18 protein-coding genes are annotated in these 53,654 nt (G+C 39.1%); 1 reads left to right on the top strand and 17 read right to left on the bottom strand.

The genetic code is table 11. From position 1 onward, the window contains the following. Positions 1–405 (bottom strand): transposase (locus F6K27_RS12520; RefSeq protein WP_287300873.1); only part of this gene is annotated, 405 nt, incomplete at its 3' end. A gap of 805 nt (positions 406–1,210) precedes the next feature. Here F6K27_RS12520 and F6K27_RS12515 point away from each other — a divergent pair. Further along, positions 1,211–2,125, top strand: coding sequence for an SGNH/GDSL hydrolase family protein (locus F6K27_RS12515; RefSeq protein ID WP_205127897.1), 915 nt, complete (start codon positions 1,211–1,213; stop codon positions 2,123–2,125). 143 nt (positions 2,126–2,268) lie between these two features. On the opposite strand, the gene F6K27_RS12510 is transcribed toward F6K27_RS12515, so the two are convergent. From F6K27_RS12510 to F6K27_RS12435, 16 genes are all read right to left on the bottom strand, one after another. Next, positions 2,269–3,537: an alcohol acetyltransferase gene (locus tag F6K27_RS12510; protein WP_287300872.1), complete on the bottom strand. Its 1,269-nt coding sequence runs from the start codon at positions 3,535–3,537 to the stop codon at positions 2,269–2,271. 481 nt (positions 3,538–4,018) lie between these two features. Then, positions 4,019–5,512: a cytochrome P450 gene (locus tag F6K27_RS12505; protein ID WP_353735978.1), complete on the bottom strand. Its 1,494-nt coding sequence runs from the start codon at positions 5,510–5,512 to the stop codon at positions 4,019–4,021. Between the two features lie 98 nt (positions 5,513–5,610). Then, positions 5,611–6,966: a cytochrome P450 gene (locus F6K27_RS12500; protein WP_124155962.1), complete on the bottom strand. Its 1,356-nt coding sequence runs from the start codon at positions 6,964–6,966 to the stop codon at positions 5,611–5,613. A gap of 105 nt (positions 6,967–7,071) precedes the next feature. Next, entirely contained in the window at positions 7,072–7,581 is a 510-nt protein-coding gene (locus tag F6K27_RS12495) for a lipocalin-like domain-containing protein (protein WP_287241590.1), read from the bottom strand. Between the two features lie 258 nt (positions 7,582–7,839). Beyond that, complete coding sequence (locus F6K27_RS12490) at positions 7,840–15,573, bottom strand: type I polyketide synthase (RefSeq protein ID WP_287276176.1); 7,734 nt, start codon at positions 15,571–15,573, stop codon at positions 7,840–7,842. Positions 15,574–15,620: 47 nt separating this feature from the next. Beyond that, complete coding sequence (locus F6K27_RS12485; RefSeq protein WP_287276174.1) at positions 15,621–23,954, bottom strand: type I polyketide synthase; 8,334 nt, start codon at positions 23,952–23,954, stop codon at positions 15,621–15,623. After that, a complete protein-coding gene (locus F6K27_RS12480) occupies positions 23,942–24,709 on the bottom strand; it encodes an enoyl-CoA hydratase/isomerase (RefSeq protein ID WP_287276172.1) in 768 nt (255 codons plus the stop codon). The genes F6K27_RS12485 and F6K27_RS12480 overlap by 13 nt, the downstream gene beginning before the upstream one ends. Positions 24,710–24,759: 50 nt before the next feature. Further along, positions 24,760–26,202 (bottom strand): phosphopantetheine-binding protein, encoded by a 1,443-nt coding sequence (locus F6K27_RS12475; protein ID WP_287276170.1) that lies wholly within the window; start codon positions 26,200–26,202, stop codon positions 24,760–24,762. A gap of 210 nt (positions 26,203–26,412) precedes the next feature. Beyond that, entirely contained in the window at positions 26,413–27,672 is a 1,260-nt protein-coding gene (locus F6K27_RS12470) for a hydroxymethylglutaryl-CoA synthase family protein (protein WP_287276168.1), read from the bottom strand. Positions 27,673–27,676: 4 nt separating this feature from the next. Then, a complete protein-coding gene (locus tag F6K27_RS12465) occupies positions 27,677–28,900 on the bottom strand; it encodes a beta-ketoacyl synthase N-terminal-like domain-containing protein (RefSeq protein WP_287276166.1) in 1,224 nt (407 codons plus the stop codon). A gap of 41 nt (positions 28,901–28,941) precedes the next feature. Next, on the bottom strand, positions 28,942–29,181 hold the full coding sequence (locus F6K27_RS12460; protein ID WP_287276164.1) for an acyl carrier protein: 240 nt from the start codon (positions 29,179–29,181) through the stop codon (positions 28,942–28,944). Positions 29,182–29,291: 110 nt separating this feature from the next. Continuing rightward, complete coding sequence (locus tag F6K27_RS12455; protein ID WP_287276163.1) at positions 29,292–33,005, bottom strand: beta-ketoacyl synthase N-terminal-like domain-containing protein; 3,714 nt, start codon at positions 33,003–33,005, stop codon at positions 29,292–29,294. 84 nt (positions 33,006–33,089) lie between these two features. Beyond that, entirely contained in the window at positions 33,090–37,835 is a 4,746-nt protein-coding gene (locus tag F6K27_RS12450) for a non-ribosomal peptide synthetase (protein WP_287276161.1), read from the bottom strand. Next, positions 37,832–44,389 carry a type I polyketide synthase gene (locus F6K27_RS12445; protein WP_287276159.1) on the bottom strand — a complete coding sequence of 2,186 codons (6,558 nt, stop codon included), beginning with the start codon at positions 44,387–44,389 and terminating at the stop codon, positions 37,832–37,834. Before F6K27_RS12445 ends, F6K27_RS12450 begins: the two co-directional genes overlap by 4 nt. 74 nt (positions 44,390–44,463) lie before the next feature. Continuing rightward, positions 44,464–49,416, bottom strand: coding sequence for a type I polyketide synthase (locus F6K27_RS12440; RefSeq protein WP_287276158.1), 4,953 nt, complete (start codon positions 49,414–49,416; stop codon positions 44,464–44,466). Positions 49,417–49,674: 258 nt separating this feature from the next. After that, the coding region (locus F6K27_RS12435; RefSeq protein WP_287276156.1) for an SDR family NAD(P)-dependent oxidoreductase at positions 49,675–53,654 on the bottom strand (3,980 nt) is incomplete at its 5' end.

Here is a 53,654-nt window from a genome sequence, read left to right as displayed (position 1 = left end):
TTTATTTGACCAAAATCCTTGAGATTTATTTTCTTTAATAGTTGATATCTGTTTGTTGTACCAACGATTCATTGATTTGAGATGTTTCCCATCCACAATTAAGCTAGTACCGACATTAGATACACAGGTCAACCAATTATCGACACCATGGTCAATTCCTAATACACTGTCTTGGTTCAATTGAGGTTTAACTACTACTTCTTTTTCATAGATAAATTCCCAATAAAAGCATTTATTTCTCGGTAATATTCTCAGTTCTTTGAGAGTAGAAAATCCTAGATTACTAGGCATTGGTATTAAAAAGCAATCCAAACCAAACCAGCGTTTACAGGTATTGCCTAATGGTACTCTAATTTGATTACCTTTGAGTTTGAGTGCTTGCTTGGGGTAACTAACTGTAGCCATTCCCCCTTTTTTTCTATAGTTAGGAATACTTGGTCTATCTGAGATTTTTCCTTCACTATAGGTTTTTATTAGACCATAGTTAAGACCTAAATGATTCAGCTACGGTTCTTAAGATTTGTTGTGCTGCTTGAGAGTATAGAACTTTATAGTGATTGTTCTTTTTGTATACCTTTTCTAAATCATACTTGCCAATGCCTTTTTGAGATTTAAAATATAGTTGCCTGGCATAATATATTCCCATGTTAGTTAGCTTGTGAGACTGTTCACATAAGAATGTTAAGATAGCAATTAATTCAGGATTTTTATTTACTAAAACTTGCTGACAATAGTACATTTGAAACGGGCGGAACAAAAACTTATTGTCGATCATAGTAACAGAGGAAAACTTTAGTTGTCTAGTCCAAACAGCTACCCTGTTTTCATCTCCTGGGTTCAAACACGGGGGCTTTCAACGTGGGTTTCAGTATAATAAAATACATCGGATTAAAATCCGACGACTCGCCTTTCATCCATCGCTTAAAAGACGATGGCTTTCATCCTCCCGTGTTATTTAGGTAATTTGGCTGAGGGTGCGATTTTAGCACCCTCGCTTTTAGCTAACTTGTCACCACTTGAGCCAATGAACATTCTCTGGAAAAATCCTAGGAAACACGTTGCCAAGTAATGCAAAAGGTATTCCCTACAGATGATACAGTTAGTACAAGTATATCTTCTGAAATGTCAAAAGTTTGTAGAGGACAAAAAAATTCTTATGTTTAAACGACTTAGCTTCAATGTACTGACAATCACGATTGTTAGTATGATTATGTTAATGGGCATTGTAGTCAAAACTCCTGATGCTTATGCTGCTAAATTTGGCTCAGTTTCCCACATTTACGCCTTCGGAGATAGCTATTCAGATAACGGGGCATCATTTGAAATTTCGACTCAGGCTGTTGATGCAGGTGTGCCTGGTTCATTTATCTTGCCAGCTGACCCAGCTTTAGGAATTTATGATTCTGAAGGACGCGCGACCAATGGTCTCACAACTGTCGAAGTGTTGTCTCAGAATCTCCAAGTTGGTTTAACCGATTATGCAGTTGTGGGTGCCAAGAGCGGCAATGGAAACTATAATGCTTGGTTAGATGATTTCCAAGATACGGGAGCCTTTGGCCAAATTGAGCAATTCACCGCAGAGCTATCGGGTCAAGTTGCTGATAGAAATGCTTTGTACTTTATCTTTATCTCCGCCAATGATCTTTTGGAATATGTTGACTTTGACTTGCCTGGAACTGTTGAAGAACTATCAGTCCAAACTGTGAATAATATTGGACAGAGCCTATCCAATTTAGCAGCATTGGGTGCCAATAAGTTTATGGTTGTTAATTCTTCTGATATTGGTATTGTACCTCATATCATAGAATTTGATAATACTGATGAAGCAGTTCTATTTACAAAGTTGGTTAACGAGCTTCTGCCCCAGAAACTAGAGATGCTTACTGAAGAATTAGGTGCTGAAATTGTACTGTACGATCATATTGCAATTAGCGATCAAATCCGTTCCAAGCCAGACCAATATACTTTGACTAACTTAAACTATCCTTGTCAACCTACATCTCCAATTGAGCCTGCCTGTTCATTACCTGATGAGTACTATTTTTGGGATGAAATTCATCCTACTGCTCGTGTGCATCAAATTATTGGGGAAGATATGGCAATCTTCGTTAAGAACCAGCAATGAGTACCCGAGCCATCCACTGTTATTGGTTCATGAAATATCCATTTTTGTACCGTTTCGGCAAGTCCTAAGTATTTATAATCAGGATTGTGATTTAATTAATAAATTAGAGGCATATGTATAAGTCAATTTTAACTTCTCTAGCGTTATATTTTTCCCTTGCTAGCATCATCTAGATAGGACAGAGCGTTATCTACAAGAGCCTCCATTGTTTCCTGGCTAAGTAAAGGCACAGAAAAGGGGAAATGCAAAAACATTTTCCCCTCAAAGGTTGCAACAGAAGCAAAAAAACACCCTCTAAGTGTAGGCTGTGAGGCAACGACACTTATTTCTGAGAGTTCAAATTTACTGTAAGCTTTGGGAATGTTTACTCTACCAATATTAGAGACTGCCACTGTTAGATTGGGTTGACTAGGGCTAGACAGAAGAACCTCAGTAAACTTCCTCATAAGCAACATCTCAATGAATATACCATTGTCCTTTAAACCAACTTTTAGCTGCTGGATCACATCCCGAGCTAATTCCCAAAAGGATGTACTTGTGCTTAAAGTGTGAAATGAATCTACACCACAAGCCAATATCCCCATGTGTTCATTGCCGACTACTGGTTTCAAGTATTTGCGTATATTAACAATACTCCGACAAGACATTGGCGTTTTCTGGTCTGGCCTGATTTTTCTCGCTGCGGCAAACATCATTGCTGCGCATAAAGCACCTTGTACTGTTGTCTTTTCTTGGCGACAACGATTAACCAACTTTTGAGTAAAGTTGGCATCTAAGTTTCTATAAACATTACCAGAACGTAGTGAATCAAGAGGTACAGACTTTTTAATCCCCAATTTTTTGGGTCGGTGCCAAAGCAGTTTGAACTGAAGTCGCAGCAAATACAAAAGGATATTGATATTACGCCTAAACCCTTTGGTTGATGGGGGAAGTAATTCATTTATAGATGGAAGCGCTGGTAAGCTAGACACTGGAACGAGTCGCTCGCCAGAGGCAATTTTCGAGCAGTAGCTCAAGATCTCTGAATATAACTGAATGCTTGATAAACCATCCGAGATGGCGTGATCTATTGTGATAATCAGATGGCTAGTACTGTTTTCACTAAAATCCTGTTCTTGAATAAGTACACCTCGCAACAACACTTCACTACTCTCAATTTTGGTGTTTGATTCTTCTAGAACTATTTCTTGCCATTGTTCCTCATGGTACTTATCCACAACTCGCAAAGGAATTTTTTTTGCACCAGTTTCAAAACGAAGGTTATCCAAATCACCAACGATCCGAGAATTAAGCCGAGGGTGACGCTCTTGAATAAGATCCAGCGCCTGTCTGACAATTTCTTCACTCAGGGTTCCCAATATGCACCCGCTCACCACCACATTATTTGATGCATTAGTAATGCGATTGAGCATTTCCAAGGCTTGCTCTGGTTCACAGAGTTTTCTATTATCAATCATCAATAAACACCTACACAAAATTAATTACATATTCTGTTTGGGATGATTTGGAGTGTGCCAAAAGTTATTTGTAGCATTAATCAATGATGCCGACTAATATACAATTAATATGATCTCCGTTAGTATGGTTTGTGTAAAAGTTTAGGGAAATATCTGCGGTCATATAAGGTTTTTCCTTATCTTAAAGCTTCTTTCTTCTTCCTTGCATTCTCTATATAATACCAATGCTAACAGATATGATATAATTGATTAACTTTGTCTCACTATCCCAAAACTCACGAGATAGAAAATTTCAAGCTGTTATGACTTCTATATAACCCATTTGGCACCTTTACTCAGGATTAGATTTTTGAGTCATGGAGTTCTAGTGGGAAGAAAAAATTAAAAATACTCCCCACCCTTACAATGTATAAAAAAATAAATACGCTTAGGGGTTCTATAAAGTAGCAGCCAGAGGTTTTGCTTGACACGATCGCTGACCTTTCATGATCATTTTCACACCTCCAGTCGGCAAGAGAGTGATACCTCGAACCTTAGGTTTAACAGGTCTGCGATCGGCCAGTTCTAGTTTATATTTTGATAGAATAGTTGCCAAGACCAACTTCATTTCATATATGGCAAAGGCGTCGCCAATACACATACGAGTCCCACCGCCAAAAGGCAGAAACTCATAGCTAGAGTATTTACGTTCTAAAAAGCGCTCTGGCTTAAACTGTTTCGGTTCGGGATATAAATCCTCCCGCTGGTGAGTGATATAAACACAGGGAATCAAGACTTTTCCAGGGGGCAAACAATAGCCCAATAGTTCTACAGGCTCTTGCACAATCCGTGCAAACAAAGTTATTAGTGAGGGACACATGCGCAGGGTTTCATTACAGACCGCAGTCAAATAAGGTAATTTAACAATGCTCGTCGGTTCGGGGTCTTCCTCTAAAGTATCCAGTTCTGCCAATAGCTTTTCGGTAACTTCCGGCAGATGATGAATCCAGTACAGCGCCCAAGCCATTGCTGTTGCGGTGGTGTCTTGACCTGCGCTCACTAAAGTCCTTAGCTGATCCCTTAATTCGACATCACTCAGGGGTTTACCTTCTTCATCCCGAGCTGCTATTAATAGGGAGAGGATATCTGTGCGACTAGGATCTGGTGAGGAGCGCCGTTCTCTGATTTCCGAGTAGATAATTTCATCAACTTGCTGCATTTGGCGACAAAAGTATCCCCAGGGACTCAACGGACCAAGATCCTTTTGCATTATGGGTAAAATTATTGAGAGGGCATTTAAAGGAGAATTAAACATCTCCGATATGTTCTTCAAAGCTTGCTTGAGGGTTTCTACTCGTTCTTCTTTCTCAATGCCAAAGACCGCCTCTAAGATTACTTCTCGGGATATATCTTGCATGGCGCTACCAGCAGTAAATCCTTGACCAATTGTCAATTCATCCATCGCCAAAGATGCATGGTTGCAGATTAGTTTACCGTAGAAGCGCATGCGAGCGCCATGAAAGGGAGGCATCACCATCCGGCGCATACGCTGGTGGCGACGTCCTGACACAGTTGTCAGTCCAGTGTCTCCAAAAAAAGGACGTGTAATCGTGTTCAGATCTCCGGGGGCTGTAAACCGCTTACGATCCGTAAAAATCTGCTGCAATGCTTGGGGGTGACTGACGAACAGGGGAGACTCCCCCAAACCATGAGCAAGAGTCAAACCAACACAATCTGCTGGAAAAATATCCCGATATGGCTGTCGGGCAGCTGTTTCCATATAGCCTATGGGATCGGCTAATGAATGGAGTTGCTGCAAAAACTTGGGACTTTTAGGACCCTGTGGCAGTTTTGTCATAGTTTTACTTCCTTTATTAAGAAATATGTTATTAATTGTTACTACTGAAACACAATTTTGGCAATGTCTTGCTTTGAGCCTATCGCTTATCACATCTTATTTTAGGGTATTTAGGATACTATAGTAAGTATGGCAGGATCGATCTATCGTTTTGTGGGAGTCTCTATACTAGAGACAGACTGAAGTGTTCCTTAGGCCAATCGCTCACCTTTCATTATCATTTTCACTCCCCCAGCAGGGGTGATATTAGTACCTCGGCGCTCGGGTTTAACGGGTTTCTGTTCGGCCAGTTCTAGTTTATATTTTGATAGAATAGTTGCCAAAACCAACTTCATTTCATACATGCCAAAGGCATCGCCAATACAGCGACGGCTTCCACCACCAAAAGGCAGAAACTCATAGCTAGAGTATTTACGTTCTAAAAAGCGCTCGGGCTTAAACTGCTTCGGTTCGGGATATAAATCCTCACGGTGGTGAGTGAGATAAACACAGACAATCAACACTTTTCCAGGGGGTAAAGAATAGCCCAATAGTTCAACTGGCTCTTGCACTTGCCGTGGTAACAAAGTCATTGCTATGGGATAAATGCGCAGTGCTTCATTGCAAACAGCAGTCAAATAAGGCAATTTAACAATGCTCATTGGATCGGAGTTTTCCTCCAAAGTATCCATTTCCGCCAATAGCTTTTCCCTAACTTCCGGCAGATGATGAATCCAGTACAGTCCCCAAGTCATTGCCGTTGTTACAGTTTCAGTCCCGGCAGTTAGTAGATGCATTAATTGATCCCTTAACTCGACATCACTCATGGGCTGACCTGTTTCATCTCGGGCTGATATCAATAGGGAGAGGATATCTTTGCGACTGGGGTCTGGTGAAGAGCGTCGTTCTCTAATTTCAGCATAGATAATTTCGTCAACTTGCTGCCTTTGGCGACAAAAGTATCCCCAGGAACTCAAAGGACCAATATCCTTTCGCAGTATCGGGAAAAACATCCAGGTGTAATTTAAGGGAGAATCAAAAATCTCCGATAGATTCTTCACACCTTGCCTGAGAAGTTCAGCTCGTTCTCCTCGATCAAGGCCAAATATAGCATCTAAGATTACTCGTCGGGAAATCTCTCGCATGGAGGTATAAGCCGAAAACCTTTGACCAATTTTCAATTGGCCGAGTGCCAAAGATGCATGGTTACAGATTAGTTGACTGTAGAAGAGCATGCGATCGTTATGAAAGGAAGGCATCACCATCTGACGCCGACGCCGATGCCTACTTCCTGATAGAGTTATCATTGAGTAATCCCCTAGAAAAGGAGTCAAAATCTTGTTGAGTTCTCCAGGAGCTGTAAAACTCTTCGGATCTGTAAAAATCTGCTGCAATGCTTGGGGGTGACTAACGAACAAGGGAGACTCGCCCAAACCAACTGGCTCTGCCTGGAAAATATCCCGATACGGCTGTCGAGCAGCTGCTTCCATATAACCTATGGGATCGCCTAACCAATGAAGTTGCTGCAAAAGTTTGGGAGTTTTGGGACCGTCTGGCAGTTTTTTCATCGTTTTGCTTCCTTTACAAGAAATATGTTAATTGTTACTATCTAATATTTATTAGAGTCTTTCTCCTAAGAAGAAAGACTCAATTTCCTTGTCACCCAGTTCTTCTTAGGAAACACGTTGCCAACTAGCGATAACGCTATTATCCTTATTATCCCCATATAGTCTAGTTATTACAAGTGTATCTTCTGAAATCTCAAAAGCCATTTCTAGGTCTGTACCAATAAAATCTGGAACTAGACTAACTTCAATATGGTAAATAAGTTTATTATCTCTAATTTCATATTTACAAATATAACTAGCATACTTGTTCCCTGCCTGAATATATCTAACAGTTGCTCTGAGATATTTAAATAAATTTGTTATTTTTGCTTTTCCACCATACGCCATATTAAATATTTCTTGTATAGGTAATCCCAAACCCAGGCGATTTCTCATTATAATTGAGGATGATATATATCCATCCTGAGTATATATGGTGTAGCCTATAGGATTTTGGCCGTAGGGATAACTAACTTTTTGTTGGTTATCTACAGATTTCACTTCGACAAGTTTCCATGTTCCGACAAAAGCATCTTTGGAGACTATACTATCTGTCATTTCTGTTCCTTGTGTCATTTTTATTCCCTAATTATTGGTTTTTTTTAGAGTATGCCTATTATGCACATTTAGTTGAATACTTGCTCATATTATATCATATAGCAATTGTGAAAATTCAAAAACAATCTACATTTTTACCAATGGATAATGGATAATTGATAATTAATCAATTCGGCTTTATTGTCTCTCCTTTTAAGGAGAAAACCAGAGGTAATTATCCATTATTCATTATCCATTATCAATTAATGAAGAAGTAGCTTTTTTTCTAAGTTAGCTTTAAGAAGGTAAGTTTATAAAGCCACTTTTGTTCAAATAAGAAAGCATTTTTTCTAGGTATTCTTTGTCTATAGAGCTAAAGGCAATTTCACTGCCCATCAACCCATTCTTAGTATTGCGGTCGTCAATAGTAACTCCTGAAAGAATGTCTGACTCTTTTTCTGTCAATTTGCCAGTTCCAGCCTGCACTCCAAAAAAGTAAGGATACACTGAGTTTTCGGGATGATTTGATAAGGCTATCTGCCAATCACTCGATGAAACTCTTTTCACAGAAGGAACTAAAGAACAAATAAAATCAAATACATTGTTCCAAGATGTGGATTTCGGATTAACTAAATTAAATGTTTTGTCCAAAGATGCCTCTTGCTGAGACAAGTGAACAACTGCTTTAGTTGTTTCATTGATAGGAACCCAGTTCTCTAATTTACCTTCTAAAATTGGCACCATTCCCAATTCAATACAACCCATAACATAGCGACAAACTATATCATCAATCCTACTAGCACCACTGTTAGCATCTGCTGTTATCGTCGTTAAGCGATATATAGAAGTAGGAATTCCTAAATCCCTCGCTGCCGCTACTAACTTTTCCGCTACCCATTTACTTTGGAAGTAACCATTTGTCAAATTATTAGCTTCATCACTTAAAGGTTCAGATTCAAGAATGGCTGTACCCTGCTCTTTAGTGGATGATAATAAAACTATATAAGTAGACATAAAATGCACGGGTTTGACATAAGTTTGACCAGCCAATCTTAAAACTTCTTGAGTTCCTATAACATTAGTTGGTTTGAGTATACTGTAAGGGTAAAGATGATTAGTCCAAGCTCCACTATGATAAATAACATCAATCTGGTTGGCAAGGAAGTCAAACTCTTCTGTTGGTAATCCGAACAATTTACTAGATAAATCTCCCACTACAGGAATAACTCTAGAGCCAAATTTCTCCTCATCCCAAAGCCAATAAGATTCTAGTTTATCTTTGAGTTTCTGTTTAGCTGAATCAATATCATTAGCCCGAATTAGACAGTATATATTTGCTGAAGTTGTTTGCAATAACTCATCAAGCAAATAAGTTCCAATAAAACCTGTCGCTCCTGTTAAGAAAATATTCTGAGGTTCCACAATATTCTGCTTAACTGTAGTACTAATAACAATTGTCGGGTCTACAATTACTTCAGCTTTAAAATCAATTTCTTCACCAGATAAGTTATTACTTTCTTTATCTGAGCTATCTGTTACAGAAAATTCTAGAGGAATGACATCAGGTAAATACTCTATCAAGGCCTTAAGAGTAGGATAGTCAAATAACAATGTAGAAATCAAATTTGTCTCTAAACTTGACTCCAATCTATTTTTCAACTCCACTGTCATCAAAGAATCTAATCCTAAATCAATAAAAGGTTCCTGCATTCCTATCTTTTGTGGGTCTGACCACCCTAAAGTTTTAGCTACCAAAGAGCGAACGTGATTAGTTAATAACTCCTGACGTTCTGAAATCGATGCAGATTCTAATTGTTCTCTAAATGCCGATTTTTTACTTGATGATGACTCAGTGGAAATCAAATTCTCAATAAATATTGTCTTTTGATCCCGTGGTAGTGCCTTAAGGAATTTTGACCAATTAACGGGCAATACTGCTACTTGACTCTCTGAGTCAGATAACAATGACTCCAATGCCTGCATTCCCCTGTCTGTTTCTATGAGAGTCACCCCACTACTCTCCAGTCGTTTTTGATTCACAGTATCTAAACGAGCTGTCATCCCTACAGATCCCCAACCTCCCCAGTTGATACTCAATCCTGGTAATCCCAGACCTCGACGATAGTGAACTAAGGCATCCATGAAAGAATTAGCTGCAGAATAATTGGCTTGGCCGGGAGCGCCTAGAATAGCAGCCATGGAGGAAAAACAAACAAAGAAATCTAAGGGTAAATCTTTAGTCAGTTGATGCAAATTCCAAGTTCCCTGCACCTTGGGAGCCATCACTTTAGTAAACCGCTGCCAAGTCAGATTTTGAACTAATCCGTCATCCAACACCCCTGCTGCATGAATCACCCCTTTCAGTGGAGGTAATGACGTTGATATTGTCTCTAAAGTTTGGGCGACATCCTCTTGACGGGAAATATCTCCTAATAACACACTCACAGAAGCTCCGGCTGTTTCTAAGTCCTCAATGACTTTTTGGGCGTTTTCATTAGGAGTGCGACGTCCGCTCAAAACTAGATGTTTTGCCCCCTGTGTTACCATCCATTTGGCTAATTCTAATCCTAATGCTCCTAATCCACCTGTAACCAAATAACTTCCTTCAGCTTGGATAGACTTAGAATCAATAGAAAGTTGTGGCATTTCTATGACTACCTTCCCTATATTTTTGGCTTGCTGCATATACTGGAAGGCTTCTGTAATTTGTGTACTAGAAAATACTTTGTGAGGTAAGGCAACAAGTTCTCCTTGGTTCCATTTGTGGGTTAATCCCTCTGACACCTGAACCATTGCCTCTGGTTGTTCGTGGGATACTTGTCCTAAATCAAAAGCGAAATAGCTGACATCTGGTCGTTTTTCTTTAACTTGCTGTGGCTCCCAAATCCCGATTTTGCCAATTTCCACAAATCTTCCTTGAGGAGATAATACTTCCAAATTTTTGGGAATGTAATCTCCATTGAGACTATTGAGGACTACATCAACTCCCTTTCCTTCAGTAATCTCCATGATTTGGTCAGCAAAATCTAGGGTGCGGGAGTTCATAATATGTTTGATTCCCAGGGATTTGAGAAATTCCCACTTAGGAGGACTAGCAGTAGCGAATACTTCTGCTCCCGCCTGTTGAGCTATTTGTACTGCGGCCTGCCCTACTCCTCCTGCTGCTGCATGAATTAATACTCGATCGCCAGGTTTAATTTTGGCTAACTGCTGCAATCCATAGTAAGCTGTGGAAAATGTCAGAGGTAAGGTTGCTGCTTCACTGAAACTCATTTGTTTCGGTTTAGCCATGAGATACTCAGCCTCAGCAGGAACAGTAATGAAACTACTGAAACCATCATGGAGCATATTTACTATTACTTCGTCCCCTACTTGCCACCGTGAGACTTCTGCTCCCACAGCAGAGATTGTGCCCGTACATTCCAAACCAAAGGTGAGTTGTTGGGCACTGGTAATGCCCAGGTGTTCGGCATAGTAGTCTTTGAGCAATCCTAAAGCATTGAGTACGTCTCGGAAGTTTAGTCCTACTGCTGCTACCTCAATTTCTACTTCGTTAACTTCAGGAACAGGACGCTGCATTGGCTGCCAGCCGAGGTTGTCTATCAGTCCGTATTCTGGCAGTTTTAATTGCACTGGTTGCCCAGGGGCACTCATTGTTTGTTGCTGTGGTTTTCGTCCTAATCTGGCCACATAACGATTTCCCTGACGTATCGCTATTTGGTCTTCGATATTTTCTGATAATAGTTCAGCTACTAAGGAGTCTAGGTTTTGCTCAATATTGGCTTCTGGATCGCAGTCGAAACGTTTACACTTTAGGTCTATGTGTTCTATGGCAACTATTCCGCCGAATCCCCATAAACTTCCATACTCAGGATTAATTACTTCCGAGTCTTTGTTAACACTCTGAGTTCCTTGCGTTACCAACCACAACTGTGGTGTTGTCTCGCTATTACTTTCGAGAATTGCGTGTACCAAATGCAGTGCAGACGCACAAATATTTTCTTGAATTTTATCTAATTCTAAGTTTTCTTTGTTTTCTGATTTCTGCACTCCCCAGAAATGTACAACTCCTGTAATTCCTGAATTTTCAGCCAGCAGTTGTTGAAATTCTTCCTCGTTATTGGGATTGATTTGATAGTGCTGTGGACTTAATTGCTTATATGTCTCTCCTGGCGATACTTGAATGCACTCTTGCTCTTTGTTTTGTAGTGCTTCTATTAGTTGAGTATCTTCTGCCAAGATTAACCATTTGCTGCTTGCTGTTGATGGGTTCGTTGGTGGTAACTCTTGAGCTTGCCAGTCAACTTTATAATACCAATGACTGATATCTGGCTGCATACTTTTCAAGAGTACATCGGCAGTGGTTGCCATTACCTTGAATCCTTCTAGCTTGGCTAATACCGTTCCCTGGTTATCTACTAAGAAAATGTTTGCTGTTAAGCTGTTTTCTTGTACTTGTCCTATCGCCCATACTTTACTTATTGTCCGACGATATACTCTCAATTTGTCTATCCCTAATGGCAGATAGGTTTGATCGTCTGTGTCTGATTGAGCTAGAGCATAACCTGTAATTTGTAGGGCTACATCTAATAGGGCTGGATGTAGCTGATAATCTGTTACGTTTTCGATTAATTCGTCCGGTAAAACTATTTCGCCTAGAACTTTGCCTTTACCTTTCCACAACTGTTTTAGTCCTTGGAAACAATTGCCGTAGTCTAAACCTAAAGACTTACATTTTTCATAATGTTCTTCTACCTCTATTACTTGAGTACAATCTTTTTGATATTGTTCTAAGTCTATGGTTTCTTTATCCTTGGCAATTGGCTCTGGGTAGATTTTTCCTTCACTGTGCAACCTCCATTCTAGAGTCTGTTGATTCTCAGATTCTGATGCACTAAATACCTCAAACTTATAAGTATTATCTTCTGAAGAACTAACTACCGTTTGTACTTTCTTGATTTCTGTTTCTGGTAAGATTAATCCTCGCGCTATCACCACATCAGATACTACTACTTGTTCTTGAGAGCTGAAGATATTTTTTCCTGCTGCCATTGCTAATTCTAGGTATCCCGTACCTGGAAATAGGACTTGCTCGAATACTTGGTGATCTTTGAGGTAGTCTGGAGATTTAGGGCTTAGGTATGATTGAAAACGATATTGCTCATCTATTCCTGCTAAGTCAACTTTTTCTCCTAGTAACGGGTGCAAATATTTTGACAAAGACAGTTTTTGTTGATAGCCATTGTTAATTTCTATCCAATATTTTTCTCTTTGGAATGGATAGGTAGGCAATAGCACTTTCTCTCGGTTATAGTCACGATCAAATCCTAACCAATCTACTTTGACTCCCTGTACGTATAACTGTCCTAAACTGGAAAGGAGCTGTTGCCATTCATCAACTCCTGGACGCAACGATGGCAACCATACACCTACTTCTGGTAAACATTGCCTTCCCATTCCCAACAAAATTGGTTTTGGTCCGATTTCTAAGAAAGTTTCGTAGCCTTGCTCGCTTAACTCTTTCATACCCTGGGCAAACTTTACTGGTTGCCGTACATGACTCACCCAATATTGAGCTGTAGTTATACTATTGTCTGCTTTGGTTCCCGTGAGATTTGATATAATTGATATCCTTGGTTGATTGTAGGTAATTTGATTCGCTACAGTTTCAAACTCTGCTAACATCGGTTCCATCAATGGTGAATGGAAAGCATGGGATACCTGTAGTTGTTTGGTTTTGATTCCGGCTGATTCGAGCTTAGTTGCGATCGCTCTTACTGATTCAGACTCCCCAGAAATTACTATGCTTTGGGGTCCATTCATAGCTGCTATGGCTACTTTTTCTTCCAGAGACATTGCCTTCAAAGTTTCCAGGACTTTCGACTCTGAAGTCATTACTGAAACCATCTCACCACCAGCAGGTAATTTCTGCATTAACCTTCCCCTAGTGGAAATTAGTTTCAAGCCATCTTCTAAACTAAATACTCCGGCTACAGTTGCTGCCACATATTCACCCACACTATGACCCATGACTACATCTGGTTTAATTCCCCAAGATTCCCACAGTTTAAATAGGGCATATTCTATAGCAAACAGCACTGGTTGGGTATACGCTGTTTGGTCTATCAAAGATGAACCAGAATTATCTGTAGCTTCAGAATAAAGAATATCTCGTAAAGACTTTTCCTGGAAAGTTTCCACACTACTCAGAATTTCTTCACATTGGTTAATCGCTTCACGGAAAGTGGGTGCTTGTTCATACAACTCCCTTCCCATGTTTGCATATTGGGAACCTTGCCCTGTAAAGAGGAAAGCGATTTTATTTCCGGTAGTATTGTTTGTCAGTTCTCCTGAGTAAATTCCGGTTACTTCTTCTCCTTCCTGGTTTTCTCGGAGTTTTTCTATTAATTCTTGTTGGTTGCGTGCAATAACTGCTAGTCTGTGGTGGAACTGGCCACGTCCTATATTAGCTGTATAGCAGATATCAGCTACCCCTAATTCGGGATGAATTGTTAGATAATTTTGATAACTATTGACTAACTCACTAAGAGCTGTTTCACTTTTAGCAGAAAGAGTCAAGATATGAACTGCACGTTCAGTTCCATCCTCAATTCTAAATTCTGAATTCTTAATTCTAAATTCTTCGGGAGCTTCTTCTAAGATTATATGAGCATTAGTTCCACTAAAACCAAAGGAACTTACGCCAGCGATGCGACTTTTGCCATTAGTTTCCCAAGGCGTAAGATTCGTCGATACTTGTACAGGTAATTGAGACCAATTAATATAAGGATTAGGCTCATTAAAATGCAGTGACGGTGCTATTTGTTGATGTTGCAATTGCAGGACTAATTTCATCAAACCTGCAACTCCTGCTGCTCCCTCGGTGTGACCAATATTAGTCTTGGCTGAACCAATAATTAAAGGCTGCTCTTGAGAATGGGTTTTGCCAAAAACTGTTCCTAAAGCTTCAGCTTCTATCGGATCTCCCAAGGAAGTTCCAGTTCCATGAGCTTCAATATAACTAATATCTGCTGCATCTATTCCTCCATTAGCCATAGCTTGACGGATAACAGCTACTTGAGAAGGACCATTAGGTACTGTCAAACCACTACTGGGGCCGTCTTGATTAATAGCACTGCCACGAATTACTGCCAGAATATTATCCTTATTGGCAACTGCATCACTGAGGCGCTTCAATACAATAATCCCACATCCGTCTCCACGGACATAACCGTTTGCTGAAGCATCAAAGGTTTTGCACTTACCATCTACCGATAACATACGACCTTGAGACAGAGCAACACTAAGCTCTGGAGATAGCAATAAATTCACCCCTCCTGCTAGAGCTAGATTACACTCTTTATTTCTTAAACTCGAACAGGCTAAATGAATACTTACTAATGAAGAAGAGCAGGATGTATCTACTACTAAATTAGGTCCGACTAGCCCCAGAGTATAGGAAATTCGCCCTGATGCTGTACTGTGGGAGTTACCTGAACTCATATAAGCATCAATTTTTTCTAGACCTTGACTGAATATACGAGAAGTATAGTCATTGGTACAAATACCAACAAATACACCCGTTTGACTTCCTTTAAGTTGTTGCGGATTATTTCCTGAATTCTCTAGAGCTTCCCAAGTGACTTCTAAGAGTAATCTATGTTGGGGGTCTAAATGAGTGGTTTCTTTAGGGGAAATACCAAAAAAATTGGCATCAAACTCTTGTACTCCATTGATAAATCCTCCATAACGACTGTACATTTTGCCTGGAGTTTCTGGATCAGGATCGTAATAATCATCAAGATGCCATCGCTCTTTTGGGACCTCAGCGATCGTATCTACTCCATTTTGTAAAACATCCCAGAAAGCTTGTGGAGTAGATGCACCTCCGGGAAAACGACAACTCATACCAACAATAGCTATTGGTTCTGTAGTTGCTGCTTGAAGTGCTTGAATTTTTGCAGTTGCTTGTTTGAGTTTTAGTAGTAAACGTTGCTCATTTGAGAGTTTTTCGGGTGAGTTAAGTTCCATCTTTATTCCTCCTATACTTTATGATTACAAATTTGATATTAACTAACTCATTCTAAAAGTCGATCTAATTCATCTATAGCGTCATCAACCGCCAGATCAATTTCATCTTCAGAAAGCTGATTAACTTCAGAAAATAGACTTTCTGAATACTCTAGCTCCAAGGAATCCTTCTCCAATCTTGCCTCTGGTGTTTCTGACTCAGAACCAGGACCCTCTGATGGCAGAAGTATTGTTTCTTCCAAGTAATCAGTTAGTGACTGAATATTAGGATAATCAAAAGCTAGAGAAGATGGCAGAGAACAATCTAAACTTATCTGCAACTTATTCCTCAACTCAACAGAAGTCAAAGAATCCATTCCTAGGTCAAAAAATCCTGTTTCTAATGAAATAGATTCAGGATTTTTAATTCCTGACACTAGAGCAAATTGACGTCGAACATGAGCCACTAATAACGAGCGACGCTCATTGGGTGCTGTTGCCTCCAATTTTGCCAGAAATTCTGACTTATATATTTCAGAAGTAGTTTGAGTTGTTTCCTGCCAATCTGCCAAGAAAGGCCATTGGGCTACTCTTTCCTGCCAAGCAGACCACTCAATTGGTAGCACCCCTACTTCTATATCTGAACCACTCATCAGTAGCTCTAGAGACTCTAGCGCCTGAGTTGGAGATATTGCTGCTATTCCCTGCTGCTGTAAACTAACACTTTCTCCACCTTGAGCAACAGTTCCCCAATGAATGCTCAATCCTGGCAATCCCATACCCCGACGATAATGAGCTAAACCATCTAGAAACCCATTAGCTACAGCATAATTTCCTTGATTTGGTGAACCCAACAGAGATGCAACTGAAGAAAACATTACAAAAAAGTCTAGCTGCTGATTTTGAGTCAATTGATGCAAATGCCAAGCACCTTTAACTTTTGATGCGATCGCTTCTTCAAAGTCAGACAAAACCCGATCTTGTAGCATTCCATCGGGCAATATTCCTGCGGAATGGATTACTCCTGCTAGCGGTATATTTGAGTCCTTAATGTTGTGTAGCACTCTAGCGATCGATTCCATATCGGACACATCAACTTTTTCAGCTACAACCGAAGCTCCAGCTTTTTCTAACTCAGTTATTGTTTGACTGTTAGTACCATCTGGCGAACAGTTTCCTAGCAACACCAGATGCTTGGCTCCTTTATCTACCATCCAACGAGCCACCAATAACCCTAAACTGCTAATACCTTCTGTAATTAAGTAGGTAGCATCCTCCCGGAAACGCAAAGACTTTTGAGTAGTAGTAGCATCAGCTTCTTGTGCTGTCACTGCTTGCTGATGATGACTAGCCACCAATCGAGCCACATAACGCTCATCCCCACGCCATGCTACCCGATCTTCCTTATCCTCCGCCCAAATTTCCTCGAATAGTTCCTCAGCTTGAGCCTCTATCGTCTCCTGTGAGTCTAAATCTATACACGCGCACTTGAGTTCGGGATGTTCTAGGCTAATTACTTTCCCCATACCCCACAATGAAGATTGGGCTACTCCTGGTATGACTGAATTATTTGACGGTACTGCTTGAGAACCATTCGTTACTAACCATAACCGGGGCGACTCAGATAACTTGGCTTTGACTAAAGCTTGTACCAAAGATAAGGTAGTACCACAGCCTAGCTTCGATAAATGTCCTAATTCCTCAGCGCTTATGTTTCTACCCACCCCTGCTTCGGTTGTCCAACATTGTACTACCCCCAGTAAGGATGGGGATTTGGTAGCTACAGTTTCTATCAGTTTCTCAAATTCTTCTGGATGATGAGGAGCGATCGTAAATTCTTCCGGGGCAAGCTGTTGATAGTTCTCTCCAGCAAATACTAATGTACAAGCATCTCCTGATGATCGCAGGTGACTAGCTAGCTGTTGAGCAACTCCCTGTTTATCTGCCAGTATCAACCAGCTCTTCTGTGTCGATGATGTTGAGTCTAAAGTTGTTGGAGGAGCTTGAGCAACGATAACTCCTTGTTGAGCAAACACTTCTGGCATCTCCTCAACTTCTGGGAGAGTAACGACTTGAGTAAAACCTGTTTCACTCAAAACCTGTTGCCACTGCTGACGACTCAAGAGAGGATAGTCCGCCCGCAATTCATCATCGCTGAATTTCCACCATCCTTCTAATAATCCAAAAATTAAATCCAAAAATCGAGAGCGAGTTGTTCTTTCATACAATACCAATGTTCCCCCTGGTGCTAACAGTTGTCGGACATGGGATAATGTCTGCTTTATACTGGTTGTAGCATAAAGAACATTGGCTGCAATAATTACATCATATTGATGAGATGCAAATCCTTGACTACTTGGCTCTACCTCTATATCTAAGGTTTGATAGTCTAGGAATTTATAATCCTGGAATTTCTGTTGAGCTTGTCTGGTAAGTATGCCATCAATATCGGTGAATATATATTCTGTTTTATTAGGATTTAGATGGGGCAGAATATAACTTGTAGTTTCTCCTGTTCCCGCTCCAATTTCCAACACCCGAATCCCTCTGCTAGGGGGTAAATCCTCAATAGTTTGAGCGATGGTTTTTTGTACTATCGTGTTCATCACCTTGGCTACAATTGAGTCTTGATAGACTTGGGTAGCTGCCGTCAAATCCCCTTTCGGAAACACCAGTTCTAGGGGATTTATTGCTCCTTTGAGGACTCCACGGAGTTGAGATGCACAACGGTTTAAGAGTGTTAATGCTGCTTCTGCTTCTGGATATTGATTCAGTAAACTCTGGCTTTGTTCGCTAGGGTTGACTTTTTCTAGGGTTTGTTGTACCTGCCATTGCTGTTGTTCGTACTTAAGTATTCCTACTTCTTCTAATATCTGTAGCAAACGCCCAAATAGTCGTCGCTGACTGGGAACTATTCCTAAACGTTGAACTACGGCTTCCAAGTCAAAGCTCTCTGTTGGCTTATAAGACCAATCCATTGATAGCAAAGCTTGCACTATATAATCTACGCTTAATTCTTCCAGGTTCCTTTCTATTTCTGAGGTCTGAGTATTATCTACCTGGCTTACTAATTCTTTAAAGCTAGGAGTTAATTTTTGGGAAACTTCTACGGGATCGAGCAAGAAAGCAGGTGGTAGCAATCTGCCCAAAAGACCTTTGGATATCCATTCTACTTCATACAACCAATTACTGATTTCTACTTCTGTTCCTAGTATAGTCTGTTGATTCGCCAGTTTGACTTGTAAACCTTCGACTGTGGCAATAATTTCTCCTTCTGGAGTCACTAGCGTCACTTGAGCGGTTAAACTTTTTTCACTTTCCACTACAGCGATCGCCGATGCGCAAGCATACAAGGAAAGCCCAGGACTACCATATATTTTGAACTGTTCTATCCCGACTGTCAGATAGGTTAGATCGCTGTCTACTTCTGGCAGTGCATGAACAATTATCTGCAAAGCTGCATCTAATAATGCGGGATGGAACTGATAATCAATTGTTTGTGCTATCAATTCTTGGGGTAATTTAATCTGAGCTAATGCTTGGTTTTCTCCATACCATAACTCGTAGATACCTTGGAAATTGCTGCCATAATCAATCCCTAATTTCTGACATTGTTGATAATGTTGTTCAACTTCTATTGATTGACTACACTCAGCTTTATATTTTTCTAAATCTACTTTAGTAGGAGTTGTATCTGTTTGAGCAGTTCGGATTTTTCCTGTAGCATGGAGTTTCCATTTCTGTTCCTCTTGATTTTGTTGTTGAGAAAATATTTGGAATTGGTAGCTTTGATTGTCTAGTGGAGTCAGAATGGTTTGGGCATTTGTTAATTCTCCTGGTGGTAGTGTCCATCCCTTACTGATGCTTAAATCTTCTATTACTATTTGGGGTGTTTTTAATTGGCGATTTCCTGCTGCCATTGCTATTTCTAGGTAGCCTGTTGCCGGAAATAATGCTCGATCAAATATTCGATAGTGACTCAAATAGTTGGGTGAATTTTCCCCTATTTGTGATGCAAATATTTGTTGTTCGCTGGCACAATTTAATTTTTGACCTAGTAGTGGATGGAAGTTTTGGCTTTTGGTAAACTGTTGTTGAGGCAAGAAGTTGAAGTTATTGTTGGTTTCTATCCAACATCTTTCTCGTTCAAATGGATAAGTTGGCAAGACGACTTTCTGACGACTATAGTCTGAGTCAAATCCTAACCAATCTATTTTTACTCCTTTCACATACAATTGTCCCAGGCTTGATAGCATTTGTTCCCATTCATCTACTCCCGGGCGCAATGATGGCAACCATTCTCCTACATCTTCTGTTACACATCGTCTGCCCATGCCCAACAATATTGGTTTTGGTCCGATTTCCAGGAAGGTTTGATATCCTTGCTCTTCTAGAGTTTTCATACTCTGGGCAAATTTTACTGGTTGCAGAACATGATCTACCCAATATTGAGCAGTAGTTATTTCTGTACCTACTTCAGTACCAGTGACATTTGATATTATTGGTATTTGCGGTTTATTATAGGTAATTTCTTTGGCTACTGCTGCAAATTCTGTTAACATTGGTTCCATCAATGGGGAATGGAAAGCATGGGATACTTGTAGTTTTTTAGTCTTCACTTTCGCTGCTTCCAATTCACTACAAATCTTAGCGATCGCTCCACTCTCTCCTGAAATTACTATACTTTTCGGCCCGTTAAATGCTGCTATTGTTACTTGGGTTTTATATTCTTTGATAGCTGCTGTTACTTCTGATTCTGATGCCATTACCGATACCATCTCACCACCGGATGGTAACTTTTGCATCAACTTGCCCCGCATTGCTATTAGTTTCAAACCATCTTCCAGACTCAATACTCCTGCTACTGTTGCTGCTACATATTCTCCAACACTGTGCCCCATCACTACATTTGGCCTGACTCCCCATGATTCCCATAATTTAAAGAGAGCATATTCCAGGGAAAATAGAGCTGGCTGAGTATAAGCTGTTCGATCGAATAAATCGGCAGTTGACTTTTGTGTATCTTGAGGATAAATAACTTCTAATAGAGGTACTTCCAGATAGGGTTGTAAAATTTGGTCGCATTCGTCTAAAGCTTGACGGAAAGTGGGTGCTTGTTCATACAGTTGCCTTCCCATATTTGTATACTGGGAACCTTGGCCTGTAAATAGGAATGCTATTTTCTGACTTTGCTTATTTGTTTCGCCCGAAAATACTCCTACTAATTCTGACTGAGTTTTCCACTCTAGCAGTTTCTCTATTAATTCTTGAGGTTCGGATGCGATCGCTCCTAGTCGATGATTAAAATGGGTTCTACCTGTAGCAGCTGTATAACATATATCATGTAGGGAGGTTTCGCGAAACGTCTCTACATTAGTTTCTAAATAACTTTGATAACTACTGACTAAATCTTTTAGAGAATTTTCTGTTTTCGCCGATAAAGTTAACAAATGCAGAGAACGTTCTAAATATTCTTCACTTCTGACTTTTGACTTCTGACTTCTGACTTCACTAGGAGCTTCTTCTATAACAATATGAGCATTAGTACCGCTAAAACCAAAAGAACTAACTGCGGCTTTCCTTGGTTCTCCTGCTGAAACTTCCCAATCTTTTAATTCTGTATTAACATAAAAAGGGCTATTTTCAAAGTCAATATGTGGGTTTGGTTGCTCAAAATGTAACGACGGTACTAATTTTTGGTTTTTGAGACACAAAATCGTCTTGATCAAACCAGAAACCCCAGCAGCAGTTGAGGCATGGCCAATATTACTTTTGACCGAGCCGATCGCACAAAAATGCTTCTTCTTCGTCCACTTAGAAAAGGCTTCTGTTAAAGCTTCTACTTCTATTGGATCTCCCAGAGGTGTTGCCGTACCATGAGCTTCTACATAACTAATAGTTTCTGGATTAATGCCAAACTTCTGATAAACTGCTGCTTCTAAACTAGCTTGAGATTGACTGCTAGGGGCACTAATTCCGTTAGTATTACCATCATAATTTACCCCCGTTCCTTTGATAACTCCATAAATAAGATCGTTGTCTTGAACTGCTTGACTATAGCTTTTTAACAAGATAACGCCACAACCTTCGCTCCAAGTTGTACCTGACGCTGAAGCATCAAAAGTTTTACAACGTCCATCAGGGGATATCATTTGAAACTGACTTGAGGCTATTTGGAAGTCTGCTGTTGCACAAATAGAAATACCTCCAGCGATCGCCATTTCGCTTTCCCCTCTCTGTATACTTTCACAAGCTTGATGAATAGCGACTAATGAGGACGAACAAGAGGTATCAATAGTTGCTACTGGCCCTTTCAAGTCAAGGAAGTAGGCAATTCTTGCTGGTACAAGAGACAGAATATTTCCTGTTAGTACAAACCGATGAGTCTCTAATCCAGCAATTGATAATAACTTGAGATAATCACCCGTTGACGCTCCCACAAATACTCCACACTTTTCACCTTTAAGAGAATCAGTAGCATATCCAGCATCCTCTATAGCATGGTAAGCTTCTTCTAAAAATATTCTTTGTTGAGGCTCGACAAACTGAGCTTCTTCGGGAGAAATTTTAAAAAATAAGGGGTCAAATTTATCAATTTCCTCTAAAAAACCAGCGCACTTTGAATAGGCAGTACCTGGATTCTCTGGATCTGGATTATACCAATTCTTTTCTTCCCATCTTCCAGGAGGTGGATCTGTTACACTATCAACTCCATTCTTTAAATTTTCCCAAAATTCTTGCCAGTTATTTGCTCCTGGATATCGACATGAGATTCCAATAATTGCTATATCTGTGTTCGCTATATCATTGTTACCAGAGTTAAGCCCTTCACTAACATCTGTTTTAATTTCTGGTGCTACTTCTAATAATAAATTTTCTGCTGCGTCTAATGAGATTTTTCCTGAGCTTAACAATGATAACAATTCTTCTGAATTATCAGGATTTACCGATTTATTTTCATAGTTATCTATTTTTTTTTGAGTTGTCGTTTTAGCTGGCGATTTTCCCTCATCCAAACCTAACAGAATTGATTCTACATTCTCCAAGGAAATATCACCTGATTGTAACTGATTTAATAATTTTTCTGTATGATCTTCTGGTTTGACTACTTCTAATTCTAATAATAAATTTTCTGCTGCTTCTAAAGATATTTCTCCTGAGCTTACTAAAGATAATAATTCCTCAGATAATAACTCATCATAATTATCCGAATTAATTAATTGATTTTCATCATTATTTTTTGGTTTTCCCTCATCCAAACCTAACAGAATTGACTCAGCATTCTCCAAAGAAACTTCACCTGACTGTAACTGATTTAGTAATTTTTCTGTCTGATCTTCTGGTTCTCCTGCTTCTAATTCTAATAATAAATTTTCTGCTGCTTCTAAAGATATTTCTCCAGCACTTACCAAAGATAATAATTCTTCAGATAATAACTCATCATAATTTTCAGGAGCGATCGCTTTGACATCCTGAACTGTTTCTGGTATTTTTTCTTCAGTCATTCCTAGGAGTAGCGCTTCTGCATTTTCTAAGGAAAGATTACCCGATTGTAATTGAGATAAAATATTTTCTTCTTCTGTTAACTGACTCTGCTGTTTATTGCCTCCACCTACTGCAAAACTTGATTCTATCAAGCTTTTAACCTCAGGTTGATTAAAGGTTATTTCTTGCATCTCTACTTCTTTAGGAAGTACTTCTTGCATTTTTTTTCTAATGTCTGAAATTAAGTATTTCTTTAAAGTAACTAGAGACAACCTGGGTTTTTCTGCTATTTCATTAGCAATTTTTCTGGCAAACTTTAGCACTTCCTTTCTCGGTAAAACTGGAAAAGGAACTCCCCGCTTTTCTAATTCTTTCCCACGATAATTGCGGGCGGTGTACACCATTTCTTGTCCTAGTTCTAACCCAAGCTTTTTCAGTAATATAAATATTGCTCCAGCTCCAGGAATAAAACCATATTTCAGAAAGTTACTGGCATAAAAACTTTCTTGACTTAGCACCAGTAAATCTGCATATAAACCGATAGCAAAACCACCTCCTAATGCGTGCCCTTCTATCGCAGCAATAACAGGTATCGGACAATTTAGTGCCAAAGTTAATAGCTCAGTAATTTTCTCAATAGAAAAGTTATCTTCTGTTTGAACAGTTGACATTAACTGTTCGCCACTAATACCCGTGCCGAAGTAATTATTAGTTCCTGCCAATATAACTACTTTATAGTTCTTATTCTCTCTAACTGCTTGAAAACATTGAAATAATCCTGTCACCATTTCCTGGGAAAAATTATTTCTGTTCTCCTCATCATTCATAGTGATTTGAACAACACCATTTCCCAACTCCACCAGTTGTGCCTTAGAATTACCCTTAACTGAGTCCTGATTAAAATTTAACTTTGCCATGGAAACACCCCCTCTTGTATAAATAGTCTAATTTTTTCGCGAACAGCAGGTTTGACCATCATACTACAAGACGTATTTACAACTAAATCTTGAGTTTCTTCTTGAATAATCCATAATTTATTCATCAAGTCTTTTAACTCTTTGACTCCGGATGATTCTAAATATCTCAAACGTCGAATATATTGATTAATTGACTTATTAGTATCCTCATTATATTCATCAACTAACCCCCAGTTATAAGCCTCTGATGCTGAAATTGGTTGAGTTGTTAGTGATAAACGTTGGGCTTTTTGGAACCCTACTCGACGAATCAAAAATGGCAACACACAAGCAGGTAACAAACCAAATAAGAGTTCAGATAAAACGAAGGTAGCAGTTTGATCCGCCACAACTAGATCGCTAGCTGCTACCAAACCCACACCTCCTGCTTGCACCCTCCCACGGACTCTTGATAAAATCACTTTGCTACTTTGATACATCTGTTTCAAGATGTTGTAGTAACTGTGCATATTCTGTTTTGGATCAAGTTCCCTTCCATCTGCTACTTCTTGAAAATCCATCCCTGTACAAAACACATCAGGTAGTCCTTCTAGAATAACTACTTTAACTGTTTCCTCTGCTTCAGCAGCTTGTAAAGCTAATAATAACTCTTGAGCCAGATCCGGATTAATGCTATTGTTAGCTTCAGGTCGATATATCTGAATTCTTTGTACAGCAGACTGATAATTAATTTTTAGGGTTTTATAGTAATCCATAGCTATTCTTGATGAAATTCCTTGATTTTTTTGGGGACTAAAGGATTAGATTATTTTCCTTGTTTAATTTTTGCAATTATTTTATTTGCCTCTTGAGTAGTTAATTTCTTACTTGCTACTTGACTCAGAATAGAGCGTATTTTTTGCCTTACGTCTTCCTGTGAATCTGTAGATAAATCTTGATTTTTTGGAGATTCTTTGGCAGTAATTTGATTGCTCTGAGAAAATTGACTTCCATTTGGAGAATTTTTTATTTCACTACCAATATATTGAACCAAATCTAATAAAGTCGGATAATCATATAATTTGGTAGCTTTCATGTTCAAATTATAAGTTGCATTTATGCTGGTTATCCATTCAACTCCAACTATAGAATCTAATCCTAAATCAACAAATTTTTGGTCTTCTTCTATTTCACTAATATCTGCATACAAAGCTGCTGCCAAACTTTCTTTTAGACTTGCTTTAAGTTCAGCCAAATTAACATCAAAGCTATCCGATTTTAAGGTATTTTCACCTTCCAAAATATTTTCATATTCATCGGCAATTCTGTCTGATAATGTTTTTTGAACATAAGGTATATCTCGTAAATAGGGAGATTTTAATCCCTGCTTAATTGCACGAGAAACCATAACCAAAACACTATCTTTATTGTAACGAGGTAGTGTTCTATATAATCTAGAATGTAATTGAGTATATTTTGAAAATAAACCCAAACGTTCCTCATCTACCCGAGTATCATAATCTACAAGTCGAATCACAAAAGCACGTCGGATTTTATGTAAACCAGGCTTTAAAGGGACGGAACGATGTAAAACATATTTATTGAAGAAAAGTACATCGCCAACTTTATACTGGTCTTCTGCATAATCATCTTTAATAGTATAATCTATGACATCTTCTGTAATCTTATTCATAATAGTATTTGCACCAGCTACATATTCATTCAAATCCCCCTTTGACTCATCCCACTTAATATTATTTTTTAAATGCAAATCGTGAATAGTATAAAGAAATTTCCCTGGAAAAGCATCTATAGGCACATATTGCATTCCACCTCGATATTCTTTAGTTATTTCATCTAAAGGAATCCATATTGATGCACCAAAGTCATCCATTTGCGTAAATGAAAATGAACCAACTCCTACGTGCCATCCTAATCCTTTCTGATTAGGTTCAACAGAAAAGAAGGCATTGTGCATAATCATTATTTTTTTGCCTGTAATTTCATTCAAAAAAGGCAACTTCTTTTTTAATAAGGAAGAAACAAAGTCATATTTAACTAGATCGTAAGCATGATCCTTTGTATCAATCTCCTCATATTTACCTATTTTTAGTGTTACTTTTTCTTCAGAAATTTCACTTTTGTCTTTGGCAGTTTCCAAGGCTTCTTCAATTACTTTTATTTCGGAAGCATTAAAAAATTCTCGAATTTGACAATATCCTTTTTGTTCATACTCTTCTTTTAATTGTCCTAATTGTGCTTGTATCATAAGTTTTATCTCCTTTGTCTTGAAATTTAACTTGTTTTTTGATTTGTTGAGTTAACAAAGTTTGACCAATATTGATAATTAATCCATTTGCTTTAAAACCTCTCCTTGTCAGGAGAAAAAAAGAAATAAGATTTCCGTATATTCAATTCCTTTGCGGTTTTAACCAGAAGTAATTATCCATTATTCATTATTCATTATCGGTTAATAAAACTATATCCATTCATATTCTCGGTGAAATTCCTTGATTCTTTTCAGAACTAAGCGGCCTTTTCCTTCAATTTGTTTCCAAACACCAGGGAACAGTTCATAATCTAAAGTTACATTTCTAGTACCAAAAGCAACTCTCGAACTATAATTCAGTAACTGCTCATATTCTTCCATATTTAAGGAATAGCGACTGGCTAAGTGAGATCCAATATTTTGTTGATCTTGAATTTCTTTTCCTTGTGGAAAAGCAACTCCACTGTAAAATTCCGAACAACAACCAGAACCATAAGAAAAGATACCTATTCGCCGGGGTGCGCTAAAATCTGCATTGTCAATCATGCTAGCTAAGGATAAAAACACCGTCGCTCCCATAATGTTACCTACTTGTTGACAATAGATTAATCCTGGCATTACCCGTCTCTGAAAGTCCTCTTCTATATCGGCAGGTTTTGCTCTTTTGAACTTACGCATCATACTTCTGTGAGCGCCTTTAACCATACCTCCAAAAGGAGTATGAAAGCTCAAGTAATCAAAAGTTTCTTGATAATCTACTCCTTCTACCAGTTCTTGATAGTTCTGATAGGCATTTTCACAACAATCTAGGTAAGATAGTAATGATAAATCTGCATCTCCTGCTTCTGAATCTGGGCTAGGTCTACAAGTATCCATGACTTCATAGCCATAGTAACCATTACATCCTACATCAGCTTGGAAAATTTTGGGAACATCACTGACTAACATAGCCACTGCTCCAGCACCACTACTTGATTCGGCAAAATACCAATCTTGGTTGATAGCTTCTCCTCCCTCTGTTATAATAAACCGGGATATATCAGTTCCTATCACCAAAACTTTAGCCCCTGGACAGGTTTGTGACAAAATCAAGTTGAATGCCATCTGTAAACCTGCTGTAGCTGCGTAGCAAGCTTGCTTAATCTCAAACATTCGGCAGTTACGACTTAGCCCCAAATAATCCTGAATATAAGTGCTGATAGACTTGCCAAAATCAATGCCAGATTCAGTACAAGTTATCACCATTTTAATTTGTTGCTTTTCCAGATTGCTGAGGCCATCAATAATAGGTTTGGCTGCATTAATAGCATAAGAAACTGGGTCTTCAAAAGGCATCGCAACTGCTTTCTCTTTCATCATCAGATTATCGAAGCGAGTCATGTCTAACTGACGTGCTTGCCCCAACATTCGCACATCTATTTTAGCTGAACCCCCATATACATTTAGTGCTTCAATTCCAACTTTTGGCATAAATCTACTCCTGTGCTATTAATAAAGCTGTATTAATTCCCCCAAAACCAAAGCTGTTGCTGATCGCATATTTAATCTCAGCTTGAACAGAAGTTTCTTTCACCCAATTTAAACTGGTATCAATGGGATTGACTAAATTTTTGGTAGGATGACAAAAACCAAATTTCATTTGTAATATAGTGGCGATCGCTTCCACTACACCAGCAGCAGTTAGACAGTGTCCAGTTAAAGATTTTGTTGAGTTGAGTAGGCAATGCTGAAGTCCCGCAGATTTTAAAGCTCCCACTTCTGTTTTGTCACCAAGGGGAGAACCAGTACCGTGGGTATTCACATAATCAATACTCTCTGGCTGAAGGTCGGCCATGGCTAAAGCAGTATTTATAGCCCGCTCTTCACCTTTTTGGGAAGGTTCAGGACTACGGTTCCCATCTAAAGCAAAACCCCAACCCTTAAGTTGGCCATAGGATTGAGCGCCCCGTTGTCGAGCGTGGTCAGTACTCTCTAAAATCACTACTCCACAACCTTCTCCATAAATAAAGCCATCATGGTCTTGGTCAAATGGCCTACAAGCAAGGTCTGGGCGATCGGCAAAACGTTCGCTTCCCATTGCGCCTAAATTCATCAGTGCTTGTAATTCATAACCTGATAAATCGGATAAGGTTCCCAGGGCAATGCAAATATCGCTGTTCCCCATTAAAATTTGACGGGCAGCATGAATTATGGCAACTGCTCCACTTGCGGAAGCTCCTCCTACACTATATCCTTCGCCTTGAATCTGAAAACACTGGGAAATCAGACCCAATATATCTGTATCCCAAAACGTCAGTCCATAAGTTGGTCGTATAAATTCCTGACGTGAGTGATAACGTTCCCAGATTTGTTGCTGATAACGTTGTTGTAAGTTTGAACCACCTACAACTAATCCTACTCGTTCTGGGTTAATTTGGCTGGAGGTGAGTTGAGCATCTTGCCAGGCTTCAGCGACGGCTACTGTTGCTACTTGGGCGCTCTTAGTAGCAGCGCGCAAAAGTCCACTGTACTCAGGAAATAGGGTTCTGGTGTCAATATCGGGAATTTCGGCGCCAATAAATGCTTTGACGCTTTCACGTCCAGGCTGTTTTAAATAAGCGAATTGAGTTTCCCCTGATAACAGAGCTTCTTTAAAAGTAGCAACTCCTTGACCAATGGAAGTAACAATGCCCATACCTGTTATCTCTATGTTGCTCATTGATAGCCCCTCTGGTTTGGTTAATTCCCATGATTCACTGCTTATAATTTGCTGGCCAATATATCGGCCAGTTCTCCTAGATTGTTGGCTCCTGCTAATTCTATGCGTGGAATATTTAAGGATAAGTCTTCCATGACCATCATTATAATTTCTGCCCTACTTACTGAATCAATGCCTAAATTTTTTAGACTATCAGTTGGTGATAGAGGTACTCTTTCTAATTCTGGTGCTATTTCACAAGTATGTTTTTTGATTATATTAAATATTTGTTCTTTGTTCATAATATTCATTCTCCTGAAAAATCATAATTTTTACTCGATCAGGACTTAGTCATAGTCACCATATCTAGTAGGAGTTAACGGCATTAAATCCCTACAAGTGGCGTATATTTTCATATTTTGCGTAAGTCCTGTTGATTCTTGACTTGTTGAATCATTTTATTTCCTTCCTGGACTGTTAATTCTCCATTAGCTACTCTACTCAATATTGAGCGTAATTTTTCTTTGATTTGTGCTTGTGAATTTCCAGGTAAATAATCTTTTTGAATAGATTCTTTATGCTCTGTGGGGAATTTACTTCCTCCTGTAGAATAAATTTCCTGGGTAATATATTTGGCGAAATCCAATAAGGTAGGGTAGTCGTATAGTTTAGTAGCTTTTATATTTAAGTTGTAAGTTTTATTGATTTCAGTTATCCATTCTACTCCAACAATAGAATCTAAACCTAAATCCACAAACTTTTTGTCTTCTTCTATTTCACTGATATCCGCATACAAGGCTTCCGCTAATTGTTGTTTCAAAGTTTCTTTGACTTGTGAGAAATTGTTCTGGGAGTCAGTTAATTTTAGAGATTGGTTGCTGATAGTTGTTCCAGTTTGGGCAGATGGCGATCGCGACCCATCAAGATTTTTACCTTCAGTTGATAGGGTGTCAGCGATATATTTGGCGAAATCTAATAAGGTAGGGTAATCGTATAGTTTAGTGGCTTTTATGTTTAAGTTGTAAGTTTTATTGATTTCAGTTATCCATTCTACTCCAACAATAGAATCTAAACCTAAATCCACAAACTTTTTGTCTTCTTCTATTTCACTGATATCTGTATACAATGCCTCTGCTAGACTTTTTTTGAGGGTTTCTTTAATTTGAGTCAAATCTATATTAAAGCTACTCAATTTGGTTATATTTTCTTCAACACCAGCAGCAGGTTGTCCTTGAACTGGCAACTGAGCCAATTTCATTTTCGTGTTGGCTTCTATAACTGGCGCAGTATTTTCTATATCTAGTGATTCTGGAGCTGATAACCTTAGTTTTGGCTGCTGTAATATTATCTGGTCTGTGTCCCTTGACTGGATATTTGCTCCATCAAGTTTTACTTTTTCTACAGATGTTATGCTCTTTTTGTCTTGAGTTGTCTGTTGACGAATATCTTTTATCCAATAGCTTTTTCGTTGCCAAGGATATGTAGGTAACTCTACCTTATTACGGGAATAATCCTGATCGAATCCTAACCAATCAATTTTTATTGCCCGGACATACAATTCCCCTAAACTTTGCAGCATTTGTAACCAGTCTGGTTTCCCCGAACGTAAACTGGACAACCATACTTTTTTTTCTCCCATGAGACACTCACGACCCATACCTAACAGTATCGGTTTTGGTCCTATTTCTAGGAAGATTTCAGCACCTTGTTTGTGCAAAGTTTCCATCCCTTGGACAAACTTTACTGGTTGACGTACATGATTTACCCAATATTCTGCTGAAGCAATACCATCATCTACTTCTTCTCCCGTAACGTTTGATATTAGTTGTATTTTGGGTCGGGTATAGGTGATTTCTTTAGCCACTGCTCCAAATTCTGTTAACATTGGTTCCATCAATGGGGAATGGAAAGCATGAGACACTTGTAGTTTTTTGGTCTTGACTCCTACAGATTCAAATTCACTACAAATCTTGGCTATGGCTGCACTCTCACCTGAAATTACTATACTTTCTGGTCCGTTAACTGCTGCTATTGTTACTTGGGAACTATATTCTTTTATGGCTTCTGTTACTTGAGATTCTGATGCCATTACTGATACCATCTCACCTCCGGAGGGTAACTTTTGCATCAACTTTCCTCGCATGGCTATTAGTTTCAGACCATCTTCTAAACTAAATACTCCTGCTACTGTTGCTGCTACATATTCTCCTACACTGTGTCCCATCACTACATCTGGTCTGACTCCCCATGAAGACCATAATTTGAATAGAGCATATTCCAGGGCAAATAGGGCAGGTTGGGTATAAGCTGTTTGATCTAATAAATCGGAAGTTGACTTTTGTGCATCTTTAGGATATATGATTTCTAATAGAGGTACTTCCAGATAGGGCTGTAAAATTTGGTCACATTCGTCTAAAGCTTCACGGAAAGTGGGTGCTTGTTCATACAGTTGCCTTCCCATATCTACATACTGGGAACCTTGACCTGTAAATAGGAATGCTGTTTTTACGATCTTATTTGGCGACTCTCCAGAATATAGTTGTGTTACTGCTTCTTGTAGTTGGTAAGATTTGAGTTTTTCTAGTAGCTGTTGCTGATTTTCTACAATAGTAGCTAGACGATGCTTGAAATGTTTACGTCCTGTGTTGGCAGTGTAGCAAATGTCTGCAATTTCTAATTCCTGATTAGTTTCTATATAATTTTGATAATTTGCTACCAGTTGTGTCAGTGCTTCTGAAGTTTTTGCTGAGAGAGTTAATAGATTAGTTGGACGCTCTGGAGAATTTTCTTGTTTAATTTGTTCTGGAGCTTCTTCCAAGATTATATGAGCGTTTGTGCCTCCAATACCAAAGGAACTAACCCCCGCTCTACGAGGAGTTCCATTAGTCTTCCATTCGGAAAGAGTGGCATTAACATATAAAGGACTATTAACAAAATCTATTTGAGGGTTAGGTTCTTCAAAATGTAGGGTTGGTGGTATTAATTTATGTTTGAGAGCTAAAACAGTTTTTATCAGTCCTGCTACTCCTGCCGCTGCATCTAAATGACCCATATTACTTTTTAGGGAACCAATGGCACAGAAACCTTTCTTTTCTGTGCTATACTTAAAAGCTTGAGTCAGAGCTGCAATTTCCACCGGGTCTCCTAACTCTGTCCCTGTACCATGAGCTTCTATGTATGAAATTGTCTCTGGATCTATTCCTGCAACAGCATGAGCTTCGGCAATAACTGCTGCTTGACCTTCTATGCTGGGTGCAGTGTAGCCGACTTTCAAGGAACCATCATTATTAATTGCCGAACCCTTGATTATGGCCTGGATTGAATCACCATCCGCGAGCGCGTTATTGAGGCGCTTAAGAAGTACGACCCCCACACCATCACCTGTTATTGTCCCCTTGGCTTGAGCATCAAAAGTTCGACAGTGGCCATCAGGAGAGAAAATCATCCCTTCTCGATATAAGTGCCCAGATTTTTGGGGAAGTTGGATAGAGACTCCACCTGCCAGAGCTAGATCGCATTCCCCATTGAGTAAACTTTGACAAGCTGTATGGACAGCAACCAATGAGGTTGAACAAGCAGTTTGAACGTTGACTGCTGGTCCTCTTAAATTTAGCTTGTAAGCGACACGAGTTGCCAAGAAATCTTTATCACTATTGATCATTAATTGATAAGAGTTCAATTGATTATCGTAATCAAGACTTGGATAAAGATTCTTCAATAAGTAGTGGTTCATGCCACTTCCAGCATAAACTCCTATTAAACCTTCATAGGTATCTGGATCGTAACCACCTTTTTCTATAGCTTCCCAAGCACATTCAAGAAACAAACGTTGTTGTGGATCTATACATTCAGCTTCCTTGCGACTATAACTAAAGAAACTTGCATCGAACATATCAATGTCCGACATCATAGCACGGGCTTTTACATAGTTAGGATTATTTAGTAATTCTGCTTTTACACCAGATTCTAGTAATTCTTCCTCTGAAAAAAAAGAGATACATTCAACGCCATCCTGAAGATTTTGCCAAAATTTATCGGTGTCTTCAGATTGTGGAAAACGACCAGACATACCAATAACTGCTATCCCTAAATCGTCTATTAAATTTTCTTCATCTTGTGGATTCATTTTTTTATATTTTTTAATACATTAATTAACTAGCTATTTTGTTCGAGAATTAATTAAATAAAATGAAATAATAAATCAGCATAATTAATCTTTGAATTGATAGCGAGAACGATGTTTTTGTCTCCGTGCAAGTCTTTGTTTCATCATGCTTTTACCTTCTTTTAAGTTAGTATCACGAATATTTCGTGCTTCCTCGCTATCAGTTTTACTAATACTTTCACCTTTTATATGCTGACTCAAATAATAAATAGTTGGATATTTTAAAAGTTCTACTACTTGCAGCTCTATTTTAAATATTTCTTTAAGTTTACCACTTACCTGTATCAAGAGTAAAGAGTTTCCGCCTACTTCAAAAAAATTATCGTGAATGCCTACTTTTTCTAGTTTAAGCACTTCTTGCCAAACCTTAGCAATCTGTTGTTCTGTTTCAGATTTAGGTACGACATATTCAGTATGAGAACGATTAATGTCGGGGTTGGGCAACTTTTTCCGGTCTACTTTACCGTTGGGTGTTAATGGTAGGGAGTCTAACAACACAAAAGTTGATGGAACCATATACTGAGGTAATACCTGTTCCATAAAAGTGCGTAGTTTAGGAACTATCTGCTGAGATAATTTACTCTGTAAAGGATTGTTGCTGTAAACAGTCCAAGGTTTTTGTTGGCTATTTTCTTTTGGTAGTGGGGGTAACCCATTATTTGTTGGTGCAGATGATTTTTGCCAAAAAACAACATCGTAGCAATCGGAATTGAGAGCTGACCAAGTAATGTAGCTTTTATAAGCCAACTCATCATCCAAATTCCAAAAATCTTCAGGCTCTATCCCTTTTTCTGGGGTGTTTTCTGGTAAAGCTTTGCGTAATTCCTCAACCATAACAAATTCATTTTTTCTTGTCAAGAGTTGATTGAGTTTTACTTGGGTTTGGAGGCGTGCATTGGGAACATCTTTAATGATGAGCATCTCTGGCTGTTTTTGTGCCAAAATTTGCTGGACAGATGATAATGTCAGTTCCTCCTGTTGCCAGTTCAGCAATTCCGGGCTGCAATTAGAGGACAAAACTTCTTTTTCTATATGAAGAATCACGTCATACCGGAACTTGGTAATCTCATTATCAGCACGACTACGTTTGAGCTGAATCTCTACTTGACTAATTTGGGGTAAATACTGCTGTAGAGCTTGGAAAAACTCTGGATCAATTACCAGTTCCTCTTCTTGTTTTAATTTTTTTTGTACTCGCTGCCATAAATCTTCTACTTTTTCCTCGTCCGTAGCTTGGCTCAATAATAGATCGGTATGGAATGTTTCTAGTAGTCGTAGACTCCGCACATCTCCGATAAATATCGTGCCACCCGGTTCCACTAATTTAATTGCATTTTCCAATACCCCTACTAAATATTCAATACTAGGAAAATACTGGATAACTGAGTTGAGGATAACAGCATCGAAAGATTCTTTCTCTAAGGCTTGAAAATCTTGGGCAGGTTGATTGTAGACTTGTACATGAGACCAATCTCCCTCTAGTGTTTTTAATTGTTCCTCAATATAGGAAATAGCTTTGTCGGAAATATCTGTACCATAATATTTGGAAGTTTGGGGAGCAATCTTGAATAGCAACATCCCAGTACCACAACCAATTTCCAAGACACGCTCAGGTTTACCACTGATAATTCGTTCAATTGTGTAATCTAACCATTGAGACATATCTTCTTCAGGAAATGGCTCGCTTGTATAGCTATCTCTCCAAATAAGAGGGTTAAAATTTGCACCTCCATCAACTATAGTTTGTTCATATATCTTATCTCTGAGTTCCTGCCACAATAATAGTCGCTCGCTCTGGGCCTGATTTATAGATTCACGAGAATTTGGGTCTTCACCTTGGAAGTTGGGAACAATGTATGCTATGAGTGGCTTGTCAATCAAGCGATCGGGATGAGTAATAACTACTGCTTCTTGTACCTCTGGGTGCTTACTCAATGTAGATTCAATTTCTCCCAGTTCAATACGGAAACCACGAATCTTGACTTGGTTATCAATTCTACCCAGATACTCAATATTGCCGTCAGGTAAGTATCGAGCTAAATCCCCTGTTTTATATATTCTTGATTTTTGACTTTGGGTTTGTAAATTCCCAAAAGGGTTGGGGATAAATCTCTCTTGAGTTAATTCTGGTCTATTGAGATACCCACGAGCTAAACCAGTTCCACCAATATGTAGTTCTCCGGGTACCCCAATGGGAACTGGTTGCAAATAGCTGTCTAATATATAAATGTCGGTATTGGCAATGGGACGACCAATTGGTGTAATTACATGACTATCTTTTGTTGATTTTAGCCGATCGCCTACTTTGTAAATTGTTGACCAAATTGTAGCTTCTGTCGGGCCATAAACATTCCATAGTTCCTTGCCTACCTCCAGTAGTTGATGAGCTAATTCAGCAGGTAAAGCTTCACCTCCAGACAATAATTTCACGTCTAATTTATGATTTGATAAGCCTGCTGTTAACAACATTTTCCAAGTAGCAGGGGTTGCCTGCATAACTGTGGCTCCGGATTCTAATAACTGGGGTAACAACCTGTTGCCATCTATGGCTATTTCACGAGGAACTAATGCTACTGATGCTCCGACTATTAGTGGTAGATAAAGTTCTAATGCTGCAATATCGAATGAGATGGTAGTAATGCCATTAAAAGTATCCAAGTTAGTCAATTCTAGATAACTATTCATGGATACTAGGAAATTGACTAGAGAATAATGGTTGATTTCTACTCCTTTGGGTTTACCTGTAGAGCCAGAAGTATAAATCACATAAGCTCGATTCTCTGGAGTAATTACCCTTTCCATATTTTCCGGAGAATGTGAAGCGATCGCTTGCCAATCCCTATCCAAACATACGGTTTTGGCCTGATGTTCTGGTATTATTTCTAATAATGATTCTGTTGTTAGTAATACTGGCACAGCAGAATCTTCTAACATATAAGCTAACCTTTGTTGGGGATAACTAGGGTCGATGGGGACGTAAGCTCCTCCAGCTTTCAGTATCCCCAAAAGCCCCACTAACATTTCGATTGAGCGATCTATACATAAACCTACTAGCACTTCTGCTTTGACTTCCAAAGTTTGTAGATAATGTGCTAACTGATTTGCTCGTTCGTTCAACTCTTTATAAGTCAATCGTCGATCGCCAAAAATCAATGCCACAGCATCAGGAGTTTGTTTGACTTTTTCTTCAAACAATTGATGCATACATTTATCTTCTGGATATTCCCTAGCAGTGTTATTCCATTCCCCTAGTAACTGCTGCTGTTCTACATCCCCCAATAAAGGCAGTTGAGCCACATTTTCCTGGGGATTATTCACAATTCCTGTTAACAAAGTCTGGTAATGACTAGCCATCCTGGCAATAGTCTGCTCATCAAATATATCTGTATTGTATTTGAGGAATCCCAGCATAGATGAGTCTTCCTCAATCAGTTCTAATGTCAAATCGAAGAGACTTTCATACTGAGCTAATGCAAAAGGTTCTACTTCCCATCCTGCCCAATTTACTACAGTTTTTTTCCGGCTGGATAACAGCTTTTGTACATTTTGAGCACCTTGGAAATTTTGTAGGATAAAGTAAGCCTGAAATAGAGGGGAGCGACTGGAATCTTGCTCTACCTGTAATCGCTGTACTAACAAAGAAAAGGGATAATCTTGATGAGCTAATGCTTCAATAACAGTTTGGCGTACCTGAGAAAGGAAGTCTTTGAAACTGGGATTTCCTGAAAGATTTCCCCTCATCACAACTTGATCGACAAAGTAACCAACAATGGGTACAAACTCAGGTTTAGACCTACCAAAAGTAGGAGAACCGACTAAGATATCTTCTTGACTGGTGTAACGAGATAGAAGTATTTGAAAAGCTGCCAGAAGGACCATGTAAAGAGTCGCCCCTGCTTCCTGAGCTAGTGCTTTGAGTTGCTCAGTTAGTTCTTGAGGTAATTTTAAATCGTAAGCAGCACCGTTATAGGTTTGTATTGGTGGGCGTGGTTTATCTGTAAGTAAATTCAAGACTGGCAAATCCCCTGCCAGTTTTTGTTGCCAATAATTCCAGAGGCGCTCTCCTTCAGTTCCTACTAATAAATTCCTTTGCCAACTAACATAATCTTGGTAATAACCTATTTGAGGAAGAGATACCTCAACACCAGCTTTTTGAGCTTGGTAAATTTCTGGTAGCTCGTTGACAATTGAACTCATAGACCAACCATCCCAAGCGATGTGATGTATTGTCATCAACAGGATATGGTCTTTTTCAGAATGGCTAAACCATCTGATTCGCATTACTGGTTTTGTTTCCAGGGCGAAAGGTAGACGATGAGTTTCCAGAACGTTTGTGTACAACTCATCCTCATTCCAACTCGAAGCATCAATTTCCAAGAAATCCAATGGTTGATTTTGATGTATTTGTCGAACCATTTCTTGACCCAATTTTGGAAAAGTGCTGCGCAGCATTGGATGGCGATTCTTTAAAACTTCAAAAGTTTGCTGCAAAATAGCCAGTTCTACTTGAGAGTAAATCCGAACGGCAAATGACAAATTGTAAGTATAACTCTCTGGAGCTACTTCCCATAAAAATCTGAGACCTCTTTGGCCATAGGATAGAGGGTATACTTGCAAGATATCTGGTTGTTCCTGCAATAATTGCACAATTTGAGTTTTGTATTGCTTCAGTTGAGAAATCACATCGGGAGTTAATACCTCTTGGGAACCTCCAGTACGCAATTTTTCTCCATCACACCATAACTTTACCCCTTTGAGAGAGATATCTTGTAAAAACTCCACTAAGTTCATAGTTCCACCTCTATCCAATTATTATCTTGATTTTGATCGAGTTGCTCTGGATCGTTTGATTCAAGGGTTTGATTTTTATCTGTATCAATCGTCAGTTGTTCCTTAACCTCAGTTGCTAGAAGCTGAATAGTTATTCCTTCCATAAATCTGGTAGCTGGAATATCCGCCCCTAGCTCAGTTTGAATCTGATTTCGCAATTCCACAGCCATCAATGAGTCAAGTCCCATCATAATTAGAGATTTTTCTAACTCTATTTGAGAAACTGTCATACCCATAATATGAGCAATTTTGCTTTGGAGATAAGAGGTCAATAGCTGTTCTTGTTCCCCATCTGAAGCTAAATTTAGCTGTTCTAAAATCTGATTGTTCTGATTTTGTTCTACGGATTTTGTGCTAAAAGCTTCTAAATATCGGAGTTTTGCCAATCCAGGCATCTGCCTAAAAAATTCAGACCAATTAACCGGGAACACCCCTACTTGGCTTTGAGGTCCTGATAACAATGAACCTAATGCTTGCATTCCTGGTTCGGCTTCGATGGCCATTACTCCACTACTCTGCATTCGGTTTTGATGTTCCTTGGCCAAACGAGCAGCCATTCCTGCTGTTGCCCATGCTCCCCAGTTAATGCTTAATCCTGGTAATCCTTGGCCTTGACGATAGTGAGCGATCGCATCCATAAAACCATTAGCCGCAGCATAGTTTCCTTGGCCATAATTTCCTAACATGGAAGCCATGGATGAGAAGCACACAAAGAAATCTAAAGGTAAATCCTGAGTCAGTTGATGTAAATACCAGGTTCCTGAAACCTTGGGTTCCATTACTTTTGTAAATTTCTCCCAGGTCATTTTTTGCAATACCCCGTCATCCAACACCCCGGCAGCATGAATTATTCCTTTGAGTGGTGGTAAGGAAGTAGATATTTCTTCTAAGATTTTCCTCACAGATTCTTGAGTGGAAATATCCCCTAACAAAACACTGATTGATGCTCCCTCTGCTTCTAATTCTTCTATAACTTTTTGTGCCCTTTCATTCGGATCCCGACGCCCAGTTAATACTATATTTTTAGCTCCTTCTTTCGCCATCCATTGGGCTACTTCTAAGCCTAAAGCTCCCAAACCTCCTGTAATCAAATAACTTGCTTCAGATTTTATAGATTTTTGCTTATCTCCTGTTTCTGGCAGAGAAACTACCACTTTTCCTATATGCTTACCTTGCTGCATATATCGGAAAGCAGCTTTTACTTCTGTATTCGGGTATACTTTATGAGATAATGCTTTGAGTTTTCCTGACTGACACTGCTGATTTAATTCCTCTGAAAATTCTGCCATTAAACCTGATTGTTGTTGAATCATCAGTCCAATATCAAAAGGCAAGTATTCAGCATCTGGGCGTTTCTCCATCACCTTTTGTTTATCCCAAATTCCGATTTTGCCAATTTCTACAAATCGCCCTTTTTTCCCTAGAACCGCAAAACTCTTATCAATGAAATCTCCATTCAGACTATTTAAAACTATATCTACACCTTCTCCCTGAGTAATAGTCATAATTTCATCCGCAAAATCTAAAGTACGGGAATTCATGATGTGTTTTATTCCCATAGATTTGAGAAACTCCCACTTTGGAGGACTAGCAGTCGCGAATACTTCTGCTCCTACCCCCAGTGCAATTTGAACTGCTGCTTGCCCGACACCACCAGCAGCAGCATGAATTAATACCTTATCTCCTGGCTGAATTTTCGCTAAATTTTGTAATCCATAGTAAGCTGTAGCAAAAGTCAATGGTAAAGTTGCTGCTTCCGTAAAACTCAGATTTTTCGGTTTAGCCATAATTAGATCGGCACGAGTAGTAACAAAACTACTAAATCCATTATGAACTATAGCCATAACTTCATCTCCTACCTGCCACTGAGAAACATTTTCTCCCACAGATGCAATGACGCCGACACATTCCAACCCAAAATTGAGTTGAGATACATCAGTAATACCTAAAACCTCAGCATAATATTCTTTCAATAATCCCAAGGAATTTAGTACATCTCGGAAATTTAAACCCGCTGCTTTAACTTCAATTTCCACCTCATTCTCTTGGGGAAGACGACGCTCCATTACCCGCCAGTTGAGCTTGTCTATCAGTCCATATTCAGACAACTTCAATTCTACTGGTTGATTTTCTAATCCTAATTCTTCCTCTAAACTAATTTTCTGCTTTTGTTGCCGTACTAATCTCGCTACATAACGAACTCCCTGACGAATCGCTATTTGGTCTTCATTATTATCTTGAGCAAATAGTTCCTCTACTAACATTGGAACCATTTCCGCAAAATTAGATGTTGATTCTAAGTCTATTCGTCCACACTTTAATTCTGGATGTTCGAGACTAATAACACGGCCTAATCCCCATAAACTTCCTTGTAGGGGTTCCACCACTTCTGCTACATCGAATACATTCTGAGTCCCTTGAGTCACTAACCACATCGGTATTCTACTACTTAATCCAGCTTGAACTAAAGCTTGCAGTAAATGTAACGTTGTGGCACAACCAAGTTCTTGAGATGTTTGTAAATCGTCAGTTTCATTTAGACTCCATAAGTGCAAAATCCCCTGAATATCTGATTCATCTTTGAGCAGTTGAGAAAATTGTTCGGCAACAATAGGATTAATTTGATAATGTTGAGCATCCAATTGTTGATACTCCGTACCTGGGGATACCCAAATATAATCTTGTCCTCTTTTTTGTAAATCCTGCCCGACAGACTCTACCAATTCATCAGTAATAGCAAATATTAACCATTTACCAGAATTTTCACTAGATTTTGCAGTTTCTGTTAAAGGTTGTGGTTCCCAGTTAATTTCATAATACCAATCACTTAAATCTGCATCTAGAGTCATTAGTAATGCTTTGGGATTCGCTTTCCTGCCCTCAAAACCATTTGCTTCAGCTACTAATTTTCCAGTTTGGTCAAATAATTGTATTTCAGCTTTCAGCAGTTTTTCATCTGATGTCCCTTCTTTCAATCCACGGGTATAGCACCAAAGCAAATCATTCTCAGGGCGCTGATAAAAAGTAAACTTCTCAATACTGAAGGGGACAAAAGTTTCACTTTGGTCTCCAGAAATACTGAGGTTCAGTGCAGCTACTGACTGGAAACATGAGTCAATTAAGGCTGGATGTATTTGGTACTTAAGAGCGTCTAAGATTGTCTCAGGTACTTTCATTTGACAGAGAATTTCTCCCTCTCCTAACCATACCTGGTGTATCCATCTAAAACTCTGCCGTAATTGAACTTGTCTATCCCATAGACTTTGGTAAATTTCTGTGCTTTCAATTTTTTGACTACAACGGGATTGAATTCCTTCAATGGTTTCTAGAGAATGGGTTTGCGAAGCATTAGTAGGAGAAATCTTTCCTGTAGCATGGACTGCCCAAGAATGACTATCAGAGCTGTCAAAACTAATTACTTGAAATGAATATAAGCTATCCTGTGGACTGAGAGCCACCTGAACATTACGCATTCCTTGTTCGGGAATTGCTAGAGCTTGGGGAAATAGGATATCCTCCAGTTGACATCCAGTGGCAGAAAATGTGAGAGAAGCGCTTGCTAATAACAGAGAAAGGTGACTAGCTCCAGGAACTACTACTTTTTCATAGATTCGGTGATCGGCTAAAAATGGTAGAGCGTTGGTGCTAAATTCTGATTCAAAAAAGATATCTTTTGATAATGGAGATTGAAACTTTCTATTAATCAGAGGATGAAGTTTAGTTGCAGAGCTGGTTTGAGAGTTGGCAGTTTCAACCCAATATTTTTCCCGCTGAAATGGATAAGTTGGCAAGATTACTTTTTGACGAACATAATCTCGGTCAAAACCTGACCAATCTACTTTAACACCCTGTAGATATAACTGTCCTAAACTTGAGAGTATCTGTTGCCAATCATTTCCCCCGGGACGTAGGGATGGTAACCACATACCACTACTCTCTTCTGGTACACATCGACTTCCCATTCCCAGTAATATTGGCTTCGGCCCTATTTCCAGGAATAATTGATATCCTTGCTCATTTAGACTTTTCATACTCTGAAAGAATCTTACTGGTTGCCGGATATGACGCACCCAATATTCAGCAGTTGCTATTTCTGCACCTACTTTTTCTCCCGTTACATTAGATATTAGTGGTATCTGAGGTTTACTGTAGGTTACTTCCTGAGCTACTGTGGCAAACTCGGCCAACATTGGCTCCATTAATGGGGAATGAAAAGCATGGGATACCTGTAATTTTTTAGTTTTAACTCCCTGGGATTCTAATTTACTGCAAATATTTGCTAGAGCTTCACTTTCACCAGAAATTACGATACTTTCTGGTCCATTAACTGCTGCTATTGCCACCTTAGAACTATACTCGCCTATAGCTTCTATTACTTGAGATTCTGATGCTAACAAAGATACCATTTCACCACCGGAGGGTAACTGCTGCATCAACTTGCCCCGCATGGCGATTAATTTCAGACCATCTTCTAAACTGAATACTCCTGCTACTGTTGCGGCTACATATTCTCCCACACTGTGGCCTAGCGCCACATTAGGTTTAATCCCCCAAGATTCCCATAACTTAGCTAGGGCGTATTCTATTGAAAATAAAGCTGGTTGGGTATAAGCTGTTTGGTCTAATACACTTGACTTTTGTGCATCTTTAGAATAAATAACTTCTAATAAAGGTACTTCTAGATATTCTTTTAGAATTTGGTCGCATAGGTCTAAAGCTTGACGGAAAGTTGGCTGCGTTTCATATAGTTGCCTTCCCATATTAATATACTGGGAACCTTGGCCTGTGAATAGGAAAGCTATTTTCGGACTTTGGCTACCCCCCTCTACTTGTCCAGAATATAGTCCTACTACTTCTTTCTTAGCTTTCCAGTCAACCAGTTTTTCTATTAATTCCTTTTGCTCAGAGGTAATAATTGCTATTCGATAATTAAAATGCGCTCTGCCTGTATTAGCTGTATAACATACATCTGCTATTGCCAAATCAGGATAATATTCTAAATAATTTTGATAACTACTTACTAAATCTTCTAGAGATTTTTCTGTTTTAGCTGAGAGAGTCAATAGATGAACTGAACGTTCTAAGTAATCTTCACTGTTGCCTGTTGCCTGTTGCCTGTTGCCTTCTCTTGGTGCTTCTTCTAAGACAATATGAGCATTAGTACCACTAATAGCAAAAGAGCTGACTCCGGCAATTCTTTTATCTCCCGACGATTGCCAGGGTGTAAGTTCAGTAGGTACTTTGACAGGTGTATTTTCCCAATCAATATATGGACTAGGATTCACAAAATGTAAATGAGGAGCAATTTTTTGATTTTGCAGTTGCAAAACCACCTTAATAACACCTGCAATTCCTGCTGCTGCTTCTAAATGACCAATATTAGTTTTAACTGAAGCGATGTGCAATGGATTTTCCCCATCCCGTCCTTGCTCAAATACGCTAGCTAAAGCTCTCACTTCCATCGGATCTCCGAGGGAAGTTCCAGTACCATGAGCTTCCACATAACTCACTTGACCTGGTTCTACTTTTGCTGCTTTGAGAGCTTGTTGAATTAGTTTTTCCTGAGCTAGTTTATTCGGTACTGTCAGTCCGCTACTCGGTCCATCATGGTTAACTGCTGAACCACGAATTACTGCCTGGATATTGTCCCCATCTTTGACTGCATCCGACAAACGCTTAAGTACGACAATGCCACATCCTTCTCCCCTACCATAACCATCTGCAGCCGCATCAAAAGTTTTACATTTGCCATCGGGTGATAAAGCCTTTAATTTTGATAGTGCAGTTGTTACTTGAGGAGAGAGAATTAGTTGGACTCCTCCTGCTAAAGCCAAATTGGACTCACCCTGACGTAGACTCTGACAAGCTTCATGTATAGCTACTAAAGATGATGAACAAGCTGTATCTATTGCTATTGATGGACCTTGCAGTCCTAAAAAGTAAGATAACCTACCTGCTGCAAAACAAAACCCATTTCCTGTAGCATCATAAGGGCTAATATTTTCAACTTGACTGAAACCCAAATTAGCATAATCATTTTGACCGATACCTAGAAATACTCCTGTCTGAGTGTTTTCTAATTGCTGGGGATCAATACCAGATCTTTCTAAAGCTTCCCAAGTTACTTCTAAAATAAAACGTTGCTGTGGGTCAAGGCTATGTGCTTCTTTGCCGGAGATACCAAAAAATTGCGGATCGAACCGATCTACCTGCTCTACTAATGCTGCGTGACGGATATACATTTTCCCTGGAGTATCAGGGTTTGGGTCGTAGTAAGAATCTATATCCCAACGTTCTAGTGGAATCTCTCTAACAGAGTCTTTACCATTAGATAACAATTCCCAGAAACTTTCTGGTGTGTTGGCATTTCCAGGAAATCGACACCCTATGCCAATAATGGCGATCGCTTCACTCCTGGAGCGCTCCATCATTTCCAACTTAGTTTCTGCTTGTTTTAAAGCTAAAAACATCTGTTTGGATAATGATAGTTGCTCTTTTTTGGTACTCGGTTCCATAAACTTTTAGCCTTAACCTAATTTTTTTGACTTATAGAGCAAAATATATATTTTTTTTTAGCTTTCACCTAATCTTAGAGCATGTTCTGAATTTTTTCTAGTTGTTGAGCTGCTAGTGCTTCAAAATCTTCTTCTGAAATATCTTCCAGAACTGGCAATACATTAGCATCTATTTCTGATACATCAGCTTGATTATGGCCATTAGAGGATTCCTCATTTTCTGTTGTCTTCCATTCCATTAATTCCTCTATATGTGAGGACAATTTGGCGATCGTTGGGTATTCCATCGCTATTGTCTCAGGTAAGTTAGTTCCTAGTTGATTTTGCAGTCGATTTTTTAATTCTACCGCCATTAAAGAATCCATGCCCATTTCCATAAACCCTAAATTCATTTCCGGTAATTGAGATGAGCTTAAACCTAGTACCTGAACTACTTCCCCTCGAATGTGTTCGGTTAAAATTTCTTGACGTTCCTCTTCTAAGGCCGTTTCTAATTTGGCTAAAATTTCTACTTTTACTTTCTGCTGTAGTGTATCATTATCTGCCAACTTTTCCTTTTGTAATAATTCTTGTAATAAAGAACTTTTTGTGATACCGCTCCAATGTTCTGCTAATACCGACCAATCTACAGCTATTACACCTACCTGTGACCTAGCAGATTGATTTCCCAAAAGTAAGTCCAAGGAATACATTCCTTCTTTGGGAGCTATTTCACCTATTCCACTGTTCTGAATACGATTTTGATGCTCCACTGCTAAACGAGTAGCCATACCTCCAGATGCCCATGCTCCCCAGTTAATAGTCAATCCTGATAATCCTTCGCTGCGACGATAACCAGCTAAACCATCCATAAAGGCATTGGCCGCAGCATAATTTCCTTGACCAGGGGAACCAATTAGGGAAACCATTGAGGAGAAACAGACAAAGAAATCTAATGGCAAATTTTGAGTTAATTTATGTAAGTGCCAAGTTCCTCTTACTTTTGGCGACATTACTTTGGCAAAACGCTCCCAATTCATCTGTTGTATGGTTCCATCATCAACCACTCCTGCTGCATGAATTATTCCTTTGAGTTTGGGTAAAGATGTCTGAATCTTCTCCAGAATTTTGGCTATATCTTCTTCTATAGCAATATCCCCTAACCAAACCTTAACCTGGCATCCTGTTTGTTCTAATTTTTGTATTGATTCTTGGATTTTTTCTGAAGGAGCGTTACGCCCAGTTAAGACAATATTTTTAGCTCCCTTAGATACTAACCATTCTGCGGTATGTAGTCCTAACGCTCCTAATCCTCCTGTTATTAAGTAACTACCATCTGATGATAAGGATAGGGGTTGAGGAAATTCTGGAGGAGATTGATTTACCAGACGAGCTACATAAGTATTTTCTCCCCGTAAAGCTAGATGATCTTCTTCTTGTTCATTAACTAATAATTGCCATAGCATTTCTATTTCGTCTGCTGCTGGAGCTTGTGGGTCTAGGTCCACTAATCCTCCCCATAATTGGGGATGTTCTAGGGACAATGCTCTACCTAATCCCCACAGAGGGGATGCTGCTAGTCCTGTTATATTATTTTCTGTTACTGACTGAGACCCACGGGTTACTAACCATAGTTGGGGAATGCTGGAGTTTTTGAGTAAGGTTTGTAACAGGTACACTACGCTGCTACATCCCCATATTTGTGTTTCTTCTAGAGTTTCAAGGGTTAAATCTTTTGATTCGGGAGCATCTAAACTCCACAGGTGAATTAACTTTGATAAGGGAGTTGGAGTATTTTGCTGAATTTCTTGGTACAGTTTTTCAAATTCTTCAGGAAGATGAGGATTTAGTTGATATTTTCCTGCTGCTAGTTTTTGATAGTTCTCTCCTCTATAAACTAAGCTGTATTCATGACCCTGTTGTTGTAATTTTTGGGCTAATTTTTCGGCTACTCCTGTAGTATCAGCTAAAATTAGCCAATGACTTAATTGAATGTTTGTTGTTGAGTTAATTTGAGCTAAAGGTTTCCATTGAATTTCATAGAACCAATTTTTTACAGTTACTGCTGTTAATTGTTCTTGATGTTGTTTAGCTAATACATCTAATATTTCTGGTAAAAGTTTCAGTTGTTCTGGTGAAAGTTTTGCTGTTGTTTCTAGTTGTTGAGTGAGGGTTTCTGTGTTTCCTTGAGTGAGTAGTTGAAAAATTGGAGTCTCACCAATATTTTCTATCTTTTGATGTTGTTGTTTCTGTTTGTTTTCCGTTCTTTCTACCCAGTAACGTTCTCGTTGGAAAGGATACGTTGGCAATGCCACCTTCTGACGAGCATAACCTTGGTCAAACCCCGACCAATTTATTTTTATCCCTCTAACATACAACTTTTCTAAAGTCAATAACATTTGCTGCCATTCTTCTACCCCTGGACGCAATGATGGCAACCATTCTCCCACATTTCCTGCTAGACATCTACGCCCCATCCCTAACAATATTGGTTTCGGTCCTATTTCCAAGAAAAGTTCATTCCCTTGCTCGTGCAATGTTTTTATGCTTTGATAAAACTTTACTGGTTGTCGGATATGATTTACCCAATATTCAGCCTTAGTTACTTCATTTGCTGCTTTTTGACCAGTTACATTTGATACCAGTGGTATTTTCGGCCGATTATAGATGACTGACTGAGCTACTGTTGCAAATTCGGCCAACATTGGCTCCATCAACGGCGAATGAAAAGCATGGGAAACTTGTAATTTTTTGGTCTTAACTCTTATTGCTTTTAACTTACTACAAACGGTTGCGATCGCTCCACTCTCTCCAGAAATCACCATACTTTCTGGTCCATTAACCGCTGCTATTGTCACTTGTGAACTATAATCTGCTATTACTTCTGTTACCACAGATTCTGAGGCCATCACTGCCACCATCTCTCCACCGGAGGGTAACTGTTGCATCAACCGTCCCCGCATAGCAATTAATTTCAGACCATCTTCTAAACTGAAAACTCCTGCTACTGTTGCTGCCACATATTCTCCTACACTGTGACCCATCACTACAGTTGGTTTGATTCCCCAAGATTCCCATAATTTGAACAAAGCATATTCAATGGCAAATAGAGCTGGTTGGGTATAACCTGTCTGGTCTAACAAATTCGAGGTTGACTTTTGTACATCTTTAGGGTAGATAACTTCTAGTAGAGGTACTTCTAGATAGGGTTGTAATATTTGGTCGCATTGATCTAAAGCCTGACGGAAGGTTGGTTGAGTTTCATACAATTGCTTACCCATATTCACATACTGGGAACCTTGACCTGTGAATAGGAAAGCTAGCTTAGAACTTGCGCTACCACTATCAAATTCTCCACAAGATAGTCCAACCACTTCCTTTCCTGTTTTGTGGTCAAGTAGCTTTTCTGCTAATTCTTTTTGATCGAAAGTAATAACTGCTAGTCGATGCTTAAAATGTTTCCTTCCTGTATTAGCTGTGTAACATACATCTGCTACTGCCAAATCTGGATACCTTTCTAAATGCTTTTGATAACTACTGACTAAATCTTCTAAAGCTTTTTCTGTTTTGGCTGATAAAGTCAATAAATGCAGCGGACGCTCTAAATCATCCCCCTTTTCCCCATTTGTGTTAATTCTAAATTCTGAATTCTGAATTCTAAATTCTACAGGTGCTTCTTCTAAAATTATATGAGCATTAGTACCACCCATACCAAAGGAACTAACTGCTCCTATTCTTGGTTTTCCCTCGCAAGACCAAGGCATTAAAGAAGTAGGAATTTTTATTGGTAACTTATCCCAATCTACAAGAGGATTAGGTTGTTTTAAATGTAAATGAGGAGGGATTTCCTGATGCTTAAGGGCTAAAATCACCTTCATCAAAGATGATACCCCTGCTGCTGCTTCCAAATGCCCAAGATTTGTCTTGACCGATCCCACAATCAAAGGGGAATCTGCTGGACGTTTTTTCCCGTATACTTCTGCGAGAGCTTCTATTTCTATGGGGTCTCCTAAAGAAGTTCCTGTACCGTGAGCATCCAAATAGCTAACTTGATGTGGTTCTAACTTAGCATTTGTCAGAGCTTGTTGAATTACCTCCTTTTGAGCCATTTTATTGGGAACTGTCATCCCACTACTTGGCCCATCGTGATTAACTGCAGAGCCTCGAATAATGGCGGAAATTAGATCGCCATCACTAATTGCATCAGACAAACGCTTCAAAACTAGGACACCACATCCTTCTGCCTGACCATAACCATTGGCCGCAGCATCAAAAGTCTTGCAACGACCATCTGGGGATAGTGCTTTTGCTTGGCAACGACCAATAGTGCTGAAGGGGGATAATATTAAATTTACCCCACCTACTAATGCTATGTTGGATTCTCCTGAACGCAAACTCTGACAGGCTAAATGGGCAGCAACTAAAGAACTTGAACAAGCTGTATCTACCTGTAGATTAGACCCTTGCAAACCCAAGAGATGAGAAATACGACCTACACCAATACTTCTATTAATGCCAAGAGTAGGGTAACTATTTGCTTCACGGAGAATGACGCTAGTATAGTCATCTGTCGATGCGCCCATGAATACACTTGTCTGACTATTCTTCAGATTTTCCCATGTTTGTCCAGAGTTTTCTAATGCTTCCCATGTAACCTCTAACAGTAGTCTGTATTGAGGATCTAAACTAACTGCTTCTCTAGGAGAAATACCAAAAAATAAGGGGTCAAACTGGTCAACTTGCTCAATAAACCCACCCTCTCTAGTGTAGGATTTCCCAGGAACTTCTGGATCGGGATCGTAATAAGCGCTCACATCCCAACGTTCAGGAGGAACTGGCGTAATTGCATCTATACCATCATGTAATAAATTCCAGTATTTTGATGGGTCATTAGCTCCTCCAGGAAATCTACAGGCCATGCCAACAATGGCGATCGGTTCGGTTTTGGCTTTGTTTACTGCTGCGAGTTTACCCCGCATTTCCTTCAATGTTTGAAGTACTTCTTTGGATAAGACGTTTTGTTGGTTTGTTTGAGAAGTATTGTTCATTTTAGTCCTCTGTCAATATATATAGACATCTCCAGAAAAGAGGCAACAGGGAACAGGGAACACCGGAGCTGGGAACAGGGAACCCTCCCCTCGCCCCTCCCCCTCCCTGGAGGGGAATAATTGATAATTTCTGGATAATAATTGATTTTATTTTTGATTTTTGGAGATATCTAATGATGGATCAATCCTCTCTCCGCGTCCCCGTATCCCCGCGTCTCCGTATCTATCTCGACCCGTCAATTCAAAATTGACAGAGTGCTAGTCCTCCTTCAGCAAAGCTTGGATTTCTTCTAATTCTGAGGCAATGGCACTATCAACTTCTCCTTCAAATTCTGTTTCTATCTGTTTGGGAGGAGTTACTTCTTGACTATCTTGAACATCAATTTCTTCTTCTTCCCCTTCTGGGAAAATTTCTTCTATCAAGTATTCAGCTAAGTCTTTGATATTAGACTTTTCAAACAAGGTTGCTGTGCTGATGGAGGAATTAAAAGTAGAACTCAACAGATTTCTTAGCTCAACTGCCATTAAGGAGTCCATTCCCATTTTAAAGAATCCTAACTCTGGATCTGGAAGTTTAGATTTCGATAATCCGATAATTTTAGCTACATCATTTTGCAACTGCTCAATGAGTATTTCGTTCCGTTCACTTTCTGGTGCTTGATGAAGTTGTTCTAACAATTCCGATTTACGTCCGGAAATCTGTTCTCCACCTGTTGCTTCTGAGTCTAGTGAAATTTCTTGCAGAAATGATCGTTTACCTCCTATTTCGTATAGGTCTTTAAATAAATCCCAATTTATATCTGCTACTACTGTTTGAGGGTTATTGCTTGTTAATACTTTCTCCAAGGCAGCTATTGCTTTTTCTGGATCTAGTGGTTTTACGCCCATTTGGTTTAACCAATTCATGGCCTCTCCTACTGCCATTCCGCCTCCTGACCAAGGCCCCCAATTTATGCTATAGGTTGGTAATCCTAGAGATTGTCGATAATAAGTTAATCCATCCAGAAAATTGTTGGCTGCTGCATAGTGAGCTTGAGCTTTTGAACCCCATACTGATGCAATGGAGGAGAAATTCACAAAAAAGTCTAGCTCTAGGTTCTGAGTTAATTCATGTAGCAACCATCCTCCTATTACTTTTGGACGGAGTATGGATTCGAGTTGAGAAAGTTCCATCTCCTGAAGCAGGTTCAATCCTACAAGTCCTGCTGCATGAATTACTCCTTTGAGAGGTGGCATTCTTTCTTCTATTTGCTTGAACACTCTCTCCATATCTTCTTGAACAGATACATCTGCTTGAGTTACAACTACTTCTGCTCCTTGTTTCTCTAAACTATTAATCTTCAATTGTGCTTGCTCTGATGGTTGAGAGCGACCAGTTAATACTAGATGTTTACATCCTTTCTCTACTAACCATTGAGCTATGCTCAATCCTAATGATCCTGTTCCTCCAGTAATTAAATAACTTCCTGACTCACTGAAAGATAGTTGCTGAGACTCTGCTAAGAGTTTTCTTTCTAAACGAGCTACATAGATTTCTCCATTACGGATGGCCAGTTGATCTTCTTCTTGATCTTCTTCTAGTAGCTTTAGCAGTGTTTCTGCTTCATTTTCATTTGTGGACGATGCCTGGTCTAAGTCTAGTAGTCCTCCCCATAGTTCAGGATGTTCTAGAGATATGACTTTTCCTATTCCCCATAGTGGGGTTTGAGCTATTGCTACTTCTTCTACAGGCAACACGGACTGGGAACCTTTGGTAATTAACCACAGTTGAGGTGAGGATGAGTTCCAGTATTTTTCCATAGCTTGCACTAGATGCAATACACTACCACAACTATACTTTTGTGCTGACTCTAAAGTTGACTGAGTTAGTTGTTGAGAAGCTGTAGTTTCTAGACTCCACAAGTGAATTATTTTCAGACTTTCCCCAACTGTCACCTTGGCATCTTGGCAAAAACTGGCAAAATCTGCTGGATTAGATGGGTTTAACTCCCAACTTCCTGTGTCTTTTTGCTTATAGGTTTCTCCTATAAATACCATCGAACAGCGATCGCCTCTTTCCTCTAGGATATTTTTCAGTCTTTCACCTACACCATCTTTATCGCTGAATATTATCCAATTTTTCGACAGTTGTTTTCTCTGTTCTTGTCGAGGACCTACTTTTTTCCATTCCACTCCATAGAAAAGTTGTTGTAATGAAACATCGGAGTAATGTAGTGGATTTTGGAGAATTTCTTGGTTCCACTTATAAATTTCATCTACTGACAATGACTCTTGTTTTTGAGCTGTCATTACTACATAACTGACTAGTCCCTTACGCAACATTTTGTATAAATTGTCATAAGATTGCAACCCTACTCTCGCATTTTCGTTTAAATTACTTTTCTTACATACATAGTCGAGATTCTCTGGAAAATTAGGATCGTCTAAACCATTAGCAATCTCCTTACTAATATCTACATAACGTAGAATTTTGATCTGACTTTCTGATAGTAAATATAGCCATTCTTTTTGAGTTATCAGATAAGACGAGTGAGCATCATAATCAATATCAAATGAAGCGTTAGAGATAAAGTCTGACATGACGAAATTACCCCTATCTTTTAAGTGATTTTTGATGTTTAAAAATAGTTCCTTTTTCTTTTTGATATGACAAATCACTTCAAATCCATATATCAAATCGTAATTATCTGGAAACTCATCCTGAGAACTATCTCCATTAACAATTTTTGCCCTATCTTGTAGGTTTAATTCACTAATTTTTTTGTTTCCTAATTCTACTTGCCTATCTGATATTGTATAGCCACAAAGGTTTAAATGATTATACTTTTCACCTAAAGTCATTAAGTCGGTTCCATGACCACAACCAATATCCAGAACTTTCTGACAAGAATCAAAATCTACTTTCTGCCAACCTATATTTCTAATTTCTTTCTGGGCAGTTGATGCTAATTTGTGATATTTCTGTTCGCTTTTCAACTTAGCAAATAAAACCCAGGAAAATCCTTTGATAATTCCTGGCAAAGGAATATAGTTCAAAATTGCTTCTTCATCCATAAAAGAAGCTAACTCATCATAATAATCACCAACTATATCCCGTTGATTTTGGAGATTTTTTTGATGCCTAGTCGTTAAAATATTTAACAACTTAGGTAATAATTTTTGTTCTTCTTCTGTTAATTCTTCAGATAAATTTAGTTCTTGAATTAATTCCTCTGCATCACCTCGATTAATTAATTCAAAAATTAAATTTGAACTTTGATTAGTAGTATTTTGCTGTTGATTTTTCGGAGCATCTACCCAATATCTTTCTCGCTGAAATGGATAAGTTGGCAATTCTACTTTCTGATGAGAATAATCTCCCTCAAAACCTAACCAATCTACCTTAATACCCTGTACATATAACTGTCCTAAACTTGATAGTATCTGTTGCCATTCATCTATCCCCGGACGTAGTGACGGCAACCAAATACCACTCTCTTCTGCTACACATTGACGTCCCATCCCCAGCAATATTGGTTTCGGCCCTATTTCCAGGAATAATTGATATCCTTGCTCATTTAGACTTTTCATACTCTGAAAGAATCTTACTGGTTGCCGGATATGACGCACCCAATATTCAGCAGTTGCTATTTCTGCACCTACTTTTTCTCCCGTTACATTAGATATTAGTGGTATCTGAGGTTTACTGTAGGTTACTTCCTGAGCTACTGTGGCAAACTCGGCCAACATTGGCTCCATTAATGGGGAATGAAAAGCATGGGATACCTGTAATTTTTTAGTTTTAACTCCCTGGGATTCTAATTTACTGCAAATATTTGCTAGAGCTTCACTTTCACCAGAAATTACGATACTTTCTGGTCCATTAACTGCTGCTATTGCCACCTTAGAACTATACTCGCCTATAGCTTCTATTACTTGAGATTCTGATGCTAACAAAGATACCATTTCACCACCGGAGGGTAACTGCTGCATCAACTTGCCCCGCATGGCGATTAATTTCAGACCATCTTCTAAACTGAATACTCCTGCTACTGTTGCGGCTACATATTCTCCCACACTGTGGCCTAGCGCCACATTAGGTTTAATCCCCCAAGATTCCCATAACTTAGCTAGGGCGTATTCTATTGAAAATAAAGCTGGTTGGGTATAAGCTGTTTGGTCTAATACACTTGACTTTTGTGCATCTTTAGAATAAATAACTTCTAATAAAGGTACTTCTAGATATTCTTTTAGAATTT

This window comes from Okeania sp. SIO2F5, assembly GCF_010692685.1.
In the GTDB taxonomy this organism is placed as follows: Bacteria; Cyanobacteriota; Cyanobacteriia; order Cyanobacteriales; family Microcoleaceae; genus Okeania; species Okeania hirsuta.
The sequence above is the reverse complement of the archived record's forward strand: the minus strand, read 5'-3'. Positions and strand labels throughout refer to the sequence as shown.

Excerpts from the sequence above, each read along its gene's own strand:
- F6K27_RS12515 (WP_205127897.1), top strand. The coding sequence starts at position 1,211 with ATGTTAATGGGCATTGTAGTCAAAACTCCTGATGCTTATGCTGCTAAA.
- F6K27_RS12510 (WP_287300872.1), bottom strand. The coding sequence starts at position 3,537 with ATGCTCAATCGCATTACTAATGCATCAAATAATGTGGTGGTGAGCGGG.
- F6K27_RS12500 (WP_124155962.1), bottom strand. The coding sequence starts at position 6,966 with ATGAAAAAACTGCCAGACGGTCCCAAAACTCCCAAACTTTTGCAGCAA.
- F6K27_RS12495 (WP_287241590.1), bottom strand. The coding sequence starts at position 7,581 with ATGACACAAGGAACAGAAATGACAGATAGTATAGTCTCCAAAGATGCT.
- F6K27_RS12490 (WP_287276176.1), bottom strand. The coding sequence starts at position 15,573 with ATGGAACTTAACTCACCCGAAAAACTCTCAAATGAGCAACGTTTACTA.
- F6K27_RS12485 (WP_287276174.1), bottom strand. The coding sequence starts at position 23,954 with ATGGCAAAGTTAAATTTTAATCAGGACTCAGTTAAGGGTAATTCTAAG.
- F6K27_RS12480 (WP_287276172.1), bottom strand. The coding sequence starts at position 24,709 with ATGGATTACTATAAAACCCTAAAAATTAATTATCAGTCTGCTGTACAA.
- F6K27_RS12475 (WP_287276170.1), bottom strand. The coding sequence starts at position 26,202 with ATGATACAAGCACAATTAGGACAATTAAAAGAAGAGTATGAACAAAAA.
- F6K27_RS12470 (WP_287276168.1), bottom strand. The coding sequence starts at position 27,672 with ATGCCAAAAGTTGGAATTGAAGCACTAAATGTATATGGGGGTTCAGCT.
- F6K27_RS12465 (WP_287276166.1), bottom strand. The coding sequence starts at position 28,900 with ATGAGCAACATAGAGATAACAGGTATGGGCATTGTTACTTCCATTGGT.
- F6K27_RS12460 (WP_287276164.1), bottom strand. The coding sequence starts at position 29,181 with ATGAACAAAGAACAAATATTTAATATAATCAAAAAACATACTTGTGAA.
- F6K27_RS12455 (WP_287276163.1), bottom strand. The coding sequence starts at position 33,005 with ATGAATCCACAAGATGAAGAAAATTTAATAGACGATTTAGGGATAGCA.
- F6K27_RS12450 (WP_287276161.1), bottom strand. The coding sequence starts at position 37,835 with ATGAACTTAGTGGAGTTTTTACAAGATATCTCTCTCAAAGGGGTAAAG.
- F6K27_RS12445 (WP_287276159.1), bottom strand. The coding sequence starts at position 44,389 with ATGGAACCGAGTACCAAAAAAGAGCAACTATCATTATCCAAACAGATG.
- F6K27_RS12440 (WP_287276158.1), bottom strand. The coding sequence starts at position 49,416 with ATGAACAATACTTCTCAAACAAACCAACAAAACGTCTTATCCAAAGAA.